The organism is Anaerobranca gottschalkii DSM 13577 (assembly GCF_900111575.1).
Taxonomy (GTDB): domain Bacteria; phylum Bacillota; class Proteinivoracia; order Proteinivoracales; family Proteinivoracaceae; genus Anaerobranca; species Anaerobranca gottschalkii.
Map to the genome: position 1 here is coordinate 1 of NZ_FOIF01000007.1, position 57,671 is coordinate 57,671.

57 protein-coding genes and 1 pseudogene (1 of these 58 running past the window's edge) are annotated in these 57,671 nt (G+C 31.9%); 1 reads left to right on the forward strand and 57 read right to left on the reverse strand.

Annotated elements, in window-relative coordinates; genetic code table 11:
* Nucleotides 1–236: 236 nt before the first annotated feature.
* Complete coding sequence (gene lexA, locus BMX60_RS03345) at nt 237–860, forward strand: transcriptional repressor LexA (RefSeq protein ID WP_091349153.1); 624 nt, start codon at nt 237–239, stop codon at nt 858–860.
* Here the strand turns inward: lexA and BMX60_RS03350 are convergent.
* From BMX60_RS03350 to infB, 57 genes and pseudogenes are all read right to left on the reverse strand, one after another.
* Complete coding sequence (locus BMX60_RS03350; RefSeq protein ID WP_091349156.1) at nt 847–1,182, reverse strand: hypothetical protein; 336 nt, start codon at nt 1,180–1,182, stop codon at nt 847–849. The two genes, lexA and BMX60_RS03350, sit on opposite strands and share 14 nt — an antisense overlap.
* 85 nt (nt 1,183–1,267) lie before the next feature.
* A complete protein-coding gene (locus BMX60_RS03355; protein ID WP_091349157.1) occupies nt 1,268–2,527 on the reverse strand; it encodes a methionine gamma-lyase family protein in 1,260 nt (419 codons plus the stop codon).
* Nucleotides 2,528–2,781: 254 nt separating this feature from the next.
* Nucleotides 2,782–3,345: a hypothetical protein gene (locus tag BMX60_RS03365; RefSeq protein ID WP_091349161.1), complete on the reverse strand. Its 564-nt coding sequence runs from the start codon at nt 3,343–3,345 to the stop codon at nt 2,782–2,784.
* Nucleotides 3,326–3,913: a GTPase domain-containing protein gene (locus BMX60_RS03370; RefSeq protein ID WP_091349164.1), complete on the reverse strand. Its 588-nt coding sequence runs from the start codon at nt 3,911–3,913 to the stop codon at nt 3,326–3,328. Before BMX60_RS03370 ends, BMX60_RS03365 begins: the two co-directional genes overlap by 20 nt.
* Entirely contained in the window at nt 3,910–4,839 is a 930-nt protein-coding gene (gene spoVK, locus BMX60_RS03375; RefSeq protein WP_091349166.1) for a stage V sporulation protein K, read from the reverse strand. The genes BMX60_RS03370 and spoVK overlap by 4 nt, the downstream gene beginning before the upstream one ends.
* A gap of 122 nt (nt 4,840–4,961) precedes the next feature.
* Nucleotides 4,962–5,204, reverse strand: a complete 243-nt coding sequence (gene hfq, locus BMX60_RS03380) for an RNA chaperone Hfq (RefSeq protein WP_091349168.1) — start codon at nt 5,202–5,204, stop codon at nt 4,962–4,964.
* Between the two features lie 47 nt (nt 5,205–5,251).
* A complete protein-coding gene (gene miaA / locus BMX60_RS03385; RefSeq protein WP_091349171.1) occupies nt 5,252–6,181 on the reverse strand; it encodes a tRNA (adenosine(37)-N6)-dimethylallyltransferase MiaA in 930 nt (309 codons plus the stop codon).
* Between the two features lie 153 nt (nt 6,182–6,334).
* A pseudogene (locus tag BMX60_RS12455) lies at nt 6,335–6,571 on the reverse strand (class I SAM-dependent methyltransferase); the annotation flags it as partial.
* Entirely contained in the window at nt 6,531–6,950 is a 420-nt protein-coding gene (locus BMX60_RS03395) for a hypothetical protein (protein WP_091349177.1), read from the reverse strand. The gene BMX60_RS03395 and the pseudogene BMX60_RS12455, both read right to left, overlap by 41 nt.
* Nucleotides 6,951–8,735: a DNA mismatch repair endonuclease MutL gene (gene mutL, locus BMX60_RS03400; RefSeq protein ID WP_091349179.1), complete on the reverse strand. Its 1,785-nt coding sequence runs from the start codon at nt 8,733–8,735 to the stop codon at nt 6,951–6,953.
* Nucleotides 8,736–8,741: 6 nt separating this feature from the next.
* On the reverse strand, nt 8,742–11,285 hold the full coding sequence (gene mutS, locus BMX60_RS03405; protein ID WP_091349182.1) for a DNA mismatch repair protein MutS: 2,544 nt from the start codon (nt 11,283–11,285) through the stop codon (nt 8,742–8,744).
* 81 nt (nt 11,286–11,366) lie between these two features.
* Nucleotides 11,367–12,710 carry a tRNA (N6-isopentenyl adenosine(37)-C2)-methylthiotransferase MiaB gene (gene miaB, locus BMX60_RS03410; protein WP_207648383.1) on the reverse strand — a complete coding sequence of 448 codons (1,344 nt, stop codon included), beginning with the start codon at nt 12,708–12,710 and terminating at the stop codon, nt 11,367–11,369.
* Nucleotides 12,711–12,807: 97 nt separating this feature from the next.
* Nucleotides 12,808–13,530, reverse strand: a complete 723-nt coding sequence (locus BMX60_RS03415) for an FMN-binding protein (RefSeq protein ID WP_143055893.1) — start codon at nt 13,528–13,530, stop codon at nt 12,808–12,810.
* 485 nt (nt 13,531–14,015) lie between these two features.
* Complete coding sequence (pduL, locus tag BMX60_RS03420; RefSeq protein WP_091349186.1) at nt 14,016–14,588, reverse strand: phosphate propanoyltransferase; 573 nt, start codon at nt 14,586–14,588, stop codon at nt 14,016–14,018.
* An 88-nt stretch (nt 14,589–14,676) separates the two neighbouring features.
* Nucleotides 14,677–16,056: a VanW family protein gene (locus BMX60_RS03425; protein WP_091349188.1), complete on the reverse strand. Its 1,380-nt coding sequence runs from the start codon at nt 16,054–16,056 to the stop codon at nt 14,677–14,679.
* 47 nt (nt 16,057–16,103) lie between these two features.
* Complete coding sequence (locus tag BMX60_RS03430; RefSeq protein ID WP_091349190.1) at nt 16,104–17,096, reverse strand: GntR family transcriptional regulator; 993 nt, start codon at nt 17,094–17,096, stop codon at nt 16,104–16,106.
* Nucleotides 17,089–17,919 (reverse strand): PHP domain-containing protein, encoded by an 831-nt coding sequence (locus BMX60_RS03435; protein WP_207648384.1) that lies wholly within the window; start codon nt 17,917–17,919, stop codon nt 17,089–17,091. The genes BMX60_RS03430 and BMX60_RS03435 overlap by 8 nt, the downstream gene beginning before the upstream one ends.
* Before the next feature lie 3 nt (nt 17,920–17,922).
* Nucleotides 17,923–18,873: a dipeptidase gene (locus BMX60_RS03440; protein ID WP_177159679.1), complete on the reverse strand. Its 951-nt coding sequence runs from the start codon at nt 18,871–18,873 to the stop codon at nt 17,923–17,925.
* 102 nt (nt 18,874–18,975) lie between these two features.
* Entirely contained in the window at nt 18,976–19,236 is a 261-nt protein-coding gene (gene spoVS, locus BMX60_RS03445) for a stage V sporulation protein SpoVS (RefSeq protein ID WP_072905217.1), read from the reverse strand.
* A gap of 103 nt (nt 19,237–19,339) precedes the next feature.
* Nucleotides 19,340–20,098, reverse strand: coding sequence for a TIGR00282 family metallophosphoesterase (locus BMX60_RS03450; protein ID WP_091349195.1), 759 nt, complete (start codon nt 20,096–20,098; stop codon nt 19,340–19,342).
* 77 nt (nt 20,099–20,175) lie between these two features.
* Nucleotides 20,176–21,717 (reverse strand): ribonuclease Y, encoded by a 1,542-nt coding sequence (gene rny / locus BMX60_RS03455; RefSeq protein ID WP_091349309.1) that lies wholly within the window; start codon nt 21,715–21,717, stop codon nt 20,176–20,178.
* A 233-nt stretch (nt 21,718–21,950) separates the two neighbouring features.
* Nucleotides 21,951–22,397 carry a regulatory protein RecX gene (locus tag BMX60_RS03460; protein WP_091349198.1) on the reverse strand — a complete coding sequence of 149 codons (447 nt, stop codon included), beginning with the start codon at nt 22,395–22,397 and terminating at the stop codon, nt 21,951–21,953.
* A 35-nt stretch (nt 22,398–22,432) separates the two neighbouring features.
* Nucleotides 22,433–23,449: a recombinase RecA gene (gene recA, locus BMX60_RS03465; protein ID WP_091349201.1), complete on the reverse strand. Its 1,017-nt coding sequence runs from the start codon at nt 23,447–23,449 to the stop codon at nt 22,433–22,435.
* Nucleotides 23,450–23,532: 83 nt separating this feature from the next.
* On the reverse strand, nt 23,533–24,987 hold the full coding sequence (locus tag BMX60_RS03470) for a metallophosphoesterase family protein (protein WP_091349203.1): 1,455 nt from the start codon (nt 24,985–24,987) through the stop codon (nt 23,533–23,535).
* On the reverse strand, nt 24,984–26,204 hold the full coding sequence (locus BMX60_RS03475) for a competence/damage-inducible protein A (protein ID WP_091349205.1): 1,221 nt from the start codon (nt 26,202–26,204) through the stop codon (nt 24,984–24,986). Before BMX60_RS03475 ends, BMX60_RS03470 begins: the two co-directional genes overlap by 4 nt.
* Before the next feature lie 410 nt (nt 26,205–26,614).
* Nucleotides 26,615–28,084 carry an AAA family ATPase gene (locus BMX60_RS03480; RefSeq protein ID WP_091349207.1) on the reverse strand — a complete coding sequence of 490 codons (1,470 nt, stop codon included), beginning with the start codon at nt 28,082–28,084 and terminating at the stop codon, nt 26,615–26,617.
* Nucleotides 28,074–28,595: a hypothetical protein gene (locus BMX60_RS03485; RefSeq protein WP_091349208.1), complete on the reverse strand. Its 522-nt coding sequence runs from the start codon at nt 28,593–28,595 to the stop codon at nt 28,074–28,076. The genes BMX60_RS03480 and BMX60_RS03485 overlap by 11 nt, the downstream gene beginning before the upstream one ends.
* Nucleotides 28,596–28,699: 104 nt before the next feature.
* Nucleotides 28,700–29,287 (reverse strand): CDP-diacylglycerol--glycerol-3-phosphate 3-phosphatidyltransferase, encoded by a 588-nt coding sequence (gene pgsA, locus BMX60_RS03490; RefSeq protein ID WP_091349211.1) that lies wholly within the window; start codon nt 29,285–29,287, stop codon nt 28,700–28,702.
* Nucleotides 29,271–30,605: a 30S ribosomal protein S12 methylthiotransferase RimO gene (gene rimO, locus BMX60_RS03495; RefSeq protein WP_091349214.1), complete on the reverse strand. Its 1,335-nt coding sequence runs from the start codon at nt 30,603–30,605 to the stop codon at nt 29,271–29,273. Before rimO ends, pgsA begins: the two co-directional genes overlap by 17 nt.
* An 88-nt stretch (nt 30,606–30,693) precedes the next feature.
* Complete coding sequence (locus BMX60_RS03500) at nt 30,694–31,479, reverse strand: helix-turn-helix domain-containing protein (RefSeq protein ID WP_177159680.1); 786 nt, start codon at nt 31,477–31,479, stop codon at nt 30,694–30,696.
* A gap of 22 nt (nt 31,480–31,501) precedes the next feature.
* A complete protein-coding gene (locus BMX60_RS03505) occupies nt 31,502–32,263 on the reverse strand; it encodes a DUF3388 domain-containing protein (RefSeq protein WP_091349218.1) in 762 nt (253 codons plus the stop codon).
* Between the two features lie 119 nt (nt 32,264–32,382).
* A complete protein-coding gene (locus BMX60_RS03510; RefSeq protein ID WP_091349221.1) occupies nt 32,383–33,285 on the reverse strand; it encodes an ABC transporter permease in 903 nt (300 codons plus the stop codon).
* On the reverse strand, nt 33,285–34,361 hold the full coding sequence (locus BMX60_RS03515; RefSeq protein ID WP_091349222.1) for an ABC transporter permease: 1,077 nt from the start codon (nt 34,359–34,361) through the stop codon (nt 33,285–33,287). The genes BMX60_RS03510 and BMX60_RS03515 overlap by 1 nt, the downstream gene beginning before the upstream one ends.
* Entirely contained in the window at nt 34,351–35,892 is a 1,542-nt protein-coding gene (locus BMX60_RS03520) for an ABC transporter ATP-binding protein (RefSeq protein WP_091349225.1), read from the reverse strand. Before BMX60_RS03520 ends, BMX60_RS03515 begins: the two co-directional genes overlap by 11 nt.
* A gap of 98 nt (nt 35,893–35,990) precedes the next feature.
* Nucleotides 35,991–37,076, reverse strand: a complete 1,086-nt coding sequence (locus BMX60_RS03525; RefSeq protein WP_242945699.1) for a BMP family lipoprotein — start codon at nt 37,074–37,076, stop codon at nt 35,991–35,993.
* Between the two features lie 51 nt (nt 37,077–37,127).
* Nucleotides 37,128–37,862, reverse strand: a complete 735-nt coding sequence (locus BMX60_RS03530; RefSeq protein WP_091349228.1) for a GntR family transcriptional regulator — start codon at nt 37,860–37,862, stop codon at nt 37,128–37,130.
* An 84-nt stretch (nt 37,863–37,946) separates the two neighbouring features.
* Nucleotides 37,947–40,217: a DNA translocase FtsK gene (locus BMX60_RS12370; protein ID WP_091349230.1), complete on the reverse strand. Its 2,271-nt coding sequence runs from the start codon at nt 40,215–40,217 to the stop codon at nt 37,947–37,949.
* A 19-nt stretch (nt 40,218–40,236) separates the two neighbouring features.
* Nucleotides 40,237–41,061 (reverse strand): undecaprenyl-diphosphate phosphatase, encoded by an 825-nt coding sequence (locus BMX60_RS03540; protein WP_177159681.1) that lies wholly within the window; start codon nt 41,059–41,061, stop codon nt 40,237–40,239.
* Nucleotides 41,062–41,166: 105 nt separating this feature from the next.
* On the reverse strand, nt 41,167–41,385 hold the full coding sequence (locus BMX60_RS03545) for a YlzJ-like family protein (protein ID WP_091349235.1): 219 nt from the start codon (nt 41,383–41,385) through the stop codon (nt 41,167–41,169).
* Nucleotides 41,386–41,397: 12 nt separating this feature from the next.
* Entirely contained in the window at nt 41,398–42,102 is a 705-nt protein-coding gene (locus tag BMX60_RS03550) for a ClpP family protease (RefSeq protein ID WP_091349237.1), read from the reverse strand.
* Nucleotides 42,103–42,203: 101 nt separating this feature from the next.
* Complete coding sequence (locus BMX60_RS03555) at nt 42,204–43,964, reverse strand: ribonuclease J (RefSeq protein ID WP_091349240.1); 1,761 nt, start codon at nt 43,962–43,964, stop codon at nt 42,204–42,206.
* Between the two features lie 116 nt (nt 43,965–44,080).
* Entirely contained in the window at nt 44,081–44,959 is an 879-nt protein-coding gene (gene dapA / locus BMX60_RS03560; protein ID WP_091349242.1) for a 4-hydroxy-tetrahydrodipicolinate synthase, read from the reverse strand.
* A 17-nt stretch (nt 44,960–44,976) separates the two neighbouring features.
* Nucleotides 44,977–46,179, reverse strand: a complete 1,203-nt coding sequence (dapG, locus tag BMX60_RS03565) for an aspartate kinase (RefSeq protein WP_091349245.1) — start codon at nt 46,177–46,179, stop codon at nt 44,977–44,979.
* A 20-nt stretch (nt 46,180–46,199) separates the two neighbouring features.
* Entirely contained in the window at nt 46,200–47,234 is a 1,035-nt protein-coding gene (locus BMX60_RS03570) for an aspartate-semialdehyde dehydrogenase (RefSeq protein ID WP_091349249.1), read from the reverse strand.
* 8 nt (nt 47,235–47,242) lie between these two features.
* Complete coding sequence (locus BMX60_RS03575; protein WP_091349253.1) at nt 47,243–47,827, reverse strand: dipicolinate synthase subunit B; 585 nt, start codon at nt 47,825–47,827, stop codon at nt 47,243–47,245.
* Complete coding sequence (gene dpsA, locus BMX60_RS03580) at nt 47,817–48,695, reverse strand: dipicolinate synthase subunit DpsA (RefSeq protein WP_091349256.1); 879 nt, start codon at nt 48,693–48,695, stop codon at nt 47,817–47,819. The genes BMX60_RS03575 and dpsA overlap by 11 nt, the downstream gene beginning before the upstream one ends.
* Nucleotides 48,696–49,061: 366 nt before the next feature.
* Nucleotides 49,062–49,634 (reverse strand): DUF1269 domain-containing protein, encoded by a 573-nt coding sequence (locus BMX60_RS03585; protein ID WP_091349259.1) that lies wholly within the window; start codon nt 49,632–49,634, stop codon nt 49,062–49,064.
* A 58-nt stretch (nt 49,635–49,692) separates the two neighbouring features.
* The gene (locus BMX60_RS03590) at nt 49,693–49,941 is read right to left on the reverse strand and encodes a YlmC/YmxH family sporulation protein (RefSeq protein ID WP_091349262.1); all 249 of its coding nucleotides are present in this window, start codon (nt 49,939–49,941) and stop codon (nt 49,693–49,695) included.
* 6 nt (nt 49,942–49,947) lie between these two features.
* Nucleotides 49,948–50,136, reverse strand: a complete 189-nt coding sequence (locus BMX60_RS03595; protein WP_177159682.1) for an aspartyl-phosphate phosphatase Spo0E family protein — start codon at nt 50,134–50,136, stop codon at nt 49,948–49,950.
* A gap of 57 nt (nt 50,137–50,193) precedes the next feature.
* The gene (locus tag BMX60_RS03600; RefSeq protein ID WP_177159683.1) at nt 50,194–51,240 is read right to left on the reverse strand and encodes a polysaccharide deacetylase family protein; all 1,047 of its coding nucleotides are present in this window, start codon (nt 51,238–51,240) and stop codon (nt 50,194–50,196) included.
* Nucleotides 51,241–51,356: 116 nt separating this feature from the next.
* Complete coding sequence (locus tag BMX60_RS03605; protein WP_091349271.1) at nt 51,357–53,456, reverse strand: polyribonucleotide nucleotidyltransferase; 2,100 nt, start codon at nt 53,454–53,456, stop codon at nt 51,357–51,359.
* Nucleotides 53,457–53,539: 83 nt separating this feature from the next.
* On the reverse strand, nt 53,540–53,803 hold the full coding sequence (rpsO, locus tag BMX60_RS03610) for a 30S ribosomal protein S15 (RefSeq protein WP_091349274.1): 264 nt from the start codon (nt 53,801–53,803) through the stop codon (nt 53,540–53,542).
* A gap of 110 nt (nt 53,804–53,913) precedes the next feature.
* Entirely contained in the window at nt 53,914–54,828 is a 915-nt protein-coding gene (locus tag BMX60_RS03615; protein ID WP_177159684.1) for a bifunctional riboflavin kinase/FAD synthetase, read from the reverse strand.
* Between the two features lie 10 nt (nt 54,829–54,838).
* Nucleotides 54,839–55,708, reverse strand: a complete 870-nt coding sequence (truB, locus tag BMX60_RS03620; protein ID WP_177159685.1) for a tRNA pseudouridine(55) synthase TruB — start codon at nt 55,706–55,708, stop codon at nt 54,839–54,841.
* Between the two features lie 33 nt (nt 55,709–55,741).
* Nucleotides 55,742–56,698, reverse strand: a complete 957-nt coding sequence (locus BMX60_RS03625) for a DHH family phosphoesterase (RefSeq protein ID WP_091349280.1) — start codon at nt 56,696–56,698, stop codon at nt 55,742–55,744.
* Nucleotides 56,691–57,041 (reverse strand): 30S ribosome-binding factor RbfA, encoded by a 351-nt coding sequence (gene rbfA / locus BMX60_RS03630; RefSeq protein WP_091349283.1) that lies wholly within the window; start codon nt 57,039–57,041, stop codon nt 56,691–56,693. Before rbfA ends, BMX60_RS03625 begins: the two co-directional genes overlap by 8 nt.
* Nucleotides 57,042–57,053: 12 nt before the next feature.
* Nucleotides 57,054–57,671, reverse strand: the end of a protein-coding gene (gene infB / locus BMX60_RS03635) for a translation initiation factor IF-2 (protein WP_091349284.1). Its footprint extends 1,461 nt past the window's final position; the window shows 618 of its 2,079 coding nt (coding positions 1,462–2,079); the start codon falls outside the window, past its right edge; it ends in the stop codon at nt 57,054–57,056.

Consider the following 57,671-nt stretch of genomic DNA (forward strand, 5'->3'; position numbering starts at 1 on the left):
AAAGTTTAAAATTTGACAAAAAAATATCCTTGTATTTACTGGTATTACAAGGTTTTTTGATTTGTTATTTAGTTTTTTGGTGAAAAACTCGGGAAAACACTTGTTCGGTCAATAGTTTTGTGAAAAAAGATTTCAAATCTCCAGATCTTCTTTATAGCTAGCAAAAAACAGAACTAACGTTTGCATTTATGGAATATTATGTTATAATAAATTAAAAGGAGTTGGGAGGTTTTATAATGGAATTATATGAATTAACTGATAGACAAAAAGATATATTGGAATTTATACAGTCTCAAGTTAGATTAAAAGGATATCCTCCTTCTGTTAGGGAAATAGGTCTGGCCGTTGGTTTAAAATCTAGTTCTACAGTCCATGCCCATCTAGCTAAATTAGAAGAATTAGGATATATTAGACGAGATCCTACAAAACCAAGGGCTATAGAATTACTATATGGCCAAGATGATACTATTATCTCAAGTCCAGGGGTGATTCAAGTTCCAGTAGTAGGAAAAGTAACTGCTGGGTTACCTATACTAGCTCAAGAGAATATTGAAGAATATTTTCCTGTCCCTGAAAATTTCATTAAAGGTTCTTACAAGACCTTTATGTTATCGGTTATTGGTGATAGTATGGTCAATGTTGGAATATTTAATGGTGATCTAGTTCTTGTTCAACAAACTAATCATGCTAATAATGGAGATATTGTTGTAGCTTTAATTGAAGATGAGGCGACAATTAAAAGATTTTATAAAGAAAAAGATTGCATTAGACTGCAACCTGAAAATGAACATTACGATCCTATTTTAGTTAAAAATCCTTTAATATTAGGTAAAGTAATAGGTTTATTTAGGAGTCTTTAGTTACAAAACCTTTGTATTCAAAGGGAAAATTGTATTTTCTATCTTCTACCCAATCCTCTACCATTTTCTTAAAATATTTAATATGATTTAACTCTTCTACCAAAAAATTAGCTAAGTCAATGTAATCATATTCTGCATGAATTAAGTAACTATCTTCCCTGTCATCTACTAATCTTTTTAAAGTCCAATCCCATTGATGTACTTTTATTTCAATGGTGGTTGGATTTTTTAATTTAAATTCTATCTTAATTTTTCTAGTTCTATATGGATTGTTTTTTTCTATGGAGAAACTCTTAACTCGGGTTAATAATTTTTTAGTCAAAATAATCCCTCCTTTATAACATTGTATTCAGGAGGAATTATTTTCTGACATAAAAATCTATAATTTTTAAGAGGCTAATGTTTTCTTATTTAATATTTATTACATTATCAAAGGCTTTCGCTATAGCAATTTTTCCGTGTTGATAAGTTAAAGCTCCTTGTACATAACCTATATACGGCTCTCTAATGGGGGCATCTGCACTTAGCTCTATAGAAGCCCCTTGTATAAAAGTACCTGCTGCCATAATCACAGGGTTTTGATATCCAGGTAACTGGTCCGGAATTGGTGTAGAATAGGAATCAATTGGTGAATTGTGTTGAATTTCTTGACAAAATTTAATTAATTTATCTTCATTATAAAAAATGATAGCTTGCACAATATCTGTTCTCTTAGCATCAAACTTCGGATGAACATCAAAACCTAATTTTTCAGCTAAATATGCTGTTAATATTGAAACTTTTAATGAATCAGCTACTACTTTGGGAGCGATGAATAAACCTTGATAAAATGGTAGGTTGACATTTAAGGTTGCCCCTACTTCTTTGCCTAGACCCGGTGCCGTTAGTTGTTCTGCCACCTTTTTAATTAACTCTTCTTTACCAACAACATATCCCCCAGTATAAGCTAATCCCCCGCCGGGATTTTTAATTAAACTACCGGTAATAATATCTGCACCAACATCAGTTGGCTCCAGTTCTTCAGTAAATTCACCATAACAATTATCAACAAATATAATTATTTCAGAATTAATTCCTTTTACCCTTTGAATTATTTCTGCCATTTCAGCTATAGTAATAGATTTATTTAGGGAGTATCCTTTGGATCTTTGAATAGCAACTACTTTAGTATTAGGTGTAATCTCCTTTGTTATTCCTTCAAAGTCTAGATCACCATTAGGCAAAAAATCTACGTGGCTATATTCAACCCCTTTTGCAATAAGTGATTGAGGATGCTCGATAATCCCTATAGTTTTTTCTAAGGTATCATAAGGTTTACCTGTTACATATAGTAGTTTATCACCGGGATTTAGTAAAGCGAATAAGCATGTTGAGATACAATGGGTTCCAGATACGAATTGTTGCCTAACCAAAGCCCCTTCTGTGTTGAAAATACTGGCATAGACGTTATCTAGACCTTCCCTGCCTAAATCCCCATATCCATATCCGGTACTACCCCAAAGATGACCTTCAGATATTTTATTGTCTTGAAAAGCTTTAAGAACTTTAAATTGATTATTTTCGGCGATTTCATCAATTTTTTTAAAAATATACCTAAGATCTTCTTCACTTTTATTTAGTAATTCCTTTAATTTATTGCTTTGTAAAAGTTCTGTCCAATGTTTCATTTTTTGATTACTACCTCCAAATAATTTATACCTAATTATACCATAATTAGAGTATTGATCACTAGATTATTATGGTTTTTTAAAGAAAATATATTATGGTTCATAATTTTTTTACATATTGGTTGCAAATAGGACATTGGGAAAATATATTTGCCTTCATTCTTAAGACTGTTTTACTTTCTTGATAACCAATTTTTTCACCTTGTGCTTTACCAATCCTTCTACCCAAAGCATAACCTAATAAAAAAATGGTATTAACGCTTATAAAGATTATAATTATCTTTTCGAACATATAACCGCCCCCTGTAAATAAAATATGTTTGGATTACAGAGTATGCAATTACAGACATAAAGGCATACTGATAATCAAAATAGAACAATAAAAGAAGTAAATTAAGAGTTACTATTCCCACTTCTACAAAGCCAAATTTTTTAGCTAGATTATTCCCAAACTCATCGATCTTATAGTCTAATAAATCATCAGAGAGATTGATAAATAACATTAAGATTATATAGTATAAAAAGGTTTTAAATCCGAATACCAAAAAACCGACGATTAAAATTATAATACTTTCAAAAATACCGTTTAGATTAAATATATAATGGATTTTAAATTTATCTACCATTCCTATAGCATATGCTGCCCACAAACAGGCTATCGAAACATTTTTATCAAGGAGTACAGCACAAGTAGTAAGGATTAAATAATAGGGAAAATGTTCAAATTTCCCTTCCCCATCATTGACATCATCCATATATTTTATAACTACACCGATAAACAAGAAAGCTAAAAAGATTTTAAATAAGTTTATTAACATATTTTATCACCTCCCTCATTCCTTCACCCGTTTTTGCTGAAACAGGTAAAACAATAGCCTTTGAAAAATCATTTTTGATTCGGGGAACTGTTAGTTGTCCTCTCTCTATATCAATTTTATTAGCCAAAATTAAATAGTTATTTTGTTGTAAACCAAAATCATAAATTTCTTTATCTATAATACTATCACTTACATAGCAACTACTATCTATTACATGGAAAATGGCAGAAGCTTGCTTAAATTGCTGCAAGGTTTGGGCTATACCCTCCCTTATTGTATCTATGTGATGAATTATAGGTAAAATACCACAAGAGTCCATAACTGATATTTCGATCTTCCCTTTTCCTTTCTTTATAGGAATGGTAAAATCATGGATATTTAATGTATGGTTTGCTTTATCACTGACAAGTAAATTTATTCCTTCATCTATAGACAATTTTTTTTTATATTTATGACCATTATGGTGAATAAAAGTATAAGTCAAATTATCGACATTGAATTGCTTAATTAATTGAATGATAAATAGTGTTTTACCAACATTAGGTTTACCGACAACTAAAATTTTCATTTTAAACCTCCTTCTGTAATATCTTCTTTTTCAATGATCATCAATTTTTCTTTGGTGATATTTCTTTCTTTTAACAATCGGACTGCTTGAAGGCGAATTGCTTTTTCAATGATGTTCCGCACTAATCTAGCATTAGAAAAATTTATAGGATTTTCACTAAAATGTTTTTCTAAAATAGATCTTAGCTTTAATTCTGCATCTTTACTAAATTTATAGTCCCTTTGTTTTAACATTAATTTACCAATTTCTATTAAATCATCTATTTTATAATTCTTAAAGTTAATATGAATAGGAAACCTTGATTTAAGGCCAGGATTTGTTTTTAAAAAATATTCCATTTGTTCTTCATATCCTGCCAATATTAATACAAATTGTTCTTTTTTATCTTCCATTGCTTTTACTAATGTATCAATAGCTTCTTTACCGAAGTCCTTTTCACCCCCTCTTGCTAATGAGTAAGCCTCATCGATGAAAAGTATTCCTCCCATTGCTGAATTGATTTTTTCCCTAGTTTTTTGAGCAGTTTGCCCTATATACTCTCCCACTAAATCTGCCCTTTCTACTTCCACTAGATGTCCTTTATCTAATATTTCTAAGTGCTTAAAAATCTTTCCTAATATTCTCGCTACTGTGGTTTTTCCTGTTCCAGGATTACCTTTAAAAATCATATGTAAAACTATAGGCTGAGTTTGCAAACCTTGTTCTTTTCTTTTTTTTTGTATAGTTATAAAAGCTTCTAATTCTCTGATGAAGTCTTTAATTTCCTCAAGACCTATTAATTCATCTAATTCTTTAGTAGGATCTATAGAAACTAAATCAATTTTGTTACTTTTTTCTCCTTCAGTATCGCCCTTTAATAATCTAATAGCATCGACAGGGTTTAACCTTCCCTTTTTTAATTTTTCAAAGATGTCATCATCTCTCATCTAGTTCCCCTCCCTATGTAAATATATTTATAAAAATTACTATATATAACATAATCAAAAAAGAAAAAGTCTTCCAAAGGAAGACTTAAACAGAAAAAGCGCCTTAACGGCGCTTTTGAGGATTAATTATTACTTGAATTATTTTGGAAATTTAAGTTTAGGTTCTTATGTGGAACAATTGTAGAAACAGCATGTTTATAAATAAGTTGCTGCTTACCATCGTTTTCTAATAGAATTGTGAAACTATCAAAACCTTTGACATAACCTTTTAATTGGATTCCACTAACTAAATATATAGTTACTGGAGCATTATCCTTTCTAATTGAATTTAAGATTAAATCTTGCAAATTAATTCCTTTACTCATGCTTATAACCTCCATATTATGTTTGAATTGATAAATTTATATATTCGCTATAAAATTTGTTTTTCCTTCATCTTTTCCAATATTTTTGTAATAATATCTTCTTTTTTCATTTTAGTTATATCTAACCAATAAATACCTTCCATACCTCTAAACCAAGTAAGTTGTCTTTTAGCATATCGGCGAGTATCCCTCTTCAATATTTCCACCATTTTATCATAATCTAACCTTCCTTCTAGGTATTCAATAACTTGCTTATAGCCTATTCCCTTCATGGAATTTGCTTCTTTAGAAATACCTTTAGCTAACAAAGCCCTAACTTCATCAACTAACCCTTGTTTTAACATAATATCTACCCTATCGTTTACCCTCTTGTATAAAATTTCTCTATCCATAGTTAATCCTATGTATAAGATATTGTTATTAGTATGTTTTTTTTCCTGAAGATTATAAATAGAATTACCTGAAAGCTCATAAACTTCTAGTGCCCTAATAACCCTTTTATAATCATTAGGATGCAATTTTTCATAGGCTATGGGGTCTTTATCTTTTAAAAGGGAATGTAAATACTCCTTCCCCTTATTTATCATAATCTCATAATACTTTTTCCTTACAGCCTCATCTTGTGGTATTTGATTTAAAGTAAAATCCTCCGTTAATGCCCGGATATATAAACCTGTACCGCCAACTACAATAGGTAATTTACCCCGTTCTTTGATCTCCCTAATTGTTTTTTGTGATAAAATTTGATAATCATAAACACTAAATTCTTCATCAGGTTCTATTATATCTATTAAGTGGTGGGGTATACCCTCCATTTCTTCTTTAGTTGGTTTCGCTGTACCTATATCCATCCCTTTATAAATTAGCATAGAATCAGCAGAAATAATTTCATCATTGGTTTGTTTTGCCAACTGGATTGATAGAGCTGTCTTGCCACTGGCAGTAGGTCCTAAAATAACCACATAATTATCTTCCATTTTTTTCCCCCTTTAAAGGCGAATTATTCCATATTTCACATTACTACTTTTTTTAGAAAAGGTTTCGGTGATTCCTAACTGAGAAAAATCGTAGTTACGATTATTTTTTACAATTACGAATTTTTTAGCCACCCTTTTCCCTTCATTGATAGTTTCTTTAGTTAGGGAACACCTCTCAGCAAAAAATCTTAATGGTTGAAGATGGGAGGATTTCTCGATAGGGGTATCAAACATAGGGTCAAAATACACTATATCATAGGAATTACTTTGACAATTACATAAAAATTGAACATAATCTTCATTTAAAGGTTTTATTCTATTGGCAAAACTATTAATTTCTTTCCATTTATTATAATTGCCTTTTAAACCATCGGAAATTATGGCTTTTATTTTTTTCTAAAGAAGTAACCAAACCATTTTCTCCGCTTAAATAGCTCCAAACCAATGAATCAGCTCCAAATCCCATAGTACAATCTAAAATACTAAATCCATTGATATCACCACAGATAGTTGTAAAAATGTCTTCCTTTCCATTAACAATTCCTTTGATCCTTAGCATTGCCATACTAGGATGATAAAATAACTTATGACCTTGATAATGGCATACCAAACCTTCTTTGGTAACTACTAAGTAGGCAGTATTATCTTTAGAGAGATTACCTATTTTATCTCTCGGTATAAAGGGTAAATCTAAAAATTTACTGTAATTTAACCCTTTAGATAACAAATTATCATTTGGTCGTTGGGCGGTAGTTATTATTATATTCAATTACGTCACCCTTTTAAATAATTTTTCAATACTGTATTTATCCAAAGAAACTATTATTGGCCTTCCGTGGGGGCAACTATAAGGATTACTAATTTTCCCTAAATCTTTTACTAATTGCTCCATTTCTATAATACTTAATTTATGGTTTGCTTTGATTGCCCCTTTACAGGAAATTAAAGCTAAGACAGCTTCTTTATACTTTTTAATAGTAGTTATATCATCATTAAAAATTAGTTCTTCTAAAGCATCAAATAATATCTGCAAGGAAACCGTTTTATTAATGAAAAATGGTAAACCCCTTACAATAATATTATTTCCATCAAAGAAATCTAAATCAAAACCTAAACTATTAAAAAGTTCAAGGTTTTCTTGTATTTTTTCCCTGTATCCCCTTTTTAGCTCTAAAGTTACTGGCATTATTTGTTGAATTATTGGTTTTGAGTGCATTTGTGTCAATGCTTTTTCGTAATAGATCTTTTCCTGGGCAGCGTGTTGATCGATTAAATATATTTGTTCACTATCAACGGCAATAATATAAGAGTTAGCATATTGACCTAATATTTTTAAGGTATTAAAAAAAGGATGTAGATATTGCTCTTCTTCAGGAAGATCAAATACTTGCTGTAGAGGTTGTTTTTCTAAAACTTTAAATTCTTTGGTATCCTTAGGTTCATCTTTTAAAGAATTTGGTATGGTATATTTTACTTCAGTTTTTTCTAAAATTAATGTTTCCCTTTTTGGTGGAGTAATATTGAATTGTTTACTTACATTTGTATGTTTAAATTCAGAAATTAGTGGTTTGTTTGTAAGGGCATTTTCTACCCCCTGTTTAACTAGATAAAAAACAGCTTTTTCATCTTTAAATTTAATCTCTTGCTTTGATGGATGGACATTGACATCTAAATCTTCAGGCTGAATTTCGATATTTAAAATTCCTTGAGGATAACGTCCTATAGGAATAAGGGTATTATAACCCGTTTCTAAAGCTTTGGCCAACATTAGTGATTTAACAATTCTGTTATTGATAAAAAACATTTGACCACTTCTAGAGCTTTTTGTTAATACAGGCTTAATTATTAATCCTGTGACTTTCATATTTTCATATGAGAAATTTACTTCTAAAGAATTTTCTGCAGTTTCCCAGCCCATTACCTCAGACAAACAATGTTTAAGATCTCCATCACCACTGGATTTAAGAAGGAGTTTATTATTATGGGTAAGTTGAAAAGAGATATGGGGATGGGACATAATAAATCTTCCTACTAAATCAGTTATATAACTTAATTCTGTTGCATTGGTTTTTAAAAATTTTTTCCGTGCAGGGGTGTTATAAAATAAATCTTCTACAATAATTCTAGTACCTAGATTAGCAGGGGCTACATCAAATAGTTGTTCCTTACCCCCTTCTATAACGTATTTTATACCAAAATCCTCTCCAACTGTTCTTGTAATTAGTGTAACTTTAGAAACCGCTGCAATGGATGGAAGGGCTTCTCCCCTAAATCCTAAAGAAGAAATCTTTTCTAAATCTTTTTCATCTTTAATTTTACTAGTTGCATGTCTTAAAAAGGCAACTGGAACATCATCTTTATGAATACCAACTCCATTATCTATAACTTCAATTTTTTCTTTACCAGCATCGACAAGGTTAATAGTAATATTAGTACTTTTACCATCGATAGAATTTTCGATTAGTTCTTTTACTATAGAGGCAGGTCTTTCAACAACTTCCCCAGCAGCAATTTTATTAGCTGTTTGAGGGGGAAGAATGTAAATTTTATTCACTGACCACTACCTCCTTTCCAACTTCTTTTTAATTGAAGATAAAAACATCATTGCTTCTATAGGAGTAATATTGTTTAAATCTAAGTCTTTTAATTCTTCTATGATTACTAGATAATCTTCAAAGGCATGGCTAAACAAATCTTCATCCTTTGTAGTAGCAACTTGATTATTGGAATCATATCCATTTTCTAGCTGGTGTAAAATTTCCTTTGCCCTCCGAATTACCTGGGAAGGTACCCCAGCTAACTTTGCTACTTGAATTCCATAGCTCTTATCACTTCCACCAGGGATTATTGAATGAAGAAAAGTAATTTGATCATTTTCTTCCTTTACAGCAATGGAATAATTTTTAATACCACTGTATTTTTCTTCTAAAGAAGTTAATTGATGATAATGGGTAGCAAATAGTGTTTTAGCCCCTAAGATATCTGGATTGAGGATATATTCCACTGCTCCTTGGGCTATACTCATACCATCAAAGGTACTAGTGCCCCTACCAACTTCATCTAAAATAATTAGACTCTTTTTAGTGGCATTTTTGAGGATATTGGCTAATTCATTCATTTCAACCATAAATGTACTTTGTCCTGATGATAAATCATCACTGGCACCAACTCTAGTAAAAATACGATCGACAATACCTATTTTAGCAGACTTTGCTGGAACGAATGAACCAATTTGGGCCATTAAAGTTATTAATGCCACTTGCCGCATATAGGTAGATTTACCTGCCATATTAGGCCCTGTAATGATTAGCATTCTATTTTCTCTACAATCCATTAATGTATCATTAGATATAAAATTTTCTTTTGCTATCATTTGTTCAATAACAGGATGTCTACCAGCTTTTATTATTATTTCATCAGATGTATCTACAATTGGTTTTGTGTAATTATTTTCAGAAGCGATAATTGCAAAGGTACAATAACAATCTAATTCTGCAATTATCTCACTGTTTTTCTGAATTTCATTTATTTTATCTAAAGCTGCCTGTCGAATATCACAAAATAAGTTATACTCTAGTTGGATTATTTTATCAGCAGCACCTAATATTAGTTCTTCATATTCTTTAAGTTCAGCAGTGAAATACCGTTCAGCATTGGCTAAGGTTTGTTTTCTTTGAAAAGATTCTGGAACAAGGTGGGTATTTGTCCTTGTTACTTCTATATAGTAACCAAAGACTTTATTATACCCTATTTTTAGTGTTTTTATACCTGTTTCAGACTTTAATTTATGTTCATATTCCCCTAACCATTTACGGCCATTTTCCGCTGTGTATTTTAACTTATCTAACTCTTCATTAAAACCCTTTTTAATGATACCTCCTTCTTTAACATGGGTAGGAGGATTGTCTACAATTCCTTTATCAATTATATCTACTAAATCATCTAATAAAACAATTTTATTTGCTAAATCATTTAAAGAAGGATGATCTAATTGGAGAAGGCTGTCTTTTATTAACGGTAATTTACTTAAAGATGTTTTAAGGGCTACCAAATCCTTAGGATTCACTGTATTGTATACTATTTTTGTACCTATCCGTTCTAAATCATAAATGGAGTCTATTAACTTAGATAGCTTTTCAGTAGTATACAAATTGTTATATAATTTTTCAACTATATCTAATCGGTAATTGATTTTGTCTTGCTGTAAGAGAGGATTTAATATCCACTGTTTTAGTTTACGGCCTCCCATAGGTGATTTAGTTTTATCTAATACCCATAACAGGGAGCCTTCCTTTTTATTATCTTTAATGGTTGTAGTTATTTCTAGATTTCTAATGGTACTGTAATCTAAGGCCATGTATTCTTGAGAATTGATAAAATAGATATGATTAATGTGTTTTAATTGGCTTTTTTGAGTATCCATTATATAAGATAATAAAAGTTCAACAGCCTTAAGGGCTATTGGGTAATTGTTAACATTGCTCAATAGTTGGTTAAATTGAGTTAAATTTTCCTTTTTTATCTCATAAATTGAGATATTAGCATTTAATAAGTTGAGTTTCTCTAAAAAAGGATTATCATCAAAAACTATAATTTCTGCCGGGTTGTATTTGACTAATAAAGAAAAAATTCCATTTAAGTCTATTTTTCCCTCAGTAAAAAAAAATTCTCCTGTAGAGTTGTCTAGTAGGCTTAAACCATACTTATTTGAATAAGTACTTATAGAACAAATAAAATTATTATCTTTAGATTCTAGTAAATTTTCATCAGTTACTGTACCAGGGGTAATCACCCTAACAACTTCCCGTTTTACTATCCCTTTACATTCTTTAGGATCTTCAACTTGTTCACAAATAGCCACTTTAAAGCCTTTTTTTATCAGCTTTCCAAGATATGAATCCAATGAATGATATGGTACACCTGCTAATGGAATGTTCTTATCCCCATCCCTGGCAGTTAAAGCGATTTCTAATGCTTTTGCTCCAATTACAGCATCTTCAAAAAACATTTCATAAAAATCCCCAACCCTAAAAAGAAGGAGACAGTCTTTATATTGTTCTTTTATATCTATATATTGTTGAATCATTGGTGTTAATTTTGCCATTTTCTAACCCCCTTACACAATCAATATTATAACATATTCCTGATGTTTTGAAGGTTAAATTTTTAAAAAAAATCAGAGGGGTTATTCCTCTGATAGTAACTCACCTATAAGGGACCAGGTTTGAGCTTGTTTTATTTTAACAGGAACAATTTGACCTGTTAAATCTTTATCCTTTGGTGCAGGGAAATTGACTAATTTATTTGTCGTTGTACGACCACTTAGGTAATCTTTATTTGTTTTACTTACTCCTTCAACTAAAATAGGATATACTTTACCTACGATGGAGAGATTTTTTTCTTTAGAAATTTCATTTTGTAATTCTATTAAACGTGTTAATCGACTACTTTTTTCTTCTTTAGATACTTGGTTTTCCATTTTTGCAGCGGGAGTTCCTGCCCTAGGAGAATAGGCGAATGTAAAGGCAGAGTCATACTTGACTTTTTTAACTAAATCTAAAGTTTGTTGGAAATCTTCTTCTGTCTCTCCAGGAAAACCAACGATTAAATCAGTAGTGATGGAGTATTCAGGAAATTTACTCTCTATCTTTTGTACTAATTCTAAATATTGCTCTCTAGTATATCCCCTATTCATAGCTTTTAAAATTTTATTACTTCCCGCTTGTACCGGTAGATGGAAATGGTTACATACCTTTTTACTTTGGGCTATTACGTCTATAAGTTTATCAGTAAAATCCCTAGGGTGAGATGTGGTATAGCGAATTCTTTCGATACCATCTATTTTATCTAACTCTGATAAAAGATCAGCAAAATCATAGGATGTATCAAAATCCTTTCCATAACTATTAACATTTTGTCCTAATAGAGTAATTTCTTTAAAACCTTGTTTTGCTAATCCTTGTACTTCTTTAATAATATCTTCAGGTTTTCTACTCCTTTCCCTTCCCCTTACATAAGGTACTATACAGTAGGTACAGAAGTTATTACAACCAAGGGTAATGGTTACCCAAGCAGAAATACCTTCATTCCGGTGTTGGGGTAGACCTTCCACTACTTCCCCTTCCCTTTCCCAAATTTCAAAGACCCTTTCATTATTCAGCAAGATTTTTTTGATCATTTCTGGCAATTGATGAACATTGTGGGTACCGAATAATAAATCTACATGGGGAAAATTAGCTTTTATTTTTTTTGCTACTTCCTCTTGTTGAGACATACATCCACAAATACCAATAATTAAATCTGGGTTTTGATCCTTTAGTCTTTTTAAAGTACCGATCTTACCAAAAATCTTCTGTTCAGCTTTATCTCTAATGGTACAAGTATTTATGAGAATAATATCAGCCTCTTCTTCATTGGCGGTAGGGGTATACCCCATTTGTACCAACATACCTGCTAAAATTTCGCTATCATGAACATTCATTTGACAGCCATAAGTATGGATTATGAAATGTTTATTTTGCATTTCCATTATTGCTCCTCCTGATATTATGTAATTCAATCGAAGATATTATAACATAATTTACCTCGTAATAAAAGTCGAAGAAAAAATAAAGTAGGCATTATGCCTACTTTATTGTAGCTCTTTCAATTAGTTCTTTTACAATTTGAATCCATTTTTCAGATGAGCTAGTTGCTCCAGTATATGTTTCTACATCATAGCTATTTGCTTCAAGCATTGCTGCAGCAACTGCTTCCCTAGCTTCATGATATGGTTGCCAATTATAATCTTCAGGTTTTTGTTCAAAACCATTTTCAACAGCTCTCATATCATAAAGGTTTACTTCAACTAGTTTTCCACCTTCAATTTTAATTTCTGCTACAGAATAACCTCTTTCGGTAATTTCAGATCTTCCAAGGTAAGTACCGTCGATTAAACCAGGTGTAGCATCAACTTTAGCTTTTAATAAAGCACGTTCAACAGCTTGTTTAGCTTTGTTAGAAGTGCTTGTTGCACCTGAGAAGGCATCAATATCTGTACCATTTGCTTCAACAAAAGCATTTTCTAAGTATTTATGAACTTGTGCAAGTAAACCAATTTCAAATGCACCTTCTCTACCATAAGTTTCTGGATCTTTTTCGATGGCATTTCCTTGATATTCAGTAAGTTTTACGGATTTGATTTGATCATTTTCAATGGTTACTTCTGCCTTTACATAACCTCTGTTATTATCAGAGTATCCTACAAAAGTACCATTTTTGTAAACATAATTTGGCTCTTCATTTGGTTGTTCTTCTGTTTTTGATGAACAACCAGCAAAAATAGTTAATGCCATCACTGAAACTAACATTAAAACTAAAAACTTTTTCACTTTTTATACCTCCCTATTATTATATTGATTATTAGAAAGGGAAAATCCCCTATCCACAAGTGATAGTGAAAACTTTATCTATGTACTAGATATTCTTTCTGAATTTATTATAACATATTCTTATACCTATAAAAAGCTCTTTTTCTGGTAAATATGATCAATTACAAGGATTTTTCTTCCTTTTTCTTCTTTTTTCAGCTAATTAATAAGTTTTTACATATTTGAGGAAATTGCATATTTAAGAAATCAAAAACAAAATATCTAGATATAGTATTATAGAAAAATAATAAACACAATATATTGATAAATTTAATCTAGAAATTTAATTATGCAATTTCCTCATTTAATAATAAATTATTTGTTTTATACAAAAAATAAAGATGTAGGGAAGGCGATAGCAATTCCTTAAGGAAAATATATCTTTTTTGCGAGTCTTACCTACAAATTTAAAGATAGTAGGTTTTTTAACCTACTATCTTTACTTTATCACCATTAGCTAAACCTGCTGCATTAGCCTCATCTGTATCGATATGAAATTCTAAAGCAAAGGATTCATGTACTCTAACAAGGACATTTTTAAAAATTACTCCTCTTTCACCATCAGCTTCTACTTGTACCAATTGTTTATCTATTAAACCAAGCTCTTCAGCATCAGTTGTATGCATATGGATATGTCTTTGAGCTAGAATAGCACCTTCTTTAAGTTCTACTTTTCCCTTAGGTCCAATTATTGTTATTGGTGAAGAATTAGCCAAAGCTCCAGAATCTCTAACAGGAGGTTTAATTCCAAGTACATAACTATCAGTTCTAGAAATCTCTACCTGGGTTTGTTTTCTTGCAGGACCTAATACCCTAACTTTTTCTATAGAACCTTTTGGCCCTTGAAGGGTAACAGTTTCTTCTGCTGCATATTGACCTGGTTGTGAAAGGTCTTTTAGTGGCTTTAATTCATAACCTTGGCCAAATAATGTATAGATATCTTCTTGTGACAAATGAAGGTGCCTGTTAGATACACCAACAGGAATTAGTTTAGACATTACAATTCCTCCCTTGAAATAGATATTTTCTACATATATTATTACATGAAACAGTTATCCTTGCAAGGATTATTACAGATTTTTTATTTTAATCTCCACCATCTTCGTTACTTTCATCATCATTATCTACTTCTTGGGTATTGTTTTCCCCTTCTGTACTTTTTATTCCAATATAAACAATTTCTTTTACTGGTCGGTAAGTATCTGTTGATAATAATTCTTTTCTGGTAATACCATTATGATCAGTAATAAGTTTATATGTCGTTACTTTATATCCCACTTGCCCTTTTTGAATGACCTTCTTTTCTCCACTCTTCATATTGGATTTTTCTATTTTTTCAATTTGATATGGAATTATTTCTTCGATAGTTTCAAATTCTATTTGGGGAAAATGGGGTTTATAACTATAAAAATCTACTATTAAATGGGTAGAAGTTGTTATAGTATTGATTATTATCCCATAATCGGTATTATTTCTAAACCTTAGATCTAAGTATGGATAGCTTATTGTGGCATCTAACCCTTTTGGTAAATAACTTACCGGCCGACCATGATTACGCCTTTGTAAAATTTCTAAATTTGCTTTTAATGCTCCTACATAGATGGTAGACGAAACTTGACAAATACCACCACCTATGCCAGGGACAAATTGACCATCAACTATGATAGTTGCTTCTTTATAGCCTCCTGCTTCGTCAGCAGGTCCTACTAGTTTATTAAAAGAAAATTCTTCACCAGGGAATAACAAAATGTTTTGGATTTTTTCTGCCGCTAATTTAATATTATGCAACCTATTTTCAGAAGAATCACCATAGTATGTTTCTATTGAAAATAGATGGTCTTTAACTTTTAAGCTTTCTAGTTGGCTAGTAGTAACTTGTGGTTTAAGGGGTTTATATATTATCTTTCCTTTGTATTTTCCTTCACTAATATTTTGATAAATTTCTTCAATAGTTTCCTCAATATTGATGGACTTTCCTTCTTGATGTGGTATAATATTTACCTTTTTGTCTGATGTAATAAAAAATTCGGCATTTTTCGGAAAAATTTCTACTTCACCTTGTATTTTATCAATAAAATTTAATAAATTTTTACTAAGGGTAAATTCAACATTATAATATCGGGGAGAATTCCTCATAAAAAATCCTTTGATAAAATTGTTTTTTTTCTGTTCATTTAAAATAGTTGTTAATGTTTCTTCTATCTTAAAATACACTATTTCTTCCATTGGCAATTCCCATTCTTTATCATTATTTTTCAAGATAAAGCTACCCTTTGTGTTTAACCCAATATTTAAAATTATAGCAGCTTCCTCTAAAGACAAATTTCCTATTGGCAATTCGTTAACATAGGTTTCTGGGTAAAATGTATTATTAAATCTTTGGTTATCAAGATATAAATATATCATTGAACTAATCAGTATCAAAACCAGTATAGAAGTTAATATAACTAGTTTTTTCTTTTTCAATGAAAACACCTCCTTCAGTAATATATTGAAGGAGGTTAATAATTAGACTATAAACTAATTCTTTTTCTTTTAACTTCTAATAAAGTGCTTTTTAAGAGGTTTATAGAAGCTAAATCAGGTTGAAAAACAAATTCTATTATCTCTTTATTATGTAGATTTCCTAAAATTTTAGCTAATTTCATTTTCTTCCCTGGAGAAGTGATAAAATATTTGTATTTTTGTAAAACCTTTTCAAGGGTTTGATCATCGATCTCCTTTGTTAGAAATTCAGTTAATTGTAAATGGTTAATTCCAGCACTTTGTAGACTAGACTTAATTTTATTGGCAAAGGTTTCAGAATGGCAGATTAAAGCTACATTTTGTTCTGCAGGCAATCTAGCTATTTTTACAATTGTTTCCAACTGAGGTGAAAGGGCTATTGGAATTAATTCTGTATTATGAGGAATGGGGAGATTCTTAATTTGTTCAAAATGGAAAAATGTTGTAACTATTATATCAGCTTTTTCACTAATAACAGAATATTGACTGGGATTATTTAAAATTTCATCTAATAATATTGGTTCTACTAAAATAGACAAAGCTTGAGATAATTGTTTTGAAATATACTCTACTTGCTCTTTATTACATTCTATAAAAAATACCTTGACAGAATTGAGAATATCCTTTTTTTCTCGGGCTCTGACATACATTATAGCTAGAATTTCATCTATTTTAAAACCTAAAGATAGTCCTTCATCGAGGCATAAATCAACAATTTTCATTAATCGTTCTTTTCTACTTTCTTTCTTTAATGCTTCATCGGCTTCCGCCACAAAGGTTCCCCGGCCCTGTTGACAAAACAAAATACCCTCACTTACCAGTTCTTGATAAGCTACACTTATTGTATTTCTACTGACATTTAATTCTTTAGACAACTCTCTTTCTGTAGGGATTTTCATACCATGTTTCCAAATACCTTCATTTATTAATCTTTTAATATTATCTTTAACCTGGACATAGAGTGGAATTTTACTATCTTTATCAAGATAAAAATTAGACATTATTTCTCCCCTCCCATTCTTTATATATCTTTTTAAAATTAGATATATATTCTTTAGGTATTTTTACTGTACCAAGTAGCAGTTCCTTACCCTTACCAATGCCATGACAATCTGATCCTCCGGTAACAATTAGGTTATATTGAAGGGCTTTATTTAGATAATAGTTACTATCTTCTTCTGTGTGTTCACTATGAAAAACTTCTAAACCATCTAAATGGGGTAATAGTTCATTGACAATATCCTCATCTTTTACTAGTCTAGGATGTGCCAAAACTGCAATTCCATTGGCATTACGTATTAACTTAATGGCATCATAAGGAGAAAGTTTAAATCTTTCAACATAAGCGGGTTTCCCTTGATCTATATATTCATCAAAAATTTCCGCAACTGTTTTACCATACCCCTTTTTTATCATAGCTAGTGCTATATGGGGCCTTCCTATGGATTCACCTTTACTTTGTTCCAATACCTCTTCAAAGGTTATTGGTATATTTAAATTATTTAACTTTGTAATAATTTTTTTGACCCTATTAACCCTCTCATTTCTCAAGTATTCTATGGTTTCTATAAGATTATCATTAAAAATATCGATAAAATATCCAAGTATATGAACTTCTTTCTTTTTGTATTCTGTGTTTATTTCAATTCCAGGTACTAATTTGATCTCCTTGCCTTTTACTAATTCTATGGCTTCTTGAACTCCTGAAACTGTGTCATGATCTGTAATGGAAATAATTTCTAAATTTAAACTTTCGGCAATTTCTATAATTTTTTTAATAGACATTGTACCATCAGAATGCAATGAATGTATGTGCAGATCCAAAGTTTATTCCTCCTTAAAATAGCGGGATAAGAAATTATAAAAGTTGCTATAAAATACTTTTTCAATATCTTTTAGGGAAAAACCCCTTTCTTTCATTCTTTGCAATATTTTAGATAAATCCCTAACATCTCTGATTCCATGAGGTAAAATATCGACACCATCAAAATCACTACCTAAACCTACATATTCTATACCAACTAAATCTCCTATATAACTGATATGGTCGATAATATGATCAATACTAGCTTCTTCTGGCTGATCTGTTAAGTGATATGGAACAAAGTTTACGCCAATTAATCCTCCAGTTTTTGCTATTTCTTTTATTTGATCATCAGATAAATTTCTTTGATGGTTACACAGTTTCTTTACATTAGAATGTGATGCTAGTATTGGGTGAGAAAAATGTTCGATACAATCCCAAAAACCCTTTACTGAAATATGGGATACATCCAAAATCATTCCCAGTTCAGACATTCTCTTTACGACTTCCTTACCAAAGATTGTTAATCCACCACCCCTTGGTTCTCCAATACCATCACATAACAAATTACTGTAATTCCAAGTTAATCCTATAGCCCTAACTCCAAGTTGATAAAAAATGTCGATTAAATGGAGATTTCTATTGAAAACTTCTCCACCTTCTAAACTAATTACTGCCCCTACTTTACCGGGAGTTAAGTTACTCAAAGTACTTTTATTTATCACTAGAAATAATCTATCATCTGAATTTATACTCTGTAGTAGTTTACTTACCATAGTTAAGCCTTTTTCCAATGCTTGATTTAAATAATGGGGGTCTATATATATTGCAAAAAATTGTAAAAGAACATTAGCAGATATAAGTCTTTCAAGATCTATATGGCCCATATTATTTTTTTTATGAAAATTATAATCTTTATTGTCAAATAATAACAAAGTATCACAATGACCGTCAATTATTTTAAGATCTTCCAATTTAATTCTCTCCCTTTTTTAGTTATTATTGCCTAAATATTAACTATTGAATAATAAAATTATAAAACCTGTTTACGGAGAGTGTAAACAGGTTCTCTTAGTTTACCTAGGTTCAACTATCAATTTGATAGCTGTTCTTTCTTCACCGTCAATCTGAATATCAGTGAATGCTGGTATACAGATTAGGTCAACTCCACTAGGTGCAACAAATCCTCTAGCAATTGCTACAGCTTTAATAGCTTGATTTAGCGCGCCAGCTCCTATGGCTTGTAGCTCTGCGCCTCCCCTTTCTCTGAGTACTCCTGCTAGAGCACCGGCTACTGAATTAGGATTTGATTTTGCTGATACTTTTAATACTTCCATTACTGATTACCCCCTCAAATATAGAGTATTTTGTATTTTCCCTTTATATATATTCTACATAAAAATAAAAATACCTTCTTTTTTTAGAAAAAATTTCTATAATTTAATTAATAATTTTTATAGGGGTAATGATTTTTTCCTCTAAATCAAGGAAAACTCCATTTAATTGATTGGGTCCTTTTTCTAATACAGAAAATTTTGATGGCATTTTAGTGATAAATTTTTTTATAACTTCTTCTTTTTCAACTCCTAATATTCCATCATAGGGACCAGTCATACCGACATCGGTTATGTATAAAGTTCCTTTATTTAGAACTCTATGATCTGCAGTTTGTACATGGGTGTGGGTACCTAATACTGCACTTACTCTACCATCTAAATACCAACCCATTGCTAGTTTTTCAGAGGTAGCTTCTCCGTGAAAATCAACAATTATATAATCTGAACTGGTAGTTGCTAAAATATTATCAATTGTTTTAAAAGGACAATTAAGGTTATCTAAATAAACTGTACCAGATAGATTAATAATCAGCACTTTTTTATTATTAATAGTAACTGTAGTAAACCCCTTTCCAGGACAAAAATCAGGATAATTTGCAGGTCTTACAATCCTCAAATCATTTTCTAAAAGGGGATATATTTCCTTTTTATCCCAAACATGATTTCCCATTGTTATAATATCAATTCCACTTTCAAAAAGCTCATCTGCAATTTTAGGAGTTAATCCTTTACCTCCCGCTGCATTTTCTCCATTAGCAATAATTAAATCTGGTCTATATTCTTCTATTAAAGTTGCTAGACTTTCCTGTAAAATTTTTCTACCTGGACTTCCTACAATATCACCAATAAAAATAACTTTCATTTTTCCCTCCGAATTAAAGAAAATATTAATAAAAATATTATGGCCAATTTTTAAAAAAATAAAGGGAATTTCTCCCTTTATTTTGCATATTCTACAACTCTAGTTTCCCTTATTACTGTAACTTTTATTTGACCTGGATATTCCAGTTCATTTTCGATCTTTTTAGTTATTTCTCTAGCAATGTTTACTGCTAAAGTGTCATCAATTTTATCTGGTTTTACCATGATTCTAATTTCACGACCTGCCTGTATAGCAAAGGATTTTTCTACACCATCGAAAGATTCTGCAATTTCCTCCAATTTTTGTAAACGTTTAATATAGTTTTCCAATGTTTCCCTTCTCGCTCCAGGACGGGCAGCAGAAATAGCGTCAGCAGCTTGTACAATAACCGCTTCAATAGTTTGGGGTTCTTCATCACCATGATGGGCAGCAATACAATGAATAACTTCAGGACTTTCTTTATATTTTTTGGCAAGTTCTGCACCAATAGCCACATGAGGTCCTTCAACTTCATGATCCACTGCCTTGCCAATATCATGTAATAGTCCACCTCTTTTAGCTAATTTAACATCGGCATTTAGTTCAGCAGCCATTACACCAGCTAAATGGGCTACTTCTAAAGAGTGTTTTAAAACGTTTTGACCATAACTAGTTCTAAATTTTAAGCGTCCTAATAGTTTTATGAGTTCTGGATGGATTCCATGAATACCAGCTTCAAAGGTTGCTTGTTCTCCTTCTTCACGGATCTGAGCTTCCACCTCTTTTTGTGCTTTAGCTACCATTTCTTCTATGCGACCAGGATGAATCCTTCCATCAACAATTAGCTTTTCTAAAGCAATCCTTGCAATTTCCCTCCGTATAGGATCAAAACCAGATAAAATAACAGCTTCAGGTGTATCATCGATAATTAAATCAATACCAGTTAGTGTTTCTAAAGCCCGAATATTTCTACCTTCTCTACCAATAATTCTACCTTTCATTTCATCATTAGGTAGTGGAACAACTGAAACCGTTGATTCAGCCACATGATCTGCTGCACAGCGTTGAATAGCTAATGAAATAATATTTCTAGCTTTCTTTTCCGCTTCTTCTTTAGCTTGTTCCTCTACTTCTTTAATCATCATGGCCATTTCATGTTGAATTTCTTTTTTAACATTAGAAAGTAAAATTTCTTTAGCTTCAGATGTCGTTAATGCGGAAATTCTTTCAAGCTCTTTAATTTGTTGAAGTTGTATATCTTCCAAACTTCTTTGTAACTCAGCAATTTCCATTTCTTTCTTATTCAAATTTTCTTCTTTTTTCTCTAGATTTTCAATTTTCTTATCTAGAGTTTCTTCTTTTTGAATTATTCTCTTTTCAAGCCTTTGAATTTCCAATCTTCTTTCTTTACTTTCTTTTTCAAATTCACTTCTTAATTTAAGAATATCTTCTTTAGCTTCAAGTATTATTTCCCGTTTTTTACCTTCAGCTTCTTTTTTAGCTTCTTCAATTATTCTTAGAGCTTCCTGTTCTGCTGAAGATATTTTAGCTTCAGCTATCAATTTTCTGATTATATAACCAATACCTAGGGCCGCGACCCCTACTGAGATTGTTACTATAATTTGAGTAGTTTGGTTAATTGTGTTCACCTCCTTTATAATATAAAAAAATTAACCGAGTAGCCCCAGTTAAATAGGATAATAACTAATATATTATTAATTAAAATATCCAATTTTCTTTTATATATAAAAGCACAGGGCTACTGTTTTTTTTCTTAATTTTATACATTAATATTGTATATTTTTTGAAATACCATGTCAAGTTGATGTTTAATATTTATCCATGAAATTCCATTAGGCAATTAATCCTAAATTTATTCTTCTTCCTTTAAATTATTGATTACCTTTGATACAACTTCCATTGGAAAACCCTTACGCAATAAAAAAGCATAGGTTTTCCTTAATGAATTTATATCTTTTTTCCCTTTAAGTTTTTTCTTACCTTGCTCTAAAGCAATTGAATAATAATCAGTCTTTTCTTTTTGTTCTATTTGATGATATTTTTCTTTACTTATTCCCTTTTGTTGTAAAATATACTGTATTTTAATTGGACCATTTCCTTTACTTTTAGTTTGATTTTTATGAAAGTTAGCTATATAGTCCATATCGTTAATATAATTGTATTCCTTTAGTTTATCGATAACTGCAGTAATTATTTCATCATCAAATCCCTTTTTTTCAAGATATTTCTGTATTTCATATTCAGTTCTACCTCTATAAGATAAGTACTTTAATGCTAAGGACATCCCTTTTTCTAACATAGTAAATCAATCCTTCATATTAAATAACCAGGCCTTTAAGCCTGGTCTACTTCTACCGATGAGGTAGGTGATTGTAAATTATAATATTCTCTAATTTTATCCTCTATTTTTTTACAGATTTCAGGGTTGTCTTTTAAAAATTGTTTAGCATTTTCCCTACCTTGTCCTAATCTTTCATTTTCAAAGGAATACCAAGCTCCACTTTTTGTAATTATATCTATGTTAGCACCGATATCTAAGATACAACCTTCCTTAGATATTCCTTCACCATACATAATATCAAATTCTGCTGATTTAAATGGAGGGGCTATTTTATTTTTTACTACTTTAATCTTTGTTCTACTTCCAACCATATCTTGGCCTTGTTTTAAAGTATCTGTTTTTCTAACATCTAGCCTTACTGAGGCATAAAATTTAAGGGCTCGTCCACCAGGTGTTGTTTCAGGGCTGCCGAACATTACACCAACTTTTTCCCTAAGCTGGTTTATAAAAATAGCAATGGTCCTAGATTTACTAATAGCCCCTGATAGTTTTCTTAATGCCTGGCTCATTAAGCGGGCTTGTAATCCCACATGGGAATCTCCCATTTCACCTTCTATTTCAGCTTTTGGTACTAATGCTGCAACAGAATCGATAACGATTATATCAATGGCACCACTTCGCACTAAAGCTTCAGCTATTTCTAAAGCTTGTTCACCAGTATCAGGTTGTGATACATAAAGCTCTTCTATGTTTACCCCTAATTTTTGAGCATAGACAGGATCTAAAGCATGTTCTGCATCGATGAAAGCAGCAGTGCCACCAAGTTTTTGAGCTTCTGCTATAGCGTGAAGGGCTACAGTAGTTTTACCAGATGATTCAGGTCCAAAGATTTCAATAATTCTTCCCCTTGGAAAACCACCTGTTCCTAAAGCTATGTCTAAATCTAAACATCCTGTAGATATTGTAGAAACTGCTAAAGTTGTGTTTTCACCTAATTTCATTATAGAACCTTTACCAAATTGTTTTTCAATTTGATGTAAGGCCATTTCTAAAGCTTTTTTCTTTTCCATATGTAAACCTCCCCCGGAGCAATTATTTAATATAATTATAGAACATTTATTCGGTGTATGCAAGTTATTCTGTAAAATATTTTTTATTCTATAATACTATTTTCCATATCCCCTTCTGTTTGAATTTCATAACCTTCTTCATTATGAATAATCAACTTTCTTTCTAAAATAAAACCAGAACTTAAGTTATAAACTTTTATAATATCTACAGCTGCTAAATATAGAGTTTCATTTTCATTTATTTTAAGATGCATTAATACAACACTATAAGGTACCTCTTCTCTAGCAAGAAGTCCCCTAATACCTGCTGCTCCAGATGTTCCTGGATTAATAATTATTGAACCATTTTTTTCATAGATATTTATAGAATGGGTATGTCCTTGGAGTAATACTGGATATTTTCCCGCCAATTCTTCAGAAATAATGGGATGATGAGAAACTACAAAAAAGGGATTTAAATTACTTTCCTCAATAGTTTTCTCCAACATTTGCACCCGCTCTAAATAAACTTCTTTAGGTGGAACTGCCATAGCTGTAGTTTCTGAAGCAGGATCAGCGATACCAGCTATTGTTACTCCAGCAATTTGGATAACGTCATTTATGAGTACGAAAACATTATCTATAGACTCCATAGTTTCAATAATAGCAGGTGAGTCGTGGTTGCCTGGTATAAAAATATAAGGAACATTTATTGTCTCCAATTTCCGTAACAATTCCCCTTCAAGGGGAGTGCCATAATCGCTAATATCTCCTGTATCTATAACTAAATCTACAGCGAAATTTTCAACTATTTGTTTAATAAAATCATAGGCTACAGGATGATTATGAATATCTGATACATGCAAGACTTTAATATCTCCATCAACGGCCCCTAGAGGTTGTAAATATTGAATCCTTTCAAATAATCTATATAAATTTACTATTAACAAATCCATTTGTTCACTAAAATCTTCTAACTTTTCTAAACTTTCTTCCAAAAGACCAAATATCCAAGGAGCCATTTGAAGAACTCCTTCAAATTCTGGATTTATGAAAAAAGCCGTTTCATCATATGAAGAAAAAGCTGAAAGGAGAATAATTGCAAATATCATTATACCTATTGTTCCCCCTAATAAAATATCTTTAGGTCTTTTATAAAACAAGAAAGTTAAGAAACTACCCCCTATAAAAGTAAGAAGAAAATTACGGACTATAAAAACCCTTATTCTCCCTGATAAAATATTGATTATGGAACTTAAAATTTCCTCTTGTTTTTCTCCTAAGGATAGTTCTTCTAACAAATTAAGATTTACATTAGTTAGTGTAATAATAAACTTTAAAGGAGGATTATGGGTTTCAGCCCTTACAATTCCTAATGGTGGTAAGTATATTTCAGTTAATCCTTTATTAAAAAAATCTAATTTGACATCCAGTTCAAAGGCTAAAACTTTAAAAGAAGTATTGCTAAAAAAAGAAATAAATAGAATTGATCCTATTAAGGCTAAAATAAATATATGGAGGTATTTATTCCCTAATAATTTAAGTAATTTGTTTTTCATGGACACATCTCCCTAAGTAAAAGTCGAAGTTGATGTAATGCTGTCATAACACACCTTTCTTTAATATTTTCCCTTGTGCCGTAATAATTAAACTTTTTAGTTATAGATTTATAATTATTAACTGTAGATATATATATTTCCCCTACTTCTACCCCCGAGGGTACAGTTGGACCTAAAGCACCTGTAATAGCTAACCCTATATCAGTCCCAGTTTTTTCAAGAATTGTTTTCGCAAGCTTTTCTGTTAAGTAGTAGTCAATACCACTATTGGGAATATCTGCTATATTACAACTTAAGAACTCACTTTTACTTTTTAATGTATATAATACTTGACTTTGATCTAATACCATTGAACTCCCCGGTATATCAGTTATAGCAGATGCAATAGCTCCCCCGGTACAAGATTCTACAAGACTTAAAGATAATTTATTATCAATCATTGTTTCTACAATCAGTTGGTCTAGTTGGTCATCATCATAACCCCAAATATGATCCTTTAATCTTTGCTGAATTATTTTAACTACTTTCTCTAAATCGGAAAAATTCTTTTTTGTAGTTACCCTTATGTGGACACCATCAACTTTTGCTAATGGAGCAATTGTTGGATCACTTTGATTTTCTAACAAGTCATCTATCAATTTAACTAATCCAGATTCCCCTATACCGTAAGTTTTGATTATTTTTGAAGTTAGCTGGCTATCGGAATAATTTATTAATAGATTTTCTACTGAATTTAAAAACATTGGTTGTAATTCTTTAGGAGGACCTGGTAGTAAAAAAATATGTTTTTTATTAAATTGAAGGTAAATACCAGGAGCAGTTCCATTAGGATTAGGTAAAATCTTTGCCCCTTTAGGTATGAGGGCTTGTTTGATATTATTTCTAGGCATATAGATGCCTCGTTTTTCAAATTTCCTTTTGATTTCTTGATAACATGGGTAATTGAGAATTAGAGGTATTTTTAAGGTTTTTGCTACTACTTCTTTAGTTAAATCATCCTTTGTTGGGCCTAAACCTCCAGTTAAAATAATTAGATTAGATCTTTTTAAAGCGGTTTTCAGGATAGTAGTCAATCTCTCACTATTATCACCTACTACCGTTTGATAATATAAATCAATACCTAAATTAGCTAATCTTTCACTTATAAACTTTGCATTAGTATTTATAATATCTCCCAACAATAATTCAGTACCAACATTTATAATTTCTCCAACCATTATTTACACCTCCCCTATTTATATTCTACGTCCTTTTTTTAAATCCTCTATTATATAATATGTATAAAAAAAGCCATAATCTATGAAAATTATGGCTCAGGTTGTAGACAAAGTCATTTTTTAAAGGCTGTGGTAATTAAACAATCTTACAAAGTTCTGCGTCGAGATTTAAGGCTTCTATCTAAAAGGAAGAAGGGTACCGCTCTAATTCGCCGTCCATGGCTCAATAGAGCTTTCGGAACGTCCTGTTCCTCACCCCTTCTTCCTTTTATCTAATCAGCTCTTAAATCTATCTCCTCGACTTAATCGTATCTTTGTTTAATTACCACAGCTAATGGTGACTTTGTCTATAGTTTGTCTTCAGTCTGAGCCATAATCTATGAAAATTATGGCTTCACAATGAAGATATACTATAAACCTTGAATGATATTTCTAAATTCATCTCCAGAAATTGTTTCATTTTCTAACAAATAATTTGCTAACTTTTCTATTAACCCTTTTTTATTTAACAGTATTTTTTCTGTTTCTATTTTTACATTTTCTATTATAGTTGTTATTTCTTTATTTAATACCTCTTTAGGCAAAATATTGCAATTAGTTGTTCCTAAATCACTTAATCCACAATCAATAATTTTTTTTGCCAAACTAATCGCTTGATTAAAATCATTGGTGGCCCCAGTACTGAATTGATCAAAAAATACCTTTTCTGCCATAGCTCCAGCCACTGTTACAGCTATTGTTTTGAGAAGAGATTCCTTAGTTTCTAATAAATTTTCACTATTAACTTGCCTCATATAGCCTAAAGCTTGTCCCCTAGGTGCTACTGTAATAGAAGCTACAGAGTTAGGACGATATAATTCACTAATAAAACCATGACCAACTTCGTGTATAGCAATTCTCTTTAATTCTTCTTTTGTAGGAACTCTATCAATTTTTTCACCCATTATTACTTTTTCTATGGCATTTAGAAAATCTTGTTGGGTAATAGTTAGCCTATTATTTCTCAAAGCTAATATAGCAGCTTCGTTAGTCACATTTTCAAGGTGTGCTCCAGAAAAACCAAAGGTTTGTGCAGCGACTTTTTCTAAATCTACATCATCCCCTAAAGGTTTATTCTTTGTGTGGATACGCAAGATTTCTAAACGGCCCCATTTAGATGGCAAAGGAATATTAACTATCCTATCAAATCTACCAGGTCTCAATAAAGCATCATCTAATAAATCTAAACGGTTTGTAGCAGCCATTACTAGAATTTGAATATCACTAGATTTTAAACCATCCATTTCTACTAACAATTGATTAAGGGTTTGATCATATTCCATATGGGAAGAGTTACTACCTCTTTTTACTCCCAAGACATCGATCTCATCAATAAAAATTACTGCAGAATTCTTTTTTTCTTTTAATGCTAACCTTTTTGCATCAGCAAATAACTTTCTAACCCTTTTGGCACCAACACCTGCATACATTTCTACAAATTCTGAACCAGAAGTTGCGATAAAAGCCGAATTAGTGTATTTAGCTGCAGCCTTTGCCAATAAAGTCTTTCCCGTTCCTGGAGGCCCTTGAAGTATTATTCCTTTTAACGGTCTTATACCTAATTTCTTTACTAAATCTTTATTAACTACAAATTCTAATGCTTCCAAAAGTTCTTTTTTAGCTGTTTCTTGCCCCCCTATTTGGTCAAAATCGATAGTCAGTATTTTTTCATTTTTAGGGGACTCTATAGTAGATTCTATAAAGTCGGCAATTTGATTTCTATAAACTAAAAATAAACCAACAGCAGCCAATAAAACAAAAGGAAAAATATTAACTCCTTTTATTAATAAAATTATGATAATTGTTAACAAGGTACCAATAGTTAGTTCTTTAATTACCATCACTATTCCCCCCCTCTATATAATAAACATCAAAAAAGATATTAGAATCTATCTCATATTTAATTAATAATTGATTATTTTCTACTAAAAAATAATAATTGTTTTCTCCTAGTAATTCATCTAAGGCCCTCATAGCTCCGGTATAATTTTGGGTATTTAAAGTTTCAGAAATAATACCATTTACTCTCCAATATTTCTCCCATCCTTCAGAATCTTCTTTAGGAACTGGATTGTTATATTTAATCCTAAAATTATCTTTTAACACTCTTGATAAAGCCTTTTCTATTTCACGATGAATAGTTATAGGATTATTATAGTTTTCTAAAGTTATTTGTACACTAGTTGAATTGTTTTCTTCTTCTACCTCAAAAGCTAAAATTCCTTGATGTTTTTCCAGGATATTTAAAAGTGGTTTCTCTACCGTTAACTTTGCAAATATAGTATTAAATAAAAAGAAAATCAGCAACCCTATTAAAGTAATTACTGCAATTAAACCCCAACGAATTTTCATAATATAACCCCTCTCTAGTTTACATAATATCAAATTTTCTTTTAAATTATAGCACAATTGTAATAAAATTGTAATGTAAACTTTTGGACATAAAAAAAAGAGGATTATTTTGATCCTCCTTTTTTAATTACCTTTATATTTTTGTAGAAATAGTCAATACCTGAAAATATTGTTAAAAATACGGCAATATACAATGTAATCATAGCTATTGTATCAATATATAAATTGTTTAATATCCATTTAAACAAAGGTATATCTATTTCTGTTAGTAGACCGGCATGAATAGTAATGGCAGAGATTGCTACTATTTGGCTAATAGTTTTTAGTTTTCCCCATTTACTAGCTGATATAACTATTCCTTCTCCTGCTGCGATAACCCTTAATCCTGTAACAGCGAATTCTCTACTGAGAATTATAAAAGCAATTAAAGGGCTAATTTCTTTCATCCAAACTAATGCAAATAATGCAGCGGAAATTAACAGTTTATCAGCTAGAGGATCTAAAAATTTCCCAAAATTAGTTACTTGTTTGTGCTTTCTTGCGATGTAACCATCTAATCCATCTGTACTGGCAGCTATGATAAAAAAAGCTGCTGCTATAAGTTGACCAAAGGGTATTCGCACTACAATTAAGACAATAAATATAGGTGCCAAAAATATTCTAGCTAAAGTAATTTTATTGGCTAGATTCATTCACAATCTCCCCTATCAAATCATATTCATTACAATCTGTTATTACCACTTTAATAAAATCCCCAGGTAACTTATCCCCATTCTTTGTCCTTACTATTACCTTTCCATCTATCTGTGGTGCATCTCCATAAGTTCTTCCAATTATATATCCATTATCATATCCTTCAATAAGAATTTCAAGTACTTTTCCTATTTTTTCTTTGTTAATGGAATGGGATATCCTTTTTTGTACTTTCATTAACCGGTGCTGGCGAAGTTTTTTGACCCTTTCCTTTATTTGATCAGGCAATTTTGCTGCAGCTGTTCCTTCTTCTCTAGAATAGGTAAATACCCCTAATCTGTCTAACTTAATTTCTTGAACGAATTTCAGTAGATTATTAAAATGCTCTTCAGTTTCCCCTGGAAAACCGACAATAATAGAAGTTCTAATAACTACATCTGGAATCATTTTTCTTATTTTTTCAATAAGAAGGAGTAATTGTTCCTTTGTCTCTCTTCTCCCCATTTTCTTTAATATTTCATTATCACCGTGTTGTAATGGCATATCAATATAATTACAAACTTTAGGTAATTGGCTAATAGTTTGGATTAACTCATCGGTCATATATGTTGGATAGCAATATAAGATTCGTATCCACTTTAAACCTTCGATAGCGTTTAATTTTTTCAATAAAGTGGGAAGCATTAGTTTACCATATAAATCTAATCCATATACAGTGGTATCTTGAGCAACTAGAATTATTTCTTTAACTCCATTATCTACGAGTTTATTAGCTTCTGCAATTATTGACTCTATAGATCTGCTGCGATATTTGCCCCTTAATGCTGGTATAATACAATAGGTGCAATGATTATCACAACCTTCTGCAATTTTTAGGTATGCTGTATATTTAGGAGTAGATAACATCCTAGGTGTTAAATCATCATATAGGTACTCAAGGTTATCAGTTGCAGTAAACTTATCTCCTTTTAAATTAGTTTGAATACATTGGATAATATTTTCATATTCCCCTGTACCTATAATACCGTCAATTTCAGGTATTTCTTGTAATAATTCTTCTTTATAACGTTGTACTAAACAACCAGTAACAATTAAAACTTTACAATTTTCAGCTTTATATCTAGAAAATTCAATAATTGTATCTATTGACTCTTTTTTTGCACTTTCAATAAATCCACAAGTATTAATAATAATAACATCTGCTTGTTTAGGATCAGTAGTGATCCCATAACCTTCCTTTGACAAAATTCCTAACATTACCTCTGCATCTACTGTATTTTTAGGACATCCTAAACTAACTGTTGCAATTTTAACCATGTTTCTTCCTCCCTTTGCCAATTTAAGTATAATATAAAGTGACAATTTAGTCAAAAAAACTTTTTGTAAACAAAGAAAAAGTGGAGAGTTATTCCCCACTTTTTTCAAGGGTAATTATAGCGTCTGTACGCCCTTCATTATCTGAAAACTCTACTTGAACACCATTGATAATAATTGTTGCATTTTTAGCTAATCCAGCTTGTATAATAATTTGATTATCTGCTTCTATTAACAGTTCTTCATCTTCCATTATTCCCCGTTTAATAGAGGTGTTCTGATTATCTACTTTGATATCAACCCAACATTGCCCTTGTACTATAAATTGTACTTCTAGTTTTTCTTCATCTAAAACTGTATAGTAATATTTATTATTCCTAATTTCTAATTCAATAATTGTCTCATGTACTTCTTCTATTACATCCTCTTCATCAACTTCATTCTCTTCCTCTTCTGGAATAATTATAGGATGATTATTAGGAATTTCTATATTGTTTTTAGGTGTTATAATATATCCCACAATTAAGTAAACAGCTAATGCTAAAAAAGTGGCTAAAACGATAAAAAAGATTATACCATTATAGTCAATAGATATTGTAGATCTTTTAATAGGTTCCCTCTTTTTCCTGCTAGAAACGGGAGAATCTAATGTAGTAGCTGTAGCTGTCTCTTCATAAATTTCTAAATTGACAGCTTTAGCGTAAAGTTTAATAAAACCCTTAATATAAGGTCCTGGGGGTAATTTTTCAATATTACCTTCCTCAATAGCTATTATTTGATCTTTTCTAAGTTTTGTTTTGTTAACAATATCTTCTATAGTTAGTCCCTTTAATTCCCTCGATTCTCTTAGTTGCTTACCTATTTCTTTAAAATCCAACTGAAACACCTCCCCCATTTAATTAACTTATATCAAAGGATGAAAAATTTTGACAAACTAATTCATAATTGATTTCTTCATCTTCAGTTCTTCTCAATTCAATAATATAATCGATGATGTCGGGAGAAAAATCACCTTCCCTAAGTAAAATGTCTGGATGTTCTATAACCTTAGGAATTGGCATTTTCATAACTTCCCTGAGTAATTCTCTATGTTTTTGAGATGCTCGGAAGGTAGAAACAATACCATCAATAACTAGTACACAATCATTAGCTAATTCTTCTTCAGTTAGGCTATTTCGCATAACTTGTCTCATTAATGTTGAAGATACCATAATCCATTTTTTATTAGCATGAACGCAGGCTGCAATAATTGATTCAGTCTTACCTACCCTTGGCATACCCCTAACACCAACTACTGGACAAGATTTTTGTAATAAACCTCCTAAAAAATCAACCAACATCCCTAAATCATCCCTGGTAAATCTAAAGGTATTAGGATTTTCAGGGGATCTATGGATCATTTTCCCATGTTGAAGGTTAATTCTATCGATCAAAGTAGGTCTTCGCAATGCAGTAACTTCAACGGTAGTTGAATTAGCTAAAGCCCTTTTTAAAGTAATTATTTTCGAATGATTATCGGAATGAATAATTAACCCCCTTCTTTGGGGTGCTAGTCCATTAATCATCTTGATATTAATACCTAAAAGACCTAAAAGAGTTGCAACATCCCCTAATACCCCAGGCCTATTTTGATGAATAATATATTCAAAATACCACTCCATAAAATCCCCCCTATTATTTACCCCATTTCATATATATTATATCAAAAGGAAGGCTTAAAACCAACTAAATATTTATGGAAAAAAACTAAAGAAGTGCCATAAGCACTTCTTTAAAATAATTACCTTTCACTTTTATCGTAAGGTTTTCCTATAGCTTTTGGAGCATGGGCCCTACCGACAAAGGATGCCAATACAATTATCGTTACAACATAAGGGATTGTATTAATTAACTCCCTTGGTATAAATGGAATATTGACCCCTGAGATAGATACAGCTTGGGAGAAGGCAAAGAGTAAACTAGCTAAAAAGGCTCCTACAGGATTCCACTTTCCAAAAATCATTGCTGCCAAAGCGATGTAACCACGGCCAGCAGTCATTTCTTTTTGGAAAATACCCAGTTCACCTAAGGATAAATGGGCACCGGCAAGGCCAGCGAAAGCACCACTTATTAAAACACAGATAAAGCGGATCCGGTTAACATTAATACCAACTGTATCTGCTGCTTGGGGATGTTCACCTACAGCCCTTATCCTTAAACCCCAAGGAGTTCGGTAGAGGATAAACCAAACGATTGGTACCATAGCAAAAGCAATATATACAATTGGATTAAAGGAAAGGGGTCCTATGGTCCAAGTTGGCAACCTTCCAATTCTCGGGGAGGTACCTGATACTTTCCAAATTACTTCTAATAAAAATTGTGTTAAACCAAGGGCAAAAATATTGATGGCTGTACCACTAACAACTTGATTTGTTTTAAAGATAACAGTTACCACAGCATGGATACTTGCTATTATTATTCCCACAATAATAGCAAATAGTAATCCGATCCAGGGAGAACCTGTGAGGTACATACCATATATAGAAGCAAAGGCTCCTGTAAGCATGATTCCCTCTAAAGCAATGTTAATAACACCAGAACGCTCAGCAAATATACCACCTAAGGAGGCAAGGATCAATGGTGTTGCTTGACGTATTGTAGACCATAAGATAGTTAAGCTAAAAATCTGTAATATTACATCCATTATTTAATTGCCTCCTTTGCTCTTTTCTTAGCTAAATGTTCCCTTAACACTTGACTTAAAGCTATAGCAAATATAACTAAGGCTTGGATAATAACTACAATATCCCTTGGTAAAATACGGCCAATAGTGAATCCACCTTGAGCTAAGGCGCCAAATAGAATACCGGAGATTACTACAGTAAAGGGATTATTTTTACCTACTAAGGCAACGGCTATACCGGTAAAACCGTGGTTGGCATTCATCCCTTGAATAAATCTTCCATGGGTTCCTAATACTTCTCCAGCTCCTGCCAATCCAGCTAAAGCACCACTTATAAACATCGCCAAAATGACGTTCTTAGCCACATTAATTCCACCATATTCAGCACCATGGGGATTAAATCCAACAGCTCTAATTTCATAACCGGATTTGGTTTTAAAGAGAAAATACCAAACAAAGAAAGCAGCTAGTATGGCTAGAATAAAACCGCCATGGACCCTTACCGCAGGTCTTCCTATTAAAGCTCCTAAACTGGTTATTCTAGCGGAATCAAGAATGTGGGGTGTTCCTGGCTCTCCAGGGACAGTAGCAAGCCTTCTAATACCATAGACAATTGTTAATGAAAAGGCGATATGGTTTAACATAATAGTGTTAATTACTTCATTAGCACCTAATTTAGCCTTTAAAACTCCCGCTATACTGGCCCATAAACCTCCAGCAATTACTGCAATAATTAAAGTTAAGGGCAAATGGATTAGTTTTGGTAAACCAGTGAAGTAAAAACCTGCCCATCCTGCAGCAAATGCACCTATTAAGTATTGTCCTTCAGCTCCAATGTTAAACAAGCCGCATCTAAAGGCAAAGGCTACAGAAAGACCAGTTAAAATTATAGGGGTTGACCTAAATAAGGTAGCATAAATATTATCTATACTTCCGAAGGCTCCGTTGAACATCCGGATATATGCCTCTATAGGTGATACATTAGTAAATAAAATAAATAGAGAACCTACTAATAATGCGGCAATTACTGCCACTGCACCGTAAAATAACTCTTGGCCTATAGTTTTGAAATATTTAATATAAATATTATTTTTCATCAGTTACACCCTCCTTTTTAAGGGTTGAACCAGTCATCATTGCTCCTAGCTCAAATTCATCGATATTTTTAGCATCGACTATTCCAACAATTTCCCCATCATATATTACTGCAATTCTATCACTTAAAGACATAACTTCTTGTAATTCAGCAGATACCAATAATACAGCTTTTCCTTGATCCCTCTGTTCAATAATTCGTTTATGGATAAACTCAATAGCACCTATATCAACACCCCTAGTAGGTTGAGATGCAATGAGAAGATCCGGCTGTTGAGAAATTTCCCTAGCTATAATAACTTTTTGTTGATTACCCCCGGAAAGGGAACGGATTTTAACATCAGCACTAGGTGTTCTAACATCAAACTCAGGAATTAATTTATCGGCATTTGCTTTTATTGCTTTGTAATCTAGATAAAAAGGCTTTGCAAAAGGTGGTTTATGGTGGAACCCTAAAATTAAATTTTCTGCAATATTATAATCTAAAATAGATCCCCTTTTATGTCTATCTTCTGGAATATGGCCAACACCACTTTCTTTTATAGTTCTAGGTGATTGGTTAGTTATATCTTGACCTTTATAGGTAATTTTCCCTTTTGTCGCCTTTCTCAAACCAGTAAGAACTTCTACTAATTCACTTTGACCATTACCTTCTACCCCTGCAAAACCAAGGATTTCTCCCTTTCTAATGCTAAAACTTATATTCTTTAAAGCCGGTAAACCCCGGTTATCATTTGCACATAAGTCTTCTACTTCTAAAATTACATCACCAGGATTTCCTTCTTTTTTCTCTACCCTTAATAGTACTTCCCTACCTACCATCATTTTGGCTATATCATTTTCATTAACTTCATCGGTATTGACAGTACCAATAGTTTTCCCTTGTCTTAAAACAGTAATTCTATCAGAAATAGCCTTTACTTCTTTTAATTTATGGGTAATAAAAATTATAGTTTTCCCTTGTTTTTTTAAAGTTCTAAAAATCTCAAAAAGCTCTTCAATTTCTTGAGGTGTTAGTACTGCTGTTGGTTCATCAAATATCAGCAATTCAGCTCCTCTGAAAAGGGTTTTTAGAATTTCTACCCTCTGCTGCATACCTACAGAGATGTTTTCAATTACTTCATCAGGCTTTATCATCAATTTATAGCGATCTGAAATCTCTTTTACTTTTTTAGTGGCAGTTTTTATATCTAGCACACCATTAGTAGTAGGTTCAGAACCTAAAATTATATTCTCAACAACAGTAAAGGGTTCAACTAACATAAAATGTTGATGAACCATCCCAATTCCTAACTTTATTGCATCATTGGGACCAGATACATTATAAGGTTCTCCTTTATAGTAAATTTCTCCGCCATCTTGATGATATAAACCAAAAATTATGTTCATCAAGGTAGATTTACCGGCACCATTTTCACCAACTATGGCATGGATTTCTCCCTCTCTGACTTCTAAATTTACATCATCATTTGCCACTACTCCAGGAAAAACTTTTCGAACATCTACGAGCTTTAAAATGACATTTGAGGACATCTTTTTTCCCCCTTACTATATTTAAGAAGTCTTTATAGTTGCTAATTTTCCTTAGACAGCAAGACTGTCACACCGTACGGTGTGACAGTGCCATAAAATTATTCAGGTCTTCCTTCAGTCATCCAGTCAGGTACTTTAATTGTACCATTGATTATACCAGCTCTAATTTCGTTGATTTTATCAGCATGTTGTGCAGTAACTCTTTGTTTCATTTCTTTAATAGCATTAAGTTGTGCTTCAGTAATGTCTCCACTGTCTTTAGCAGCTTGCTCATCAATATCGATGTTTACTAAGTCTGTTAAACCAACACCATCAATGGCTAAGTCAAACATTACAGATTGACCACCTTTAAATTCCCCTTCAGTTAAGGCTCTAATTGTCTCAAATACCGCTACATCTACACGTTTTAACATACTGGCAATACCATAGCCTGGGGCTAGGAAGTTTTGGTTAGAGTCTACACCTATAGCATAGATTCCCCTTTCCATAGCAGCTTCAAATAATCCACCACCTGTACCACCAGATGCATGGTAAATCACATCTGCACCAGCGTCAATTTGTGCTAAAGCTATTTCTTTACCAGTAGCTGGGTCACCAAAGCTTCTAGCATATTGGGAAAGTACCTGAATGTCTGGATTGATGTGTTTAGCACCTGCGATGAAACCACCTTCAAAACGCTCAATTAATGGGAATTGTATACCTCCAATAAAACCAATGATATTTGATTCAGTAACTAAAGCCGCTAGTGCACCGGCTAAGAAAGAACCTTCATGCTCAGCAAAAACTAAGCTAGCTACATTTGGTAATTCCACGACTGAGTCGATTATAGCAAAATTAATATCGGGATACTCTTGAGCTACAGTTTTTAAAGAATCTGCCATTTGGAAACCTACTGCAATAACTAGGTCAAAACCTTCTGCAGCATATCCCCTTAAGTAATCAGCATCTTCCGCTGAATCCCTTGGCTCTACCCAATCAATTTCAACACCTAATTCTTTTTCAGCCCTTAAAAGTCCTCTGTGGGCTGAGTCATTGAATGATTTGTCCCCTAAACCTCCAGTGGAGTAAACGATGGCAATCCTTAATTTTTCTTCACCTTCATTTGCCTTTCCACCTCCACATCCAGTTAGAGCAACTGAAAGTATCATAAGTGATACTAATAAAATAATAAGATTTTTTTTCACTAATATGCCCTCCTCTTTTTTTATATAATTTAAGGCTAGATGCCTTAAAATTTAAACCCTTTTTCTCACTACATGAAAAGCAAATTTATCTGCTCGAAAATAATTTTTTGAATAAAGTATTGGTTGATCATCATTGGTAAAGTGTACTTGCTCTAATAATAACAAGGGTGTTCTTGAAGAAATTCCAAGAGCATCGGCTAATTTAAAATTAGCTAACACAGGAACTATTTCTGATACTGCATAGGTAATCTTTTTATTATAATGACTTTCTAAAAGTTCAAAGATTGAGCCTTCTATATTTTCAAATAAATTCTTATCTAAATTACTTTGTGGGATTTTATCAATACAAAATACCACTGGTTCACCATCGGCAGTTCTAACCCTCTCTAATTTAATCAAGGGAGCAGGGGAACTCAAGTTTAGCTTTTGTCCATCTTTATCGTCAGATGTTACAATTTGTACTGATAAAATTTTTGTTCCTGCTTTTAAATTCAGTTGTTCGATGCTTTCTGTAACACTAAGTAGATTTTCTATTCCACTTTTAATTTTAGTGGGAGTACTGTTTACAAAGGTTCCTACACCATGTTTTTTTACTAAGATGTTTTCTTCTTCTAGTACCCTTAATGCCTCCCTAAGTGTTGGCCTGCTGACTCCAAAATCCTTTGCCAACTCAAACTCAGAAGGTAATTTACTTCCATTAGTATAATACCCTTTTTTGATAAGTTCTAGTAATCTATCTTTTACTATTAGATATAAAGGACGGGGGTCCCTTTTTACATTGTTCATTTCTCTTCTCTCCCCTGGTAAGATGTCATACATCTAACTTATATATACGACATTAATTTTAAAAATCCTTCTTTTTCAAAAAGATTATTTTAAAATTTCTTCAAGTTGTTTAGAAGTGATTAATACCCTACGAGCTTTACTCCCTTCAAAGCCTCCGATAATTCCCATTTTCTCTAAATCATCAATTATTCTAGCTGCTCTGTTATAACCTATTCTAAATCTTCTTTGTAAAAGGGAAATAGAAGCTTGTTGAGTATCTACAACCAATTGTGCAGCTTCATTAAAGAGTTCATCTAATTCATAATCCTCTATCTTTTCATTTTCAACCTCAAATTTTTCGTCATATTCAGGTGTTTGATTTTGTTTAACATATGATACTAACTTTTCCACCTCTTCATCGGTGATGTATGAACTCTGGGCTCTAATTGGTTTAGGGGATCCTACAGGATAATATAACATATCTCCCTTACCTAACAGTTTTTCTGCTCCCCCCATATCTAGTATTGTCCTAGAATCAGCTCCAGAAGAAACTGCAAAGGCAATCCTAGAAGTAATATTAGCTTTAATTACACCTGTTATGACATCTACTGATGGCCTTTGAGTTGCTACTATCAAGTGAATTCCCGATGCCCTAGCCATTTGTGCCAATCTACAAATACAATCCTCCACATCGGCAGGAGCCACCATCATCAAATCCGCCAACTCATCAATAATAACAACAATATAAGGGAGTTTTTCATCGGGAGTTATGGCATTGTAACGATTGATATCCCTAACCCCAAGTTTTGCAAAGAGTTCATATCGTTGTTCCATTTCTTTTACAACTTTTTTTAAAGCATTGGCAGCATTTTTAGGATCAGTAACAACAGGGGATAATAAGTGGGGAATACCGTTATAGACATTTAGCTCAACCACCTTAGGATCAACCATTAAGAATCTAACTTCATCAGGGGTAGCTTTAAATAAAATACTGGCTATTATGGCATTAACACAAACACTTTTTCCCGATCCAGTAGCCCCTGCTATTAAAATGTGAGGCATTTGAGTAAAATCAGCTATTAGAGGTTCTCCAGCAATATCTTTACCTAAAGCTACTGTTAATTTTGATGGATTTTCCATGAATTCTTCCCTTTCAATAACCTCTCTGAGGTAAACAGTAGCCTTTGTAGCATTAGGGACTTCAATTCCAATAGCTGCTTTCCCTGGAATTGGTGCTTCAATTCTGATACCAGTTGCAGCTAAGCTTAGTGCTAAATCATCGCTAAGGCTGAGGATTTTACTTACTTTTACACCAACAGCTGGTTGTAGTTCAAACCTAGTAATTGTTGGTCCTCGGTGAATGTGGGTAATTTTAGCATTGACACCGAAGCTTTGTAAAGTTTCTAAAAGGATTTTTGCTTGTTCTTCGATGTCTTTTTGACTTTTAACTTCTTTTGTTCTCTGTGGTTTTTGTAAAATAGATAATGGTGGTAAACTATATGGAACCTTCATTTTTTTTATTTCAAAATTTCCCTCTGATTCGTCTAAGGCAATTTTTTTATTGTTTTTAGGTGGGAATTTAACAACTATGTTTCCTTCTAAGTCTCTAGATATTTTTTTATCCCTTTGTTCTTCCTCTATATTTTCTTCATAATCCTTAAAGGTGAATTCTAACTGATTTCCATCAATAGAAAATTTATTATCTTTAAAACTATCTTCTATTTTTACAGAGATTAAATTGGTATCCCTTTCTTCGTTAATAATGTTTTTGGGAGTTGTTTTTTTACTTTTATATTTTTGATAAATAGAAATTATTCCTTCTAAAATAGATTTATATAATTTTTGTAAACCCTTACCTATAACCTTTAAAATTTTTGCTATAGAAATATCCAAAATTAAAATCAGACCGATAATTAAAAAGGAAATAGATGTTATAAAGGTTCCAATAACCCCTAAACCCTTTAGAAAAATCACTGCCAAAAATGCCCCTAAGATACCTCCACCTTCTCCCCGTAAGCCTAAGCGTAATATTTCAATATTAGACATAGGTTCAGTTATTGGAAACAAAGCTAAAACATGGTTTGTTAATAAGAACGTCCAATAAAAAATTATAATCCCTATTACTCTATTATTTAATTTAAAGCTGAATTCTTCATCAAACATTAACTTGAAACTATAAATTAGTAATAAAAAAGGGATAAATAGAGAACTCTTACCTGCTAATACAAATAATAATTTTTGGATAGTTTGTCCAATTTTACCAACTTGATCAGTGAATATCAAGCTGGCTAAACTTAATCCTGCAATTGTAGCAAAGATAATAGACTTAAACTCATTTTTAAATTTATTAGTCTTATTTATCGGTTTCCGTGGCAAAATTATCCCCCCTTTAGCCTTACAGAAAGAGTAAAACTAAAACACCTATAAACCAACAGTAAAAAGAAAAATAATGTAATTTACCTTTCTTTAAAAATGCTACTAACCATTTAATAGCTATTATTCCTGAAATTGCAGAAAATATTAAGCCAAATAGATAAGGTAGAGCTAAGCTATGATCAAAACCTGTTTCTAGTACTTCTTTAACCTCTAAAAGGGTTGCCCCTAAAATAGCTGGTATAGATAGTAAAAAGGAGTACCTCACAGCCGTTTCTTTATCCATTTTTCTCAACAGTGCACCTGCAATAGTGGAACCAGAACGGGATATTCCTGGAAATATTGCAAAACTTTGAAAAGCACCAACTATGATAGCATCTATAATACCTATCTCCCCTTCTTTTTTATAGCCTGGGTTAAGTTTTTGAGAAATCCATAAAATAAAACCTGTTACTAACAATGCAATACCTATAGCCCTATTGTTATGATAGAAATTAACAAAAAAATCTTTAAATAAAACACCTATTGTTCCTGTAACTAAAGTACCTAAAATTAACATAAAAATAAGATTTCTATCATCTTTAGTTTTTAAAGATTCAAAGGTTTCATTTTTTGTTAAACTTCTTGGCAAGTGTAATGCAGCCTTTAATAATTTAATAATATCAGACCAAAAAATCCAGAATACCGAAAATAATGTACCTATATGTACCACAACTTCAAAGGTTATTCCTGGTTGTTTTACCCCTAATAAACTTTGAGTTAGTACAATATGGGCTGAACTACTTACAGGAATAAATTCTGTAAGTCCTTGTACTATCCCTACGATAATAGCTTCAATTATTGTCACAATACATCCTCTCCTAAGTCGTTTTTAAATAATTATATCACAGATAATGGAAAGAAAAAAGAGAAACCTAAGTTACCTTTTAAGGCATCTCAGGTTTTTCTAGTTTTAAAAAGGATATAAGTTGATAACAGAACCAGGTTGGTATTGAGGGTTTAAGTAGTCATAAGCATCGGTACTAATTAGCCTTACAATTTTACATTGGCTATCATTTATTTTTTCAACTATAACTTTTTTGCCATTTCCTAAGTCTATTTCCTGATATTGTATATTATTTGTTTCAGAAGGGAAAATTTGTTCCATAGGTACAGTGGTATATAATAGCATATTTTTCACCACCTAATGTAATTGCTTTTCTGCCCTTTGAATTAATTCTTTTAATTTATTTACACTGTCACCTAACCCACCTACTTCGTCAATCAAACCGTGTTTAACTGCATCTTTGCCCACTAGTACAGTACCAATATCCCTCGCTAATTCCCCAGTTCTAAACATCAATTCTTTAAATTTTTCAGCTGTCATGTTGGAATTTTCTGCTACAAACCTTACTATTCTATCTTGCATTTTATCAAGATATTCATATGTCTGAGGAACTGAGATTACAAGCCCCGTTAAACGGACAGGATGTATAGTCATAGTCGCCGTTTCCGCAATAAAAGAATAATTGGTAGAAACAGCAATTGGTACACCTATACTGTGTCCACCACCTAGGACCAAAGAAACAGTGGGTTTCGTTAAACTTTTAATCATTTCCGCAATAGCCAATCCTGCTTCTACATCTCCTCCTACTGTATTTAAAATCACTAATAAACCTTTAACATTTGGGTTTTGTTCAACTGCAACTAATTGTGGTATGATGTGTTCATACTTTGTCGTTTTGTTTTGGGGAGGTAAAACAGTATGTCCTTCTACTTGACCGATAATTGTCATAACATGAATACTATTATCAACTGCAGGAACATTTAGTTGACCTAGTTGTTGAATATTTACTCTAGTATCTCCTTGATGTGGATTAGGGTTTTGTTGATTTTGTTTAAAATCCATCTATAATCACTCCTTCTTTTCTATTTTAGTTTTATCAAAAACTTCCCTTTTTAAACAATAAAAAAGAGATTTATTGAACAATCAATAAATCTCGGACATTTTTATACTTCCATAATAATCGGTAATATCATTGGTCTTCTTCGGGTTTTTTCATATAGGGATTTCCCTAATTGGTCTCTAATGGCTTGTTTTAATTGGGCCCATTCTTTAATATTTTTATCTCTACATTTTTCTAAAGATTGAGCGACAATAGCTTTAGCTTCTTCAATTAACTGTTCGGATTCTCTAACATAAACAAAACCTCTAGAAACTATATCAGGACCGGCGATAATTTTGTTTGTACCTTTTTGTAGAGTAACTACAACAACTAAAATTCCATCTAATGAGAGTTGTTTTCTATCCCTTAAAACTATGTTACCAACATCACCTACACCAAGGCCATCTATTAAAATATATCCTGAGGGAACACTACCAGTTATTTTTGCCTTTTCCTTTCCAATTTCTAAAACATCACCGATTTCTATAGAAAATATGTTTTCTCTACTTATTCCTAAAGCCTCACCAATTTTTGCTAGATGAATACAATGCCTGTATTCTCCATGGACAGGAACTAAGTATTTAGGTCTAACTAAATTGATCATCATTTTAAGTTCTTCTTGACTAGCATGGCCAGAAACATGGATCCCTGAAACTGATTCATATACAACATCTGCTCCCCTTTTAAAGAGATTATTGATAGTTTTAGAAACCAATTTTTCATTTCCTGGGATTGGAGAAGCAGCTATTACCACTGTATCCCCCGGCGCTATTTCGACCTTTCTATGTTCTGAATTAGCCATCCTAGTTAAAGCAGACATTGGCTCACCCTGACTACCAGTAGTAATCATTACAATTTCATCATAATTGTAGCTATCTAAATCATCTAATTCTATTAACATCCCCTTAGGTACATTTAAATAACCAAGTTCCATTGCTGTATTAACTACATTGATCATACTTCTGCCATTGATACAAACTTTTTTGTTATATTTATAAGCTGCATCTAAAACTTGCTGTATTCTATGAACATTAGAAGCAAATGTCGCAATAATAATACGGCTTTTAGCTAGTCGGAATATTTCATCGATTGTATTACCAACAACCCTTTCAGACATAGTAAAACCTGGTCTTTCAGCATTAGTACAATCGGCAAATAGTGCTAATACACCTTTTCGACTAATTTCAGAAATCCTTTGAAAATCAGTTATTTGTCCATCGACAGGGGTTTGATCTATTTTAAAATCACCAGTATGCAAAATTGTTCCTACAGGAGTAGTTATTGCCATTCCTACAGAATCCGGGATACTATGGTTTACTCGGAAAAATTCAACTTTAAAGTTTTTCCCAATTTGTATGGTACTGTTCGGTTGTATTATATTTAAACTAACAGAATTTAAAATATTGTGTTCCCTTAATTTGTTTTCTAATAGACCTAATGTTAATTTTGTTCCGTAAACCGGTTTGTTTACATATTTTAAAATATATGGTAATCCACCAATATGATCTTCATGACCATGGGTTAATAAGATTGCCTTTACTTTATCTAAATTATCTGTTAAATAAGTAAAGTCCGGAATCACCAAATCAATTCCTAACATGTCTTCTTCAGGAAATTTTAGTCCTCCATCGATAACTAAAATTTCATCTTTGTATTCTACAACATACATGTTCTTACCTATTTCGCCGACCCCACCTAAGGAAATAAATTTTATTGTTTCTTCTTTTTGTGTGCGACGTCTTTTAGTACTTTTATTACCATTAACTTTATTACCATTTCCATTGCTGGTTTTATTATTTGTTTGTGAAGAATTATTGTTTGTCATTCTAAAAAAATTACACCTCCAAAATTTCTTTGTTATTAGTTTAACCCGAACACAACCAATTAAAGTTATTATACACTAATTGGATAAAAAAAACAATTAAAAATTAAAGCAGGAACTTAATCCTGCTTTAATTCTTTTAAAGTCTTTTTGATTAGGTCTACAGTGCTATCACTAGGTGAACATAGTGGTAGTCTACATTGACCTGCATTAAATCCTATCAAATTCATAGCTAATTTAACGGGGATAGGATTACTTTCTACAAATAAATTTTTAAAAATAGGCATTAATTTTAGATGGATCATTGTAGCTTTTTTTACATCACCCTTTGAAAAACTTTCTATCATTTCTTTAATTTCTTTACCTACAATATGACTAGCTACAGATACCACCCCAATTGCTCCAACAGAAAGCATTGGTAAGGTCAATGAATCATCTCCACTCAATACCTGGATTTCATCACCACAAAGTCTAACTATTTCACTAACCTGATTTAAGTCTCCTGAAGCCTCTTTAATAGCCACAATATTTTCTATCTTAGCTAATTCTTTTACCGTTTGGGGTAATAAATTACAGCCGGTTCTTGAAGGAACGTTGTATAGCATTATAGGTAGTGATGTGCTTTGGGCAATTTTTTCAAAATGCAAATATAATCCTTTTTGAGTTGGTTTATTGTAATAAGGTGTGACAACCATTATTCCATCTATGCCCTTTTTTTCAAATTCCTTAACAGTTTTTATAACTTCTTCTGTGTTATTCCCTCCAACACCTACTACTATTTTACATTGACCTTTTAATTCTTCCATTACCTCTTCTACAAGTTTAATTTTTTCCTCTAAAGTCAAGGTAGGAGATTCCCCTGTGGTACCAATTAAAACTAAACCATCATTTCCATTTTCCATTAAATGTCTAGCAATTTTTTTTGCCTCTTGATAATTAACCCTTCCTTTAGTATCAAAAGGAGTAACCATAGCTGTTAATAATCTACCAAAAATCATTTAATATCACCTCTTTTTTAAATTAAATGGTTATGCAATGCTTTAATACAATCAGTTGCATACTTACTTTCTACTAAGATGGAAATGTTGATATGGGAATCAGCAGTTTGAATAATGGGGACATTTAACTCTACTAAAGGTTGCAAAATTTTAGCCATTACTCCCGGCTTACCTTTCATAGCTACACCTACAACGGTTATTTTAGTGCAATTTTCCGTGTACTCAAAATCAACTTCTGCTGCCTTTAAAATTTGAATTACTGTTTCCGTTTCATTACCCTTTACTACAAAGGCTTTAGTATAAGGTGAAATAGAAATCAAATCTAGACTAATACCTTTTGCAGCTAATTTATCTAGAAGGTCATAATCTTTTTGCAGTTCATAGTTGTTAGTATTAATTTTAAAATGGGTTAGACCATCTATATTAGCAATACCAGTGATAATTCTAGAAAGTTCCCATTTATCTTTACTGCTTTGATCATGATGGGTAATTAATGTTCCAATGTGTTGTGATGCTAAAGATTTAATCCACAAATTGACATCATGTTGCATTGCAATTTCAACTGCCCGTGGATGAATAACTTTTGCGCCATCATGGGCTAAATTGAAAACTTCCTGATATGTTATTTCATTGATTATTTTTGCTTCTGGTACTACTCGGGGATCTGCTGTCATTATACCTTCTACATCAGTATAAATTTCTATATCTTTAGCATTCAAAGCTATGCCTAATGCTACAGCAGTAATATCACTACCTCCCCGTCCTAAAGTAGTAATTTCTCCTTCTTCTGTTATTCCCTGAAAACCAGTAGCTATTACTACTGAATATTCTTTAAAATAATTTTCTATTCGAGTAGTATCAATTTTCTTTATTTTAGCATCTGTAAAATTATCATCAGTAAATATTCCCATATTCCATCCTGTTACGATTTTAGCTTTGATACTAAACCTATCGAAATTGCTTCCCAAAATAGCTGCTGAAATAATTTCACCACAGGATAATAGAATATCTTGTTTATCTTTAGAAGTTTTCTTTTTATCAATTAACCCCAATAAGGTATCTGTTGCATAAGGAGCCCCTTTTCTTCCCATAGCTGAAACAACTACTAAAAATTTTGTCTGGGGATTTTGAGCTATTTGTGCAGCTATCTTTTTAACTATCATTTCCCTTTGTTCTGAGGTAGCTAAAGAGGTTCCACCAAATTTCTGAACAATAATCACGGCAAATCTCTCCTTTAGGGTTAAATTAAATTATTTTCTATTAGATAAAGTAAAATTTGAAGGCCATTATAAGCTGCACCTTTTCTAACGTTGTCAGCTACAATCCACATGTTTAATCCATGTTCTACTGAATTATCTCTACGGATTCGACCTACAAAAACTTCATTTTTTCCTGAAACATGTAAGGGGGTTGGGTAAACTTGGTTTTTAATATCATCCATTACAATAATGGACTGCTGTTTTTTAAGATATTCTTTAAATTCTTCTATGTTTATATCTTTATAGGTTTCTACATTAACAGATTCACTGTGACATCTAAAAACAGGTACCCTAACTGTAGTAACAGTAATAGGGAGCTCAGGAATGTTTAAAATTTTCCTAGTCTCATTTATCATTTTGTGTTCTTCTTTAGTGTAACCATCATCCTCAAATAAATCTATTTGAGGTAAGATATTATTAAACATCTGATAAAAGACTTTATCTGCTGCTACAGGTAAAACTTTAGGCTCATATGTTGTTCCTTTTCCATAAGCCAATATTTGATTATTTAATTCGTCTACACCCTTTTGACCTGCTCCAGAAACACTTTGATAGGTAGATACAACTACCCTTTTCAATCCATAAAGATCTTCAATGTGTTTTAAGATAACGGCCAATTGTATTGTTGAACAGTTAGGATTTGCTATGATTTTCCCTTTATATCGGTGTAATTCATAACCATTTACCTCAGGAACAATCAATGGAATATCTTTATCCATGCGAAAATAACTGCTGTTATCTATGACCATTGTATTTCCCTCGGCAAATAATGGTCCGTACTTTTTGCTTATTGAAGAACCAGCACAGAAAAATGCCACATCTATCTTTTCCTTTAAAGCTTCTTCTACAGTAATTAGTTTTATTTCTTCATCTTTAAACTGTACTTTTTGTCCTTTTGACCTTTCCGATGCTACTAAATAAAGATTAGCTACTATATCCCATTGGGCAAGGGAGTTTAAAAACTCCCTCCCAACTAATCCTGTAGCACCTACTATAGCAATATTATATTTTTTCATGTTATCACCTACTTATATTGAATTAATATTGGTTGTATTTGCTTTTTATTCAATGCAGCTATTATAGTTTCCTCTAACTTACTTAAATCTGCTACCATAGAGAAAGGTTTAGATTGTGGATCATCTTGACCAAAGGGAACAAAATAAATATTTTTTTGTGATAATAGTTTACCTAAGTTTACTGCGTTTTGACTTAAGGCATCATTAGTAGCAATTGCTAAAACAACAGGCTTATCATTTCGAAGATGGGCTTTAATAGCCATCATAGCTCCATTATCAGTAATGGAATTTGCCAGCTTTGCTAAAGTGTTTCCCGTACATGGTAGTACAATGAGAATATCTAAAAAGTTATTAGGCCCAATAGGTTCAGCTTCCACAATAGTCTGAATAACCTTTTTACCGGTTATTTCCTCTAGTTGTTTGATCCAATCTTCCCCTTTACCAAATTTGGTATCTGTTTTAATAGAGTTAGATATTACTGGAAATAGTTCATAGCCCTTATCTAATAATTTTATCAAAGGTTGTATTATTTTGGCAAGGGTACAATGGGAACCTGTTACAACGACACCAATTTTCAAATTATTATTTGTCATAGTTTTCCCCTCCCAAAAAATTAGAATATACATCGGCTAAGATTTTAGCAGCCGTTTTCGGGGCTACTATACCTGGTAAGCCCGGTGCTAACAAAGCCTTTATTCCCTTTTCTTTTGCATATTCAAAATCTACTCCCCCTGGAGCTGAAGCTATATCGATAATTACTTCACAGTTTAAACAAAGATCTAGTTTTTCTTTAGGGAGTACAAGACTAGGTGCTGTATTATAAATAAAGTCCATTTTGGGCAATGTTTTATCTAATTCTTCTGAAGTTACTGGAGTAAAACCCATTTCAAAGGCTCGAGCCAAATTGACTTTATTTCTAGCATATACATATACTTTACTATCTAGTCCTTTTAAGAGTCTAGCCAAAGTCATACCACATCTTCCTAAACCGATTACCAATGAATTGCTATTATGGATAGTTATTTCACTATTTTCCATAGCCATTTGTATAGCTCCCTCTGCTGAAGGAATGGAATTTAAAATAGCAAGTTCATCGTCTTCAGCTACTTCTAACAGATTAATTTGGTAAATATTGCAGTAATTTTTAAACCATTGTCTAGCAAATCCTATAATAATCAGTGAATTTGCAGGTAGAATTTTAAAAAAATCTTCATCTATTACAATTTCTTCAGAAGAATATTTACTTCTCACTCCACCCTTTACATTAGTCCCTGATAAAGGAAAAATTAGTACTGGATAATCATCTTTAAATAACTGGTCCTTTAATTTTATTAAATCAAATCTCTCATATCCTAATTTATCAAAACCCCAGAGGTTAATCTTAAACCCCTTTTCTTCTAGTATTTTTTTTAAATAAATGTCCCGATCATCTCCACCAATAATATGAAGAACTCTATACATAATTTTCACCTCCCCTTCCATCATATGATTTTTACCCAAAAAAGACACAAAAAAAACGCCATCAGGCGTTTTTACAGACTGAAAACAAACTATAGACAAAGTCATCATCAGCTGTGGTAATTAAACAAAGATACGATTAAGTTGAGGAGATAGATTTAAGAGCTGATTAGATAAAAGGAAGAAGGGGTGAGGAACAGGACGTTCCGAAAGCTCTATTGAGCCATGGACGGCGAATTAGAGCGGTACCCTTCTTCCTTTTAGATAGAAGCCTTAAATCTCGACGTAGAACTTTGTTAGAATGTTTAATTACTACAGCCTTTAAAAAATGACTTTGTCTACAAACTGTAAAAACGACATTAGGCGTTTTTAATGTACTTTTACTTCTTTAACATTATTTTCTCTCAATATTTTAATTACCTTATCTTTATCTTCTTCTGAACAATTGATTATTGTAATAAAATCCCCTGCATGTAATTGTTGTTCATAGTATTTAGAGTGTTCCTCAGGTATACCATAGTCCACTAACCCCCCTGCTACTCCCCCCGTCAAAGCACCTGTTAAAATCCCCGCTAAGGGTCCAGCGGCAATAATAGGTCCTGCACCTGGTATAATGAACAATCCTGCTCCTAAAGCTAAACCTGATAATCCACCTAAAGCACCGCCAATAATTGTTCCATCAGCTAAATTTTGGTCTTCATAAGATAGTTCCCTATATTGTCCCCCTTCCATTAGAGGTTCAATTCCATCATATGAATATTTAGATAAATATTCCATACCTTCAGCTCGATAATTACTATTATTTTCACCACGATATTGCTCTTCAACTTTATGTTTTGCTAAAATAGAAATTTCTCCTTTTATCCCTTTTTCCCTTAACTCTTTAACAGCTTTTTCAGCAGTATGATTATCTTTAAAAAAACCAACTATTTTTCTATCCATGGGAATCCTCCTTTGTTTTTTAATAGCATTCCCACGAATATTTAAAATTAAACAAGGATTAATCTGATTGAGTTATATCGATAATAATTGTATCTTCTCCAATTTTTTTAATGGATTTCCATGATATACTGCGAGTTTTTTCACTTCCCCATACCCCTTGAAACAAACCAATTCTCTCAGGAATTATTATTTCTAGGATTTGACCAGTTTCTAGATCGATGGATAAATCACAATTTCCCACCAGACCTAATTTTCTGCCATCTGAATAATTTATTATTTCTTTATTTTCTAATTCAGAAAATCTCATAATATATTATCCTCCCTTTTTATTAGTGAGGCGATAATACTCGTTAATCTTACAATCTAAGGCTTTGCTTATTCTTAAAATTTCTTGACTATTAAGTCCTTTATCTCTATTATTTTTCTCATATTCTGCTAGATTTTTTCTTAATGACTCAATTTCCTTTAACAAGTCATTTACTTTCTGAGAGTCCTGTATCACTTTGCCACCCCTTTCTGACTTTAATAATATAATTCTACCTTCCTATAATAAACTCCTTTAATTTTCCAGAAAATCTAGATCAATTTTTTTCTGTAATTTCTTGGCAAAGAAGTCAGGACATAATAATTCATCAATGGTGACTATTTCATACCCTTGTTCTTTTATACCTTTTATAATCAGTTTTAACCCCTCTGGTGTTTGTTCAGTATTATGCATTAAAATTATAGCTCCATTATGTAATTTACTTAGTACCCTTTGAGCCATTTTTTCCGGACCTGGTCTCATCCAATCTATTGTATCTAAACTCCACAAGACATTTATCATATTATCTTTAAAACTTTGTGTAAATATTTTTTCTTCTTTTTCACCATAAGGTGGACTAAAATATTTAGGTTTATACCCTGTAATATTAAAGATAATTGCATTAGTTTTTTGAATCTCTTCACTTATAGCTTCTGGGGTTAATTTACTCATGTAAGGATCAGAGTAACCATGATTTCCAAACTGATGACCTTTTTGATAAATCTCTAATACTAAATCAGGATATTTTTCAGCCCATTTACCTACTAAAAAGAAATTACCTTTTACTTCGTTATCCTCTAATATATCTAACATTTCCCTTAGATAATTATTAAACTCATTACCCCATGATACATTAATTACTAACGCCACTTGTTTTTTTATGGGATGACCTTGATATATTGGTATATTGCCAAAATCAGAAATTGTTTTTTCTGGTTTAATTATATCTATTACTGGCACTACTAATTGCCCTTTTTTAGCCTTAACAATTTTATTCTTTGTCTCTTCAATGTTTAAAACTGTACCATTTAAATGGGGTATCAAACTTTTTGTTTCTGGATCAATATAGGCATTTTGCGGTTCATTATAGAATTCATGGGCAATGGAATTTAAATATTTTTCCACATCATCCTTTTTTAATCCACCAAAATTAATAGTTCCCATTGTAACATTTGATTTAACGGTGGTAATAGAATTATGGATTTGATAACTTACAAAAATAACTAAACTTATGCTAGTTATTAATAATAATAGTGAAGTTAATAGTCTAGCTAAAGTAATTGATTTTATGTATACAGACATTTGTCCACCTCCCCATCTTTTTAGCAAGTACATTTTATCATCAATATATTATATTGTTCTTCGGGACAAATAGAATTTAATTTAGACAAAAAAATAAAGCATCATATGCCGATGCTCTATTTTTGCTCTCCTTCTCGCTCTTTTAGAACTGCTTTTCTCGAGAGATTAACTCTACCCTTTTCATCAATTTCAGTACACTTAACTTCAACTATATCCCCAACTTTTACTACATCTTCAGCCTTTGCTACCCTATCGATATCTAACTGGGAAATATGGATTAACCCTTCTTTACCAGGAATTACTTCGGCAAAAGCACCGAACTTTTCAATTCTAGTAATTTTAGCAAAGTAATTTTCCCCTACTACCACTTCTGCAGTGATATCTTTAATCATCTGTAATGCTTTTTCTCCTTGTTCCATATCTACAGTTGCAATAAAGATTTTTCCATCAGGCTCAATATCAATTTTTACACCAGTTTGATCAATAATTTTGTTAATTATCTTACCACCTGGACCAATAACATCCCTAATTTTATCAGGATTTATTTGATAAGAGATAATCTTAGGTGCATATGGCGAAAGTTGTTTTCTCGGCTCTGAAATTACTGCCAGCATTTTATCTAAAATATACAGATAACCCTGTTTACCTTTTTGGATAGCTTCTGCTAATATTTCTTTATTAATACCTTGAAGCTTTATATCCATCTGCAATGCTGTTATTCCATCTTTCGTTCCAGCCACTTTAAAGTCCATATCACCTAAAAAGTCTTCCATACCTTGGATATCAGTTAATATCTTATACTTACCTTCATGGTGAACTAGTCCCATGGCAACACCAGAGACAGGTTTTTTCAAAGGAACTCCAGCATCCATAAGTGATAAAGTACTAGCACAAACACTTCCCATAGAAGTAGAACCATTTGATTCTAAAACTTCTGAAACAAGTCTTATGGTGTACGGAAATTCTTCTTCTGATGGAATTAAAGGTTCTAAAGCCCTTTCTGCTAAAGCACCATGTCCTATTTCCCTTCTACCAGGACCTCTCATAAAGCCAGGTTCACCAACACTATATGGTGGAAAATTATAATGGTGGATATACCTTTTTGATTCTTCTAAACCAATACCGTCTAAAATTTGAACATCACCTAAAGGACCTAAAGTACAAACACTTAAAACTTGAGTTTGACCCCTAGTAAATAAACCTGATCCATGGGTCCTTGGTAAAATACCTACCTCGCAAGAAATTGGCCTAATTTCATCTGGTTTTCTTCCATCAGGTCTACTATCGTTTTCGACAATATCTCTTCTTACTTCTTCTTTAACTATATTATAGAGAATTTCTGCTATATCCTTTGTCTGTTCAGGATACTCTTCGATAAGTTTTTCCATAACCTCTAATTTAACTTTAGCAATATTATCTTCCCGTTCCTGTTTATCAAAGGTTTTAATAGCCTGTTTTAGAGGTTCGGTAGCCATTTCCCTCACTATTTTATCTAATTCTTCATCTACTTTATATAATTGGACTTCCATTTTTTCTTTGCCCACTTGAGCGACAATTTCTTCTTGGAACTCTACTATTTTCTTTATTTCTTCATGGGCTAACATTAAAGCATCAATAATGACATCTTCACTAACTTCATTAGCTCCTGCTTCTACCATCATAATTGCATCTTTTGTACCTGCTACAACTAAATGTAAATCACTTTTTTCCCTTTGCTCCAAAGAAGGATTAACAATTAATTGATCTCCAACTTTCCCTACTAAAACTGCACCTACAGGACCATTAAAGGGAATATCAGATATACATAATGCTAATGATGCTCCATTGATAGCAGCTATTTCCGGCAAGTTTTCTTGGTCTACTGACATTACTGTACAAACCACATGGACAGCATTTCTAAAACCCTCTGGAAATAATGGTCTTATTGGGCGATCAACTAAACGGGCAGCTAAAATTGCTTTTTCAGAAGGTCTACCTTCTCTTTTTATGAAGCCACCAGGTATTTTACCTACTGCATACAACCTTTCTTCATAATCAACAGTAAGTGGGAAAAAATCTACTCCTTCTTTGGCTTCTTTAGCTGCAGTGGCATTTACTAAAATTGTTGTTTCTCCATAGAAAATCATGGCAGAACCACCAGCTTGTTTTGAGAACTTACCTATATCAACAGTAAAATCTTTTCCTACAAAATTATAAGTAAATCTTTTATGTTCCAAATTTGTTTCCTCCTTTCAAATATATTTTTTCGTTTAATTTAATAAATATGTAATTAAAAATAAAGCGGGTTAACCCGCTTTATTTATCTTCTTAAGTTTAGTTCATCGATAAGAGTTCTGTAACGGTCAATATCTTTATTTTTTAAGTAATTTAAAAGTTTACGACGTTGACCAACCATTTTTAAAAGACCACGTCTAGAGTGGTGATCTTTTTTGTGTACTTTGAAATGTTCATTTAGATGATTGATTCTCTCTGTTAAAATAGCAATTTGAACTTCAGGAGAACCAGTATCTCCTTCATGTTTTTTGAACTTTTCAATAATTGATTGCTTATTGATAGACATCATTTCACCTCCTAAATTTTACTCCTCAAGCCATGAAGATCGTCGGTGAATCGATAAACATAGCATGAGGTCACCATAAAGATATTACCATATTAACAGTTAAATGTAAAGTTTTATATTGTAATAATTTGTCTTTTAGCTTCTAAAATGTCTTTTTTCACTTGTTTTGTCAGGCTTTCTATATTAGCAAATTTTTTTTCAGGGCGAATAAATTTTATTAACTCAATGGTTATTTTTTGACCGTAAATATTTTGATTAAAATCAAATAAATGTACCTCTACATTAAACTTATTTTTCCCTAAAGTAGGTTTTAAGCCTAAATTTGCTACCCCAAATGTTTTGATGTCACCGATATACCCTTTAACTAAATAGACTCCTCTAGCTGGTTTTACAACATTAACAGGAAAGTTAATATTAGCAGTTGGAAAACCTAGTTTATTACCTATACCCATACCAGTAGTAACATGCCCAGAAATTTTAGGGTATTTACCAGCTAATTTTTTATACAACTGTACATCCCCTAAAAGTAGACAATTACGTAAAACAGTAGAATGTACTACTATATTTTCAACGGTAATAGGCTCAATTACTTCTGTTTCAAATTCATTATACTTTTGAAGTAATTGAATATTCCCTTGACCTTTATTGCCAAAGGTAAAATCATAGCCAATAATTACTTTAGAAGATTTTAGTTTGTTAATAAGTACCTCTTTAACAAAATCATCAGGGTTAGATTCAGCAAATTGTTTAGTAAAAGGTTGTATAATTAAATAATCAATTCCCGTTTCTTTAAAATATTCCACCTTTTGTTCTAAGGTATTAATGATTTTAAAATCCCTATTAAATAAGCTTTGGGGATGGGGATAAAATGTTAAAACCACTGATCTTTTATTTTCTTTTTTACTTTCATTTATTACTTTATCAATAATAAATCTATGACCAACATGTAATCCATCAAAATTTCCGATAGTTACTATAGAACTTTGCAAATTATCAGGTAAATTATTAAAACCAAAAATTAGTTTCATAATCATCTCCTTAATTAAAAACTTTATGGGGTTTTAACATTCCATTTACATTTTTACAAATAGCTATAAAATTGTTAGCTTCATCATATACCCTAACTTCTGATGAATAGAGATTTTCAGTTTTAATACATAACCCATTAGCTATTTTTGTTGCTATATATTTAGGAACAACTACCTTATCAAGGTGAGTCAAAACTAAGTCCATAGGCTGTAGATGATTAAGATAGTTTTCTTCAGTTATTTGATGGAGAAAAAGGGCATTTGTTAAATTAAAAGGACCTACAGCGGTTCTTATAAGATAGGACATTAAAGCCCCTGTTCCCAGCTTTTCTCCAATATCTTGACACAAAGTTCTAATATAGGTACCTTTAGAGCAATGGATATCAATATACCCTTTATTTGAAGTTAAAGGAAAACCTTCTACTAATTTTAATGAATAAATTGTAACTTCTCGACTAGGAATTTCAACTTCCAATCCTTCTCTATAGTACTCATATAGTTTTTTCCCTTTAACTTTAATTGCCGATGCTTTAGGAGGTACTTGAGTTATAGTACCTGTCAATTCTTTAAGCACACTTTTAAGTTCCTCTTCATCAATTTTAGGATTTTGCTCCAATACCCGTATTTCACCATCTAAATCTCCAGTATCTGATACTAAACCAAAGGTAATTTCAGCACGATAACTCTTAGTTAAATCTGTAACATATTCACTAACTCTAGTAGCTTTACCAATAGAAATTGGCAAAATCCCTGTAGCCATAGGATCTAAAGTACCAGTATGCCCTACCTTTTTTAACTTTAATTTTTTTCTTATATAAGCAACTACCTGATGAGATGTCATATTTGCTGGTTTTAAAACATTTAGTATTCCATTTGCCATATAATAATCCACCTTCATTTTAATACTAAACCCTTATAGATTTTTAGAGATTTTATTGATTAATTTGGGGATAATTTTTTCTGGATGTTCTAAAGTACTAAAACCAGCAGCTTTTTTGTGCCCTCCACCACCGTATTCCCTACACAACTGACCAACATCAAACTTTGACGCTGATCTAAAACTAAACTTGAATTGACCTTTTTCTTCTTTTACTAAGATAGCAACAGCAGTACCTTCAATATTTCTTAGATAGTCTATCAAACCATCAATTTCGCTGTAGTCCTTTAGTTCAAAACGTTGCAAATCTCTTTCACTGATGTAAAGATAAGAAATTGTTCCATCATTAAACTGTTTGATATTTTGGAATGCAAAGCTGAGGAATTTTAAGTATTCATAACTCTTTTTCTCTAAGTTAATTTTAAAGTCAACAGGTGAAGTGCCACACCTTAATAATTCACTGACTATTTCATGGGTTAATGGAGAAGTGTTATCATAACCAAAGGCCCCTGAATCAGTATATATTCCTAAATAAAGGGGATCGGCAATTTCTTTGGGAATTTCTTCTAATAATTCTTTAACTATAAAGTAAACTAATTCTGCTGTAGCTATTTTTTCACTATCGCAAAAATTATAATCACCGAAATTAGTATTAAAAGGATGGTGATCTATATTTATTATTTTGGAAAAGCTTTTATATTGAATTTCCTGAACAATTAATCGTTTTTCATCACTACAATCTAATACTATTAATATATCATTAAAATCTGTAGGAATATCGATAATTATTTCTTCAATAGATTGTATAAAATTAAAAAGGGTAGGTATTGGGTCAGAACTATACATCCTGACCCTTTTTCCTAAGAGTTTTAAGGTTAAACCTAATGCCAAAATTGAACCTACGCTATCTCCATCGGGACCATTATGGGCTACTAAGCTAAATCCATCATTTTCTTTTAAAAATTCTGCTATTTCTTTAGCTTTATTATTCATTTTCCTCTTTTTTTAAATCTTTTAGTATTTGGGCGATCTTCGCTCCATGTTCAAATGATTCATCAAATTTAAAATGTAATTCAGGGGTATATCTGATGGTTAGCCTTTTACCCAACTCTGTTCTAATAAATCCTTTTGCCCGTTCTAGTCCTTCAAATCCTTCTTTACGAGTCTTTTCATCTCCCCAAAAACTTAAATAGATTGTACAGTGTTTTAAGTCTTTAGTAAGTTCAACAGAAGTAATCGTTAGAAAACCTATCCGGGGATCTTTTATATTTTTCCTGATAATGTCGTTGATTTCGTATTTAATATTTTCTGCTAATCTTACAGTTCTTTGTGACATAATTATCACCCCTTATTCCCTGTCCATTTCTTTCATAGTGAAACATTCTATGATGTCTCCTTCTTTAACATCATTAAATTTTTCTAATACAATACCACATTCAAATCCCTGTTGAACTTCTTTAACATCATCTTTAAATCTCTTTAAAGTGCTAAAGCTTCCCTCATAAATTACAACACCATCACGGATTAATCTAGCCTTTGCATTTCTATTGATAACACCATTGGTAACGTAACATCCTGCAATATTACCTATTTTAGATGCTCTAAAAATTTGCCTTATTTCAGCTGAACCTAACACCACTTCTTCTAATTTAGGTGTTAGCATACCTTTAATAGCTGCTTCAACATCTTCAATAGCATTATAGATAATTCTATATAACCTAATATCAACCTTTAGCTCATCATTTAATTTTTTGGCATTTTGGTCAGGTCTCACATTAAATCCAATAATTATTGCCCCCGATGCCGAAGCTAAGGTTACATCATTTTCGTTTATTGCACCTACTGCACTATGGATTACTTTTACTCTAACTTCTTCATTAGATAACCGTTCAAGAGAATGTTTTAAAGCTTCTACAGAACCTTGTACATCTGCTTTTAAAATAATATTTAATTCCTTTAACTCACC

What these genes read in the sequence shown, in the direction of transcription:
- BMX60_RS03460 (WP_091349198.1), bottom strand. Translation starts at nt 22,397, where the DNA reads ATGTTAGAAAAAGGGATGTCCTTAGCATTAAAGTACTTATCTTATAGA.
- rimO (WP_091349214.1), bottom strand. Translation starts at nt 30,605, where the DNA reads ATGGTTAAAATTGCAACAGTTAGTTTAGGATGTCCTAAAAATACAGTA.
- lexA (WP_091349153.1), top strand. Translation starts at nt 237, where the DNA reads ATGGAATTATATGAATTAACTGATAGACAAAAAGATATATTGGAATTT.
- BMX60_RS03515 (WP_091349222.1), bottom strand. Translation starts at nt 34,361, where the DNA reads ATGAAAAATAATATTTATATTAAATATTTCAAAACTATAGGCCAAGAG.
- BMX60_RS03365 (WP_091349161.1), bottom strand. Translation starts at nt 3,345, where the DNA reads ATGTTAATAAACTTATTTAAAATCTTTTTAGCTTTCTTGTTTATCGGT.
- BMX60_RS03415 (WP_143055893.1), bottom strand. Translation starts at nt 13,530, where the DNA reads ATGTTAGTTTCAGTGATGGCATTAACTATTTTTGCTGGTTGTTCATCA.
- BMX60_RS03480 (WP_091349207.1), bottom strand. Translation starts at nt 28,084, where the DNA reads ATGGTAATTAAAGAACTAACTATTGGTACCTTGTTAACAATTATCATA.
- BMX60_RS03370 (WP_091349164.1), bottom strand. Translation starts at nt 3,913, where the DNA reads ATGAAAATTTTAGTTGTCGGTAAACCTAATGTTGGTAAAACACTATTT.
- BMX60_RS03505 (WP_091349218.1), bottom strand. Translation starts at nt 32,263, where the DNA reads ATGGAGTGGTATTTTGAATATATTATTCATCAAAATAGGCCTGGGGTA.
- BMX60_RS03585 (WP_091349259.1), bottom strand. Translation starts at nt 49,634, where the DNA reads ATGGATAGAAAAATAGTTGGTTTTTTTAAAGATAATCATACTGCTGAA.
- BMX60_RS03555 (WP_091349240.1), bottom strand. Translation starts at nt 43,964, where the DNA reads ATGACAAACAATAATTCTTCACAAACAAATAATAAAACCAGCAATGGA.
- rbfA (WP_091349283.1), bottom strand. Translation starts at nt 57,041, where the DNA reads ATGTCACAAAGAACTGTAAGATTAGCAGAAAATATTAAATACGAAATC.
- BMX60_RS03510 (WP_091349221.1), bottom strand. Translation starts at nt 33,285, where the DNA reads ATGGATGTAATATTACAGATTTTTAGCTTAACTATCTTATGGTCTACA.
- hfq (WP_091349168.1), bottom strand. Translation starts at nt 5,204, where the DNA reads ATGAGTAAAGGAATTAATTTGCAAGATTTAATCTTAAATTCAATTAGA.
- BMX60_RS03520 (WP_091349225.1), bottom strand. Translation starts at nt 35,892, where the DNA reads ATGTCCTCAAATGTCATTTTAAAGCTCGTAGATGTTCGAAAAGTTTTT.
- pduL (WP_091349186.1), bottom strand. Translation starts at nt 14,588, where the DNA reads ATGTCTAAACTAATTCCTGTTGGTGTATCTAACAGGCACCTTCATTTG.
- BMX60_RS03615 (WP_177159684.1), bottom strand. Translation starts at nt 54,828, where the DNA reads ATGAAACTAATTTTTGGTTTTAATAATTTACCTGATAATTTGCAAAGT.
- spoVS (WP_072905217.1), bottom strand. Translation starts at nt 19,236, where the DNA reads ATGGAAGTATTAAAAGTATCAGCAAAATCAAATCCTAATTCAGTAGCC.
- miaB (WP_207648383.1), bottom strand. Translation starts at nt 12,710, where the DNA reads ATGGAAATGCAAAATAAACATTTCATAATCCATACTTATGGCTGTCAA.
- miaA (WP_091349171.1), bottom strand. Translation starts at nt 6,181, where the DNA reads ATGGAAGATAATTATGTGGTTATTTTAGGACCTACTGCCAGTGGCAAG.
- BMX60_RS03590 (WP_091349262.1), bottom strand. Translation starts at nt 49,941, where the DNA reads ATGAGATTTTCTGAATTAGAAAATAAAGAAATAATAAATTATTCAGAT.
- BMX60_RS03430 (WP_091349190.1), bottom strand. Translation starts at nt 17,096, where the DNA reads ATGTCTAATTTTTATCTTGATAAAGATAGTAAAATTCCACTCTATGTC.
- BMX60_RS03575 (WP_091349253.1), bottom strand. Translation starts at nt 47,827, where the DNA reads ATGACAAATAATAATTTGAAAATTGGTGTCGTTGTAACAGGTTCCCAT.
- BMX60_RS03475 (WP_091349205.1), bottom strand. Translation starts at nt 26,204, where the DNA reads ATGGTTGGAGAAATTATAAATGTTGGTACTGAATTATTGTTGGGAGAT.
- pgsA (WP_091349211.1), bottom strand. Translation starts at nt 29,287, where the DNA reads ATGAATCTAGCCAATAAAATTACTTTAGCTAGAATATTTTTGGCACCT.
- BMX60_RS03470 (WP_091349203.1), bottom strand. Translation starts at nt 24,987, where the DNA reads ATGAAAAACAAATTACTTAAATTATTAGGGAATAAATACCTCCATATA.
- BMX60_RS03600 (WP_177159683.1), bottom strand. Translation starts at nt 51,240, where the DNA reads ATGTCTGTATACATAAAATCAATTACTTTAGCTAGACTATTAACTTCA.
- dpsA (WP_091349256.1), bottom strand. Translation starts at nt 48,695, where the DNA reads ATGTATAGAGTTCTTCATATTATTGGTGGAGATGATCGGGACATTTAT.
- BMX60_RS03355 (WP_091349157.1), bottom strand. Translation starts at nt 2,527, where the DNA reads ATGAAACATTGGACAGAACTTTTACAAAGCAATAAATTAAAGGAATTA.
- BMX60_RS03530 (WP_091349228.1), bottom strand. Translation starts at nt 37,862, where the DNA reads ATGAACAATGTAAAAAGGGACCCCCGTCCTTTATATCTAATAGTAAAA.
- spoVK (WP_091349166.1), bottom strand. Translation starts at nt 4,839, where the DNA reads ATGAGAGATGATGACATCTTTGAAAAATTAAAAAAGGGAAGGTTAAAC.
- truB (WP_177159685.1), bottom strand. Translation starts at nt 55,708, where the DNA reads ATGGCAAATGGAATACTAAATGTTTTAAAACCAGCAAATATGACATCT.
- recA (WP_091349201.1), bottom strand. Translation starts at nt 23,449, where the DNA reads ATGGAAAAGAAAAAAGCTTTAGAAATGGCCTTACATCAAATTGAAAAA.
- dapA (WP_091349242.1), bottom strand. Translation starts at nt 44,959, where the DNA reads ATGATTTTTGGTAGATTATTAACAGCTATGGTTACTCCTTTTGATACT.
- BMX60_RS03550 (WP_091349237.1), bottom strand. Translation starts at nt 42,102, where the DNA reads ATGGATTTTAAACAAAATCAACAAAACCCTAATCCACATCAAGGAGAT.
- BMX60_RS03570 (WP_091349249.1), bottom strand. Translation starts at nt 47,234, where the DNA reads ATGAAAAAATATAATATTGCTATAGTAGGTGCTACAGGATTAGTTGGG.
- mutS (WP_091349182.1), bottom strand. Translation starts at nt 11,285, where the DNA reads ATGGCAAAATTAACACCAATGATTCAACAATATATAGATATAAAAGAA.
- BMX60_RS03625 (WP_091349280.1), bottom strand. Translation starts at nt 56,698, where the DNA reads ATGAATAATAAAGCTAAAGAAATAGCAGAATTTTTAAAAGAAAATGAT.
- BMX60_RS03545 (WP_091349235.1), bottom strand. Translation starts at nt 41,385, where the DNA reads ATGCTATTATATACCACTGTACCTATGGAACAAATTTTCCCTTCTGAA.
- rpsO (WP_091349274.1), bottom strand. Translation starts at nt 53,803, where the DNA reads ATGATGTCTATCAATAAGCAATCAATTATTGAAAAGTTCAAAAAACAT.
- BMX60_RS03450 (WP_091349195.1), bottom strand. Translation starts at nt 20,098, where the DNA reads ATGAAAGTTATTTTTATTGGTGATATTGTAGGAAGTCCAGGTAGAAAA.
- BMX60_RS03485 (WP_091349208.1), bottom strand. Translation starts at nt 28,595, where the DNA reads ATGAAAATTCGTTGGGGTTTAATTGCAGTAATTACTTTAATAGGGTTG.